Origin of the sequence: Brachybacterium sp. AOP42-C2-15, assembly GCF_052377065.1 — a bacterium.
Lineage (GTDB): Bacteria > Actinomycetota > Actinomycetes > Actinomycetales > Dermabacteraceae > Brachybacterium.
This window is the reverse complement of sequence record NZ_JBQSWK010000033.1, coordinates 1-40,809: the sequence shown is the minus strand read 5'-3', so window position 1 is coordinate 40,809 and position 40,809 is coordinate 1. Positions and strand designations below refer to the sequence as shown.

Annotated in this window: 32 protein-coding genes and 1 pseudogene; 22 read left to right on the top strand and 11 right to left on the bottom strand. The window is 70.1% G+C overall.

Going from position 1 to position 40,809, the window contains the following annotated elements; all coding sequences use genetic code 11:
• The coding region (locus ACT3SQ_RS15550; protein WP_444601361.1) for a carbohydrate ABC transporter permease at positions 1 to 914 on the top strand (914 nt) is incomplete at its 5' end.
• Between the two features lie 92 nt (positions 915 to 1,006).
• The gene (locus ACT3SQ_RS15545) at positions 1,007 to 1,831 is read left to right on the top strand and encodes a carbohydrate ABC transporter permease (RefSeq protein WP_441445026.1); all 825 of its coding nucleotides are present in this window, start codon (positions 1,007 to 1,009) and stop codon (positions 1,829 to 1,831) included.
• Positions 1,832 to 1,957: 126 nt separating this feature from the next.
• Here the strand turns inward: ACT3SQ_RS15545 and ACT3SQ_RS15540 are convergent, their stop codons facing one another.
• Genes ACT3SQ_RS15540 through ACT3SQ_RS15530 form a run of 3 tightly spaced genes read right to left on the bottom strand, consistent with a single transcriptional unit; the run spans position 1,958 to position 6,995 of the window.
• The gene (locus tag ACT3SQ_RS15540) at positions 1,958 to 4,600 is read right to left on the bottom strand and encodes a transglutaminase family protein (protein ID WP_444601360.1); all 2,643 of its coding nucleotides are present in this window, start codon (positions 4,598 to 4,600) and stop codon (positions 1,958 to 1,960) included.
• Entirely contained in the window at positions 4,597 to 5,952 is a 1,356-nt protein-coding gene (locus tag ACT3SQ_RS15535; RefSeq protein WP_441445028.1) for a DUF58 domain-containing protein, read from the bottom strand. The genes ACT3SQ_RS15540 and ACT3SQ_RS15535 overlap by 4 nt, the downstream gene beginning before the upstream one ends.
• Entirely contained in the window at positions 5,949 to 6,995 is a 1,047-nt protein-coding gene (locus ACT3SQ_RS15530; RefSeq protein ID WP_441445029.1) for an AAA family ATPase, read from the bottom strand. The genes ACT3SQ_RS15535 and ACT3SQ_RS15530 overlap by 4 nt, the downstream gene beginning before the upstream one ends.
• 487 nt (positions 6,996 to 7,482) lie before the next feature.
• Between ACT3SQ_RS15530 and ACT3SQ_RS15525 the strand changes: the two genes are divergently transcribed.
• Positions 7,483 to 8,313, top strand: coding sequence for an LPXTG cell wall anchor domain-containing protein (locus ACT3SQ_RS15525; protein WP_441445030.1), 831 nt, complete (start codon positions 7,483 to 7,485; stop codon positions 8,311 to 8,313).
• 17 nt (positions 8,314 to 8,330) lie between these two features.
• Here ACT3SQ_RS15525 and ACT3SQ_RS15520 read toward each other — a convergent pair whose 3' ends face one another.
• The gene (locus ACT3SQ_RS15520) at positions 8,331 to 9,611 is read right to left on the bottom strand and encodes an MFS transporter (protein WP_444601359.1); all 1,281 of its coding nucleotides are present in this window, start codon (positions 9,609 to 9,611) and stop codon (positions 8,331 to 8,333) included.
• A 182-nt stretch (positions 9,612 to 9,793) separates the two neighbouring features.
• On the opposite strand from ACT3SQ_RS15520, the gene ACT3SQ_RS15515 reads away from it, so the two are divergent.
• Positions 9,794 to 11,086 (top strand): Fic family protein, encoded by a 1,293-nt coding sequence (locus ACT3SQ_RS15515; RefSeq protein ID WP_444601358.1) that lies wholly within the window; start codon positions 9,794 to 9,796, stop codon positions 11,084 to 11,086.
• Between the two features lie 73 nt (positions 11,087 to 11,159).
• Here the strand turns inward: ACT3SQ_RS15515 and ACT3SQ_RS15510 are convergent, their stop codons facing one another.
• The 3 genes from ACT3SQ_RS15510 to ACT3SQ_RS15500 all read right to left on the bottom strand — a co-directional run bounded on the left by ACT3SQ_RS15510 (position 11,160) and on the right by ACT3SQ_RS15500 (position 12,489).
• On the bottom strand, positions 11,160 to 11,510 hold the full coding sequence (locus ACT3SQ_RS15510; protein WP_444601357.1) for a type II toxin-antitoxin system PemK/MazF family toxin: 351 nt from the start codon (positions 11,508 to 11,510) through the stop codon (positions 11,160 to 11,162).
• Positions 11,492 to 11,728, bottom strand: coding sequence for a hypothetical protein (locus ACT3SQ_RS15505; RefSeq protein ID WP_444601356.1), 237 nt, complete (start codon positions 11,726 to 11,728; stop codon positions 11,492 to 11,494). Before ACT3SQ_RS15505 ends, ACT3SQ_RS15510 begins: the two co-directional genes overlap by 19 nt.
• A gap of 89 nt (positions 11,729 to 11,817) precedes the next feature.
• Positions 11,818 to 12,489, bottom strand: coding sequence for a TetR/AcrR family transcriptional regulator (locus ACT3SQ_RS15500; protein ID WP_444601355.1), 672 nt, complete (start codon positions 12,487 to 12,489; stop codon positions 11,818 to 11,820).
• Positions 12,490 to 12,625: 136 nt separating this feature from the next.
• Here ACT3SQ_RS15500 and ACT3SQ_RS15495 point away from each other — a divergent pair, with 136 nt between their 5' ends.
• Positions 12,626 to 13,450 (top strand): sugar phosphate isomerase/epimerase family protein, encoded by an 825-nt coding sequence (locus tag ACT3SQ_RS15495; protein ID WP_441445038.1) that lies wholly within the window; start codon positions 12,626 to 12,628, stop codon positions 13,448 to 13,450.
• Positions 13,447 to 14,589 (top strand): Gfo/Idh/MocA family protein, encoded by a 1,143-nt coding sequence (locus ACT3SQ_RS15490; protein WP_444601354.1) that lies wholly within the window; start codon positions 13,447 to 13,449, stop codon positions 14,587 to 14,589. The genes ACT3SQ_RS15495 and ACT3SQ_RS15490 overlap by 4 nt, the downstream gene beginning before the upstream one ends.
• A gap of 231 nt (positions 14,590 to 14,820) precedes the next feature.
• Here ACT3SQ_RS15490 and ACT3SQ_RS15485 read toward each other — a convergent pair whose 3' ends face one another.
• Positions 14,821 to 16,023 carry an acetyl-CoA C-acyltransferase gene (locus ACT3SQ_RS15485; RefSeq protein ID WP_444601353.1) on the bottom strand — a complete coding sequence of 401 codons (1,203 nt, stop codon included), beginning with the start codon at positions 16,021 to 16,023 and terminating at the stop codon, positions 14,821 to 14,823.
• Between the two features lie 319 nt (positions 16,024 to 16,342).
• On the opposite strand from ACT3SQ_RS15485, the gene ACT3SQ_RS15480 reads away from it, so the two are divergent.
• From ACT3SQ_RS15480 to ACT3SQ_RS15435, 10 genes and pseudogenes are all read left to right on the top strand, one after another.
• On the top strand, positions 16,343 to 16,819 hold the full coding sequence (locus ACT3SQ_RS15480) for a helix-turn-helix domain-containing protein (protein ID WP_444601352.1): 477 nt from the start codon (positions 16,343 to 16,345) through the stop codon (positions 16,817 to 16,819).
• Positions 16,816 to 18,045 (top strand): type II toxin-antitoxin system HipA family toxin, encoded by a 1,230-nt coding sequence (locus ACT3SQ_RS15475; RefSeq protein WP_444601351.1) that lies wholly within the window; start codon positions 16,816 to 16,818, stop codon positions 18,043 to 18,045. Before ACT3SQ_RS15480 ends, ACT3SQ_RS15475 begins: the two co-directional genes overlap by 4 nt.
• Before the next feature lie 156 nt (positions 18,046 to 18,201).
• Positions 18,202 to 20,262, top strand: coding sequence for a hypothetical protein (locus ACT3SQ_RS15470; RefSeq protein ID WP_444601350.1), 2,061 nt, complete (start codon positions 18,202 to 18,204; stop codon positions 20,260 to 20,262).
• 91 nt (positions 20,263 to 20,353) lie between these two features.
• Positions 20,354 to 20,992: pseudogene (locus ACT3SQ_RS15465) on the top strand (patatin-like phospholipase family protein); the annotation flags it as partial.
• A gap of 137 nt (positions 20,993 to 21,129) precedes the next feature.
• Positions 21,130 to 21,417, top strand: coding sequence for a hypothetical protein (locus ACT3SQ_RS15460; protein ID WP_444601362.1), 288 nt, complete (start codon positions 21,130 to 21,132; stop codon positions 21,415 to 21,417).
• Positions 21,418 to 21,582: 165 nt separating this feature from the next.
• A complete protein-coding gene (locus tag ACT3SQ_RS15455) occupies positions 21,583 to 22,953 on the top strand; it encodes an S-layer homology domain-containing protein (RefSeq protein ID WP_441445046.1) in 1,371 nt (456 codons plus the stop codon).
• 184 nt (positions 22,954 to 23,137) lie between these two features.
• Positions 23,138 to 24,436 carry an ATP-grasp domain-containing protein gene (locus tag ACT3SQ_RS15450; protein ID WP_444601349.1) on the top strand — a complete coding sequence of 433 codons (1,299 nt, stop codon included), beginning with the start codon at positions 23,138 to 23,140 and terminating at the stop codon, positions 24,434 to 24,436.
• Between the two features lie 38 nt (positions 24,437 to 24,474).
• Positions 24,475 to 26,511: a CocE/NonD family hydrolase gene (locus ACT3SQ_RS15445; protein ID WP_444601348.1), complete on the top strand. Its 2,037-nt coding sequence runs from the start codon at positions 24,475 to 24,477 to the stop codon at positions 26,509 to 26,511.
• A gap of 162 nt (positions 26,512 to 26,673) precedes the next feature.
• A complete protein-coding gene (locus ACT3SQ_RS15440; RefSeq protein WP_262424676.1) occupies positions 26,674 to 27,126 on the top strand; it encodes a hypothetical protein in 453 nt (150 codons plus the stop codon).
• 435 nt (positions 27,127 to 27,561) lie between these two features.
• Positions 27,562 to 29,610: an acyltransferase family protein gene (locus ACT3SQ_RS15435; RefSeq protein WP_444601347.1), complete on the top strand. Its 2,049-nt coding sequence runs from the start codon at positions 27,562 to 27,564 to the stop codon at positions 29,608 to 29,610.
• A gap of 160 nt (positions 29,611 to 29,770) precedes the next feature.
• Here the strand turns inward: ACT3SQ_RS15435 and ACT3SQ_RS15430 are convergent, their stop codons facing one another.
• Positions 29,771 to 30,229, bottom strand: a complete 459-nt coding sequence (locus ACT3SQ_RS15430) for a GNAT family N-acetyltransferase (RefSeq protein ID WP_442332925.1) — start codon at positions 30,227 to 30,229, stop codon at positions 29,771 to 29,773.
• Between the two features lie 104 nt (positions 30,230 to 30,333).
• On the opposite strand from ACT3SQ_RS15430, the gene ACT3SQ_RS15425 reads away from it, so the two are divergent.
• Entirely contained in the window at positions 30,334 to 31,221 is an 888-nt protein-coding gene (locus ACT3SQ_RS15425; protein WP_444592204.1) for a M23 family metallopeptidase, read from the top strand.
• Positions 31,222 to 31,266: 45 nt separating this feature from the next.
• On the opposite strand, the gene ACT3SQ_RS15420 is transcribed toward ACT3SQ_RS15425, so the two are convergent.
• Both ACT3SQ_RS15420 and ACT3SQ_RS15415 read right to left on the bottom strand, forming a co-directional pair.
• The gene (locus ACT3SQ_RS15420; RefSeq protein ID WP_444601346.1) at positions 31,267 to 32,295 is read right to left on the bottom strand and encodes an LLM class flavin-dependent oxidoreductase; all 1,029 of its coding nucleotides are present in this window, start codon (positions 32,293 to 32,295) and stop codon (positions 31,267 to 31,269) included.
• A gap of 121 nt (positions 32,296 to 32,416) precedes the next feature.
• Complete coding sequence (locus ACT3SQ_RS15415) at positions 32,417 to 33,832, bottom strand: O-acetylhomoserine aminocarboxypropyltransferase/cysteine synthase family protein (protein WP_444601345.1); 1,416 nt, start codon at positions 33,830 to 33,832, stop codon at positions 32,417 to 32,419.
• Positions 33,833 to 34,050: 218 nt separating this feature from the next.
• On the opposite strand from ACT3SQ_RS15415, the gene ACT3SQ_RS15410 reads away from it, so the two are divergent.
• Genes ACT3SQ_RS15410 through ACT3SQ_RS15390 form a run of 5 tightly spaced genes read left to right on the top strand, consistent with a single transcriptional unit; the run spans position 34,051 to position 40,427 of the window.
• A complete protein-coding gene (locus tag ACT3SQ_RS15410) occupies positions 34,051 to 35,652 on the top strand; it encodes an ABC transporter substrate-binding protein (protein ID WP_444601344.1) in 1,602 nt (533 codons plus the stop codon).
• Complete coding sequence (locus ACT3SQ_RS15405; RefSeq protein WP_444592208.1) at positions 35,649 to 36,617, top strand: ABC transporter permease; 969 nt, start codon at positions 35,649 to 35,651, stop codon at positions 36,615 to 36,617. Before ACT3SQ_RS15410 ends, ACT3SQ_RS15405 begins: the two co-directional genes overlap by 4 nt.
• Positions 36,614 to 38,431 (top strand): dipeptide/oligopeptide/nickel ABC transporter permease/ATP-binding protein, encoded by a 1,818-nt coding sequence (locus tag ACT3SQ_RS15400; protein WP_444601343.1) that lies wholly within the window; start codon positions 36,614 to 36,616, stop codon positions 38,429 to 38,431. Before ACT3SQ_RS15405 ends, ACT3SQ_RS15400 begins: the two co-directional genes overlap by 4 nt.
• The gene (locus tag ACT3SQ_RS15395; RefSeq protein WP_444601342.1) at positions 38,428 to 39,291 is read left to right on the top strand and encodes an ABC transporter ATP-binding protein; all 864 of its coding nucleotides are present in this window, start codon (positions 38,428 to 38,430) and stop codon (positions 39,289 to 39,291) included. The genes ACT3SQ_RS15400 and ACT3SQ_RS15395 overlap by 4 nt, the downstream gene beginning before the upstream one ends.
• Positions 39,292 to 39,302: 11 nt before the next feature.
• Positions 39,303 to 40,427, top strand: a complete 1,125-nt coding sequence (locus ACT3SQ_RS15390) for an LLM class flavin-dependent oxidoreductase (protein ID WP_444601341.1) — start codon at positions 39,303 to 39,305, stop codon at positions 40,425 to 40,427.
• Positions 40,428 to 40,809 lie beyond the last annotated feature (382 nt).

Below are 40,809 nucleotides of genomic sequence, written 5' to 3'. Positions count from 1 at the left end.
GTCCGGGCGCACGAGCCGACGGCGCCGCGGGGGCGCCCCGCCGTCGTCGGCCCCTGCAGCGAGCCCGGGCACGCGCCGGGATGATCCTGGTCGCTCCGGCGGTCCTGTACGTGATCGTCTTCCAGCTGATCCCGGTGGTCTACGGATTCCTGCTCAGCTTCACCAGGTACAGCCCGCTGCAACGCGGAGCCCCCACCTTCATCGGGCTCGATAACTACCTGGGGCTGCTGAAGGATGCAGACTTCCTCAACGCCCTGTGGGTGACCCTGCGCTACACCCTGCAGGTCCTGCCCTTCACGGTGGCGATCGCCCTCGTCCTCGCGCTGCTGGCGAACCGTCCGTTTCGCGGCGTGGGCCTTTTCCGCACAGCCCTCTACATCCCCCACATCGTCTCGCTCACCGCCGTGAGCATGATCTGGCTGTGGATGTACTCGCAGAACGGCCTGTTCAACGACCTTCTCGAGGTGATCGGGATGGGGCCGCAGCGATGGCTGAACGATCCGGAGACGGCCCTGAACGGGGTCTCCGTGATGCGGATCTGGAAGGCGCTCGGCTCCAACATGGTGCTGCTGCTGGCTGGGCTGCAGACCATCCCGAAGGAGCTTTATGAGGCCGCGAGCATCGACGGCTCAAGCCGCTGGCAGCAGTTCCGCTATGTCACCCTGCCGGGGCTGCGCCCGATGCTCGTCTACGTGGTGGCGATGGACATCATCTTCCTGTCCCAGAGCTTCGCGGAGATCTTCGTGCTGACTTCTGGCGGGCCGTTGGACTCCACCACCACCGTGAACTATCTGATCTACACCGAGGCCTTCGACTACAGCAGCATGGGCTCCGCCTCGGCCATGGCCTTCGTGCTGTTCGCGTTCATCGCAGGACTCACACTGATCGCGCTGCGCGCCGGGAGGGAACGATGAGCACTGAAGGCACGATGAGCACTGCTTCCACACTCCGACCTCGGCGATTCCGGGTCACCCGGACCGGCCGGACTCGGATCCTGAACTTACTCTTGCTCCTCATCGCCACGGCGCTGGTGCTCTTCCCGTTCCTCTGGATGGTGAGCCTTGCGTTCACCCCTGCGGAGGCCGCCTTCCGGGATGTGAAGCTGTGGCCCGACTCGCCGACGCTCGACAACTTCGTCACCGCGCTCACCGTCGGCAACCTGAGCCGGGCCTTCCTGAACTCGACGCTGGTGGCGCTGCTGTCGGTGCTGACCAACTGCCTGATCACGGTCGCTGCCGGATACGCCTTCGCCCACCTGCCCTTCCGCGGCAGCAATGTGCTGTTCTACGTGGTGATCGCCACCGCCGCGATCCCGGTCGCGGTCACCCTTATCCCGCTGTTCCTGATGGTCTCGAACTTCCCCCTCATGGGCGGAAACGACATTCTGGGCCGCGGCGGCAGCGGGCTGGTCGACTCTCTCGGCGGCATCGCGATCCCCTACCTAGTGGGGACCATGAGCATCTTCCTGGTGCGCCAGTTCTACAAGGGGATGAGCCCGGAGCTGTCCGAGGCGGCACGCATCGACGGTGCGGGCGAGCTGCGGATCTTCTGGTCGATCTTCATGCCTCTGTCCAAGCCGATCATCGCGGTGGTCGCGATCTTCTCGTTCACCGGGGTGTGGGACGACCTGCTCTGGCCGCTGGTGGTCTCCTCGTCCCCCAAGAGCCAGACAGTGCAGCTGGCCCTGACCGGCTTCAGCCAGAGCGGCAACATCCAGTACGCCCCGTTGATGGCCGCGACGATCATCGTCACCGTCCCGGTGTTGCTGGTGTTCCTGCTCAACCAGCGCCACTTCATCTCCGGCCTCTCGGAGGGCGCGGTGAAGGGCTGAGCGTGCGCCATCTGGCGGACTCGCAAGACATGTGCGCTCTCCTTCCACCTCTGGAAAGCAGAGCGCACATGCCTGTCGGGTTACAGGGACGCCGCGCCACCGGGGCCGGTCACCGGGGGAAGGCCGTCACCGGGCGTTGCGGATGAGCTCGATGACCTGGTCCGAGTCGTTGCGCAGCGGATGTCGAGGCCGCTCACTCTGCGCCGACGCGGGCGCGGGCGAGGGCGTGGAAGAACTCTCCGAGCCCGGGGCGGGCGCTGAGGCGGGGCCCGGGGCGGGCGCTGAGGCGGGCGCCGGGGTGGGCTCGTCCGGCAGGGGCGCGGCGTAAGTCGCGTCGGTGTAGGCGGCGGCGATGCGGGCGGCGGCGGCGCGCTGCTCGGCGGTGACGTCGAGCGTACCGGCGCCGATCTGGTCGAGCAGGTCCGTGAGGGCACGGGCAGGCGGCAGTGCGGGGTCGAGCCGGATCCGGAGGGGCGGCCGTCCCCAGGCTCCGGTGATGCTGAGCCAGCGGATCGCAGTCTCCCGCACGGCCAGCTCGCGGGTCAGCTCCGACCAGGCCAGCTCTCCGGCGCGGCGATGCATCCGCTCGGCGGCCAGGGCCGAGGCGTTCGCGACTCCGCCAGCACCGTCTCCCCCAGCGCCGTCACCACCAGCGCCGTCACCGCCAGTACCGCCTCCGCCAGGGCCGCCTCGCCCCGCGCCGCTGCCCCGTCCCAGCAGCGCTGCCCAGCGCTCGTCACGGGCCTGCATTCGGCGGCGTCGGATCAGGATCACTGCTGCCGCAGCGGCCGCGGCCAGCAGCGTGCCGATCCCGAGGATGCCCATCACGCCTCCGCCGAGGCGCTCCACGGTCTCCTCGGAGGGGCCCGCGCCGCCGCCGTCGGACGTCTCCGCGGCGGAGGTGTCCTCGGTGGTCTGCTCGTCGGTGGTGCCCTCCTCGCTGCTGGGCGTCTCCTCGGTGGGCTGATCCGACTCCTCCGGGTCCTCGGGTGCGGAATCGGGGGCGTCCTGCGGGGTGCTCGCGTCGGTGACACCGGGCGGGTTCACGCCGTTCGCCGCGGCGGCCGGGGTCGGCTCGAAGCGCACCCAGCCGTGCTCGGGGCCGAACCACACCTCGGGCCAGGCGTGGGCGTTCTTCGCGCTGACCCTCCATTCGTCGCCGTCCTGCTCTCCGGCGGTGAAGCCGATGACCACGCGGGCGGGGTAGCCCTGTGAGGTCATCATCAGTGCGAACGCCGCGGCGAACTGCTCGCAGTATCCGATGCGGTCGGTGAGGAAGGACTCCAGCGGGTCCTCGCCCGGGGCGGAGTTGACCGTGAGCGAGTAGGCGAAGGAGTTGCGGAAGTAGTCCTGATAGGCGACGGCGGTGTCGAAGCCGTTCTCGGCGCCCGCGCTGGCGGCGACGGTGGTGGCGAGCTCGGTGGCGACCTCGGGCACCTCGTCCTGGGAGGTGTAGCCCACCTCGAAGGGCTGCTCGAACACGGCGGGATCCACGGCACGCAGCTGCTCGGCGGTCGAGCTGCGCTGCTCGGAGGCGACGCTGTAACGCTCCCCGATCAACCCTGCGGAGACATGGTTCAGGGCGACCTCTCCGTGGGAGGGCTGGAGGATCATCGCCCGGTTCAGGTCCCGGTCTGAGGCCTGGATCTCGCGCACGTTGTCCGGCACGGGGAGGCGATCACCGGCGAAGCTGGTGATGTCGATGGTGGTGTCGATGAAGTCGTCGGCGCTGCCGTGCACAGCCACTCCGTCATCGCGGGAGTCGCTGAAGGCGGCGCGACCGAGCACCAGCCCCTCCCCCTCGACGTCGCCGCGGAACGTCTCGCCGTCGAAGCGGTTCAGGGCGCGCAGGCGCAGGTAGGAAGGATCCTCGGCGGTGGTGGTGTAGCGCAGCACCTCGGTGTCCTCCTGCTGGAGGAGCGAGCGGCGCACGGAGACGTCGTCGTCGATCATCACCGCGCCGAGCGCCGGGGCGTCGGGGTCCTGCCAGCGCTGCAGCAGGTCCATGTTCAGGGCGATCCGTGCGGGCGCCAGCTGCGGCAGCGCAGGGGCCAGCAGCGGGCTGAGCCCCGCCACCAGCGCCACGCAGAGCACGGTCACGGCGAGGGTGCGGCCGGGGTGGGCGGCGGGGCCCGCCTGCGGCCGACGATCCCCGCGGATGTAGCTCGGATCTGCGTGGACGGTGCGGGTGGCGAGGATGGCGACACCGGCGAGGACGGGGGCGGTGACATGCCACCAGGGACCACCGGAGGGCTGCTGGAGTGCGGGCACCAGGATCGCGCCCATCAGCAGCAGACCGGTGGGGGTGTGCCATCCCAGGTCCAGGTACATCAGGTCCAGCAGCAGCGTCACCAGCGCGATCACCGCCACCACGAGCACGGTGCCGGGCGCGCCGAGGGTCAGCGGGGCCATGCCGGTGACCAGTTCGTTGACTCCGCGGCTGAAGATCTCGCCCTGGTCGCGGAGCACCTGGAGCGGGCCGTGCTGCCAGCGGGTGAGGCCCTGGGCGATCTCGACCACCAGCACCAGCACCACGATCAGCCCCAGCTGGGCCAGGGGCACCAGCATCAGGGGGCGCAGCAGGCGTCGCAGCACGATCCCGCCGAGGATGACCGGGGCGGAGGCGGTGAGCGTCAGCAGCAGCCAGGAGGAGCCCGCCAGCAGCTGGGAGGTGGGGGCGGAGGCGAGCAGCAGGGCGGCCAGCAGCAGCAGGGCGCGGCCGATCAGGTGGAGGCCTTCGAGGGTGGGCCGGCCCATCAGGGGGCTCACGGCGCTTCCTCCTCGGCGGTGGTCAGCAGGTCATCGAGGGTGTCGGCGGTGGTGCCCCGCACCAGGGTCCAGGCCCCGAACTGGGACTGGGTGGGGGTGTGCCGGGCGCGGATCGTCTGCAGCTCGCGGACGTGCTGCTCATGGGCGTGGCCGAAGTCCTCGCCGTCGGCCGGGCCGATGCGGCGGGCCGGAGGCGGGTGCGGCGCCTCGTCTCCGTCGTCCTCGAGGGCGGGGCGCAGCGCGATCGCGGTGCGGTGGGTGGAGCGGCCTGCGAAGCGGTCCAGGTCCAGGCCCGAGAAGGGTTCGCCGTCATCTGGCCCCAGGGCTATCGCGAGCGCGGTGTGGCCGGCGGCGTGATCCTGGCCGATACCGCCGGAGGCGTCGTCGTCGAAGTCCACCTCCGCGAGGGCGAGAAGGGAGGCGCGCTGCTCGACGGCGTCCGCTTCGCTGCCCAGCGGCGAGGGGCCGGGGATGCCGCGGCGGCGGCCGCTGCGGGTGATCTCGTCCCCGGAGGCGTCCACGATCCGCACCTCCCAGCCGTTCAGGCCCAGCGCGTCCAGCACGGTCGCGGCGTGGGAGACGAGCGCGTCCTCGACCTGGCCGGAGGGGTTCTCGCGGCGGCTGGTATCCAGCACGATCACGGCGCTGTGGCCGGCGGCGGGTTCGTCCTCACGGGTCATCAGCTGGCCGGTGCGGGCGCTCGCGCGCCAGTGGATGCGGCGGATGTCGTCGCCGCTGGCGTAGGGGCGGGCGATGGGTCCGATCTCGCCGACACCCGGGGCGGGGGCGGCGCTGAATGCGCCCTCGCGGGTGATGCCGGTGGCGCGCTCGGCAGCCGGGGCCATCTCGGAGACCACCGGCAGCCCGGTCAGCGCCAGGCCGTCCTCGACGGTGCGGCGCAGGTGGAACAGCCCCAGCACGTCGCGCACGATCAGGGAGTAGGGGCCGAGCTCGTGGGCGCCACGGCGGCCGACGCGCAGCACGTGCGGCATCTGCCTGTTCAGCGGCAGGTCTCCCTGGCCGCCGAGCTCCTCGGGCAGGTGCTCGCGGGCGATGCCGCGGCCCAGCGGGACCACGGTGATCCAGGCGGTCCCGGTGAGCTCGAGCATCACCCGGGCGACGGAGCCGACGGGGACGGCGTCGTCCACCAGGCGGCGAGTGGGGCGCAGGCCCACGCTGCTCACCGCGATCCCGATCGCGCCGATCACCAGCATCAGCAGCAGAGCGGCGGCGAGCTGGCGCAGGGGCGTCACCCGGGCCAGGTCGCCCAGCACCCACAGCGCCCCGCAGCCCACGAGCACGACGATGCCGCGCCCGGTGGGGCGGAAGCGGGTGCCGGGGCGCGGATTCACGCCTGCGGGGTGCTGCGCAGCACCTGGTCGACCAGCTCCCCGGCGCTGGCCCCACGGGAGAGGGCCTGGGGGGTGAGGTGCATGCGGTGACGCCACACGGGCATGATCACGGCGGCGACGTCCTCCGGGGTGACGAAGGTGCGCCGGGCGAGCACGGCGTTCGCCTTCGCGGCGCGCACCAGGTGCACCGCAGCGCGCGGTGAGGCGCCGAGGGTGACCTGCGGGTGGGAGCGGGTGGCCTCAGCCAGCCGCACGACGTACTCCAGGATCACCGGGGAGGCGTAGACGCTGCGGACCGCACGTACGTGGGCGGCGATCTGTTCCGGCCTGGTGCGCTCGGTGACGGCATCGACCAGGTCGTGGTCCCCGTCGCGCACCGGTCCGGCTTGGGCGGCGAGCATCCGCACCTCGGCCGATGCCACCGGGTAGCCCATGGTGGTCTGGGCCAGGAAGCGGTCGCGCTGCGCCTCGGGCAGCCGGTAGGTGCCCTCCATCTCCACGGGGTTGGCGGTGGCGACCACCATGAACGGCTCGGCCAGAGGGTAGGTGGTGCCGTCGACGCTGACCTGCCGCTCCTCCATCGCCTCGAGCAGCGCGGACTGAGTCTTCGGGGAGGCGCGGTTGATCTCGTCGGCCAGCAGGATCTGGGTGAACACCGCCCCGGGGCGGAACTCGAACTCGCTGGTGGCCTGGTTGAACACGCTCGCGCCGGTGACATCCCCGGGCAGCAGGTCGGGGGTGAACTGGATGCGGTGACGCTCGGCGCCGAGCGCTGCGGCCAGGGACTTGGCGAGCATCGTCTTGCCCACGCCCGGGATGTCCTCGATCAGCAGGTGACCGCCGGCCAGCAGCACCAGCACGGCGATCCGGGCCACCTCGTCCTTGCCCTCGACGATGGTCGCGATCTCGCGGATCACCGATTCGGCCTCGGTGGCGATCTCGCGCGCCTGCTCCTGGGTGAGTCCGACACCCAGCTCGCGGGCCCGGTTCTGCGGATGCCACGGGTCATGGGGGGCCTCGACGGCGACGTCGTCCTGGGTCATGTCGTGCTCCTCCGAGTGACCACCGTGACAGGTGTTCATGAAAAGTTTGCCCCGAGATGAACTCCTCGGGACCCACGCGGCGGCATCGCCTCATACAGTATGACTGGTTCCAAATGTCTTCTGAGGAGTTCCGATGATCGTCCGTAGTGACCGGACCGCCCTCCGTGGCGGTGCGGGACTCCTCCTCGTCGCGGCCTGCCTCGTGGGCCCCGCGGCCGCTCAGGCGGAGCCGGCACCGGCGGAGATCGCTCCGATGCAGGGCGGGGCGGCGTGTGAGGGGATGAATCCGAGTGCTTCGGTCAGCGCTCAGTCGATCGAACTCGGGTCCTCCGTGACTATCACTGGCACCTGCTTCGACGCACGCAGCTTCGCGACGATCACCATCGTCACTCCGAAAGGTCCGGTTCAACTCGATGGACTGGAAACTGATTCTGAGGGGACCGCGTCCTGGAGCTACCAGCCAACGACCGGCGGAGATTTTAGCGCGGTGATCGACGTGGGCCAGCAGCAGGCGACCGGATCGTTCACGGTGACCGACGAGTCCGCGGAACCAGACCCGGAGCCGACACCCGATCCGGAGCCCACGCCAGACCCAGAGCCGACGCCGGATCCTGAGCCCACGCCGGAGCCAGAGCCGACGCAGGAACCGACGCCCGAACCCACACCGGAGCCGACCCCTACCCCCGAGCCGACGCCGACCCCCGAGCCGACGCCGGAGCCGACGCCAACCCCCGAGCCGACGCCGGAGCCGACGCCGACGCCGGATCCGACGACCGGTCCCGGCGAGGACGATTCGCCTGCCTCACCGAGTCCGTCCACCTCGGCGAGCCCGGACCCGGCACCGACCACACCCACCGCGCCGTCCCCCGGCGCGGAGGATGATCCGGCGCCGACGGCGGGCGCCAGCCCCACCGCGTCCGAGCAGACGCCCTCCGCGCCCGCCGCGGCAGCCCCCGGCCCGGCGACCAACGACTTCCCGGCCGCAGCCCCTGAGTACACCGCGGAGCAGCGGGAGGCGGCCTCGCTCGCCGTGCTGATGACCTCGCTGTTCGCACACGGAGTCTCGAACGGCCAGGTGGGCATCTCCCCCGCCGAGGCCGGAACCCCGAATGCTGATGGCACCGTCGGTGGCGGCAGCAATACTGAGGGCAGCAGCGCCGGAGAAGACGATGCCGCTGACGGCAGCGAAGCATCCGACGGCGGTGGCGATGAGCTGGCGGAGACCGGCGCGTCGGCCGCGGGCCCTGCGGTGCTCGCGGCTCTCCTACTGGCCGGCGGGGCCGCTCTGCTCTGGCACCACCGCCGCCGCAACGGCTGAGCGGCGCCTGGCCGACCTCAGGCGCTGAGACCCCGCCTCGTCCGCAGCGCGACTAGCGCACCGATCAGCAGCGCGCCGAGCACCAGGGCGATCCCGCCCACGGCCACCGCGCCGCTCACCCCGAGCAGCGCTCCGAGCCAGGCGAGGGAGATGCCGTTGCCGGTGCGCATGCCGCTGCCGATCATCGAGTAGACCCCCACGACGCGTCCGCGCTGGTCCTCGGGGGCGCGCAGCTGCACGAGCGCCTGACCGATCGCGGTGGCGGCGAGGTTTGCGACCCCGCCGATCACGAGCGCGATCACCGCCACCGCGTAGTGGGTGGTGGTCGCGACGATCAGGGAGGTCAGTCCGAACATCACCGCAGCGATGACGGCGCCGCGCACGTCGACCTTGAGGATCCCGGTGGCCTCGAGCAGGAAGCCGCCCACGACTCCCCCGATCCCGTTGGCGAACAGCAGCGCGCCGTAGCCGAGCCCGCCCTCGTCGCCCGCGCCCAGAGTGTCGGCGAAGTTCGGCATCGACACCTGGAGCGAGGAGCCGACGCACACCGCGATCAGCCCCGCCAGGGCGATCATCCCCACCAGCACCTTGTCGTTGCCCACGGTGCGCAGCACGCGCGGGGTGTCGAGGATCGAGATCCGCTCGCGGTGCACGATCCCGCTGCGGGAGTGCCCGGTGAAGGGGGTGCGGAGCATCAGCAGCGTCATCGGCAGGTAGAACACGATGTTGGCGAGGATCCCGAACGTCGGCCCGAGCAGCAGCATCAGCACCGAGCCGACCACCGGCCCGGCGAGCACCCCGAGGCTCTTGAAGGTGGCGTTCAGCCGCACGGCGCTGGCCAGCTCGCGCGGCTCGGCGAAGTCATGGAGCATCAGCTGCTCGGCAGGGCCCCACAGCGCGCCGGCGCAGCCGTGCAGCACCAGCAGCACGCAGGCACTCCACATCTCCAGGGTGCCCGTGAGGAACAGCAGCCCCCAGGCCAGCGAGACGAACGCGAACAGCCCCTGGGCGATCTGGATGATGCGTCGGCAGTCGTACTTCTCCGCGAGGCCACCGAAGAGGACGGAGAACATCAGGAAGGGCAGCCAGTGGCTGATCACCTGGAAGCCCACCAGCCAGGGCGATTCGAACACCTGCCACAGCATCCAGTAGGTGATGACGTGCTCGATGTTGTCGCCCATCATCGAGAGTCCGGCGGTGACCAGGTAGGGGCGGGAGTGCTTGTCGCGCAGGGGGCCGAAGCGACGCGGGACCGACAGGTTCAGTGGACTCTGCTTTCCTCGTACAGGGGCGGGCACCGGCGATCGGGGATCGTTCGAAGGCGTTCCAGCGCTCGTCGCCCGGACCAGGTTACGTGGTGCCGCGTCGAGGGGCCGCGCCTCTCTCTGTAGTGCGTAAGGTGGGCGGCCCACTCGTTCCATCCAACTTTAAGCACTAAAGTTGGATCATCGGGCCACGATCACCACGTTAGGGGCTATGCATGGGGCACTTCACCTCGCAGTACTGGGAGAACCCCTATGACTCCGGCGTCCCCCGTGCAGATCGACGCTCGGGGGAATACCAGACCTACACGCCCTCCGCCCTCACCGGGATGAGGCTGGCGATCGGACCTGAGGTCGATGCCGAGGTCGCCGCCGCCGAACGCGCCGTGCGCGCACTGAACCGCGGCACATATCAGGATCTGGGCCTCGTCTCCCGGTTCCTGCTGCGCTCCGAAGCGATTGCGTCCTCCTATATCGAGGGGATCGCACCCAGCCCGAGGAACGTCGCTCTCGCCGAGCTCGCCCTCGAGGAGGATGTCCGCGGGCTCTCCGACACCGCTCAGCAGGTGGCGCGGAACATGACGATCGTGCGCGACGCTTCCGACGCCCTGTCCGAGAAGGAGGTCATCACCGTCGCAGATCTGGGTGCCCTGCAGGCATCGCTCATCCCGGCACCGACCGAGCTCCAGGGAGTGCGGGCAACGCAGAACTGGATCGGCGGCTCGCGCTACCACCCGCTCGAGGCCGCACACGTGCCTCCGCCGCCCGATGAGGTCCCCGCCCTGCTGGAGGACCTGGTGCGATACATGGCCGGTGCCACCCACTCACCGATCATCCAAGCGGCACTCGCGCACGCCCAGTTCGAGACGATCCACCCGTTCCCCGATGGCAACGGCCGCGTCGGTCGAGCCCTGATCCACACGGTGCTCACCCGCCGGGGCCTCACCGCAGAAGCGATCCTTCCGGTGAGCCTGGTGCTGGCGACCCTTCATGAGGAATACATCGATGGCCTGGATTCGTTCCGTGTCGAGGGAGGACCGGAGTCGCCACAGGTCTTCGCAGCGATCGAGACCCGGGTGAGCACTTTCGCGAATGCCGTGAGAATTGCTGCGGAGCAGGCCGCAGGCCTCGAGCGGCGCCTGGCAGAGCTGCGCGAGGAATGGTCGCGCATCATCTCGGAGGCTCGGCGCCGGGAGGGCAAGGTCCGGGCGACTCGGCGGAACTCGGCGCTGTCCACGATCCTCGACTCGCTGCCGGGCACCCCCGTGCTCACCACCTCCACTGTGACGCGCGTGCACGGAGTGACGACGACCGCCGCCCAGAACGCCCTTGCCCAGCTCACGGAGTACGGGATTTTGGAGACGATCTCGATCGGTCGTGCCCAGCGCGCCTACATGTCCCTCGACGTCCTGGATCTGCTCACCCGCAGCGAGCGCGCGATGGCGAGCAGGGACTTCGACACCGCCAGCTCGCCACCGATGCGCCCCGTGCCCGTACCGCGCGTGCGCTGAGCTCCGTGGGCTCACGAAACCGTCCCCGCTGCGACGCTCGCACCGTCAGGGGTCCAGCCTCGAGCGGGGGACGTCAGAGATCGAGGACGAAGCGAAGGGCCCGGTCGATCGTGCTCATCTCCTCGGGACCCAGCATTCCCCGTCGAGTCACGAGCCGCTCCGTCGAGACCGTCCTCAGCTGGTCGCACCGAGCGTGCGAGGTGTGCCCCAGACCGCTACCTCCAGGCTCCACTTCTACGTGACTGCGCAGCCCGTAGGCAGCAGAGGTGATCGGCACAACCATGACAAGGCCGCCGGGACCGTTGTTCAGGATGTCCACCGACACCACGACGGCCGGTCGTCGGAACGCCGGCTCGTGGCCGATGGGCCGGCCGAGGTCGACGTCGTAGACCTCTCCCCGCCAGATCACGACAGCGCGTCCCACTCCTGCCGCTCCGCCACGTACTTCTCCCATCGCTCGGGATTCTCACGCAGTCGCGCATAATCGGCGGTGAGTCCCTGCAGGAACTCCTGCTTCTCGAGCGCGTCGATCGCGACGTGGACGATATCGATGACCGACGTGCCGCGGGACTTGGCGAGAACCTGGAGGCGCTCGGAATCGGCCCGACGAACTCTGACGGTGGTGGTCTCTGAAGCAGCCATCCATCGACTGTAGACGAAATGTCTACACTTGGTGGCGCGGCAACTGGACGAGAGCGAGGGCGGGCAGGGGCCCTACCTCGCGCAGCAGTTCACGGCGCTAGCAGCACCGCGAACGTCTCGAGGGTCTCCTGCAGTTCGATCGACGGCTCGAGCAGCCACTGGATCTGCAGGCCATCGCTCGCGGCGACGATCAGCGCGGCGGTGCGGGCGGGGTCCACGTCGCCCCGCACCAGCCCGGTGGCCTGATCGTCGCGCAGGCGCTGCTCTAGGTCGGTGCGCACCTGCTCGAACCGGGTGGTGAAGTACTCCTTGGCGGGGCCCGCTTCGGCCTCCAACGAGGTCGCCACGAGCGTGGAGTAGAGCTGCACCAGGCCCGGGACCTCGAGGTTCGCAAGCGCCGCGTTCGCCATCACGTCGACCGAGCGCACATGGCTCTGGTCGCCGCGCTCGAGGTCGCGCCGATACTCGGCGTGCTCGTAGACGGCGACCAGCAGCTCCTCGCGGGAGGAGAAGTAGTGCAGCAGCGCGCCATGGGAGATGCCGATGGCCTCGGCGATGCGGCGCAGGGAGGTGCCGTCGGCGCCGCGTCGGCGGAACACCTCGATGGCGCGGTCGAGGATCTCCTGGCGGCGGGCGATGCCCTTGGAGTAGGAGCCCGCGCGACCGATGCGGGGCGGCGCGGCGGCCGACGGGCCCGGCTCGACAGCGGCGGCTGCCGGCCCCTTCTCCGCGGCCTCGGCCGGCGCATCCTCGGTGCTCATGAGGCCAATGTACCCATGACTCGAACTGCTCTGCAGGAAAAACCTCCAACTGGTGGGTTTGCTGTTATTCTGGCCGCCATGCGCCTTCGGTGACGCGGCGCACTCTCTGACAACGACGTACGAAAGCAGGTTCGACGTGGCACTGCCTCTCGCCTCCGTCCAGCTGTACACGCTGGCCGCGGAGTTCTCCGCCGACATGAACGGCTCCCTCGACAAGCTCGCGAAGATCGGCCTGAAGAACGTCGAGGCCTTCGACTTCGTGCGCCGTCCGAAGGAGATCCGCGCTGCGCTGGACGCTTCCGGCCTCTCGTCCCCCACCGGGCACGCCCCGCTGCTCTCCGATGAGCTGTGGACCCCGGACGGCTCCATCCCCACCCCGGCCAACGAGGTCGTCTTCGAGGCTGCAGCCGAGATCGGCATGAAGACCGTCATCGACCCGATGGTCCCCACCGAGCGCTGGCTCACCGAGGACGGCGTGAAGGACATCGCCGAGCGCCTCAACGCCGCCTCAGAGAAGGCGAAGGAGTTCGGCCTCACCGTCGGCTACCACAACCACGCCCAGGAGTTCCTCGCGGACTTCGACGGCCAGACCGCCTACCAGCGCTTCCTGTCGCTGGTGGATCCGTCGGTCGCGATCGAGCTGGACCTCTACTGGGCCCTCGTCGGCGGTCAGGACGTCGTGGCACTGGTCAAGGAGCTCGGCGACCGCCTCGTGGCGATCCACGTCAAGGACGGCATCAAGCCCGAGTCCAACCCCTTCGCTCCGGGCGCCCCGAAGTTCGCCTCCACCAGCCTGGACCAGCGCCACGCCGGTGAGGGAGAGGTCCCCACCGTCGAGGCCATGAAGGCAGCGACGGGCGTCAAGTACGCCGTCATCGAGTACGACAACGCCCCGGGCGACGTCTTCGAGGACATCGAGAACAGCTACCGCTTCCTGATCGACGGAGGCCTCGCAGCATGAGCACCCCCTCCCCCTTCTCCGGCCCCGTGGGCGTCGGCTTCATCGGCGTCGGCGTCATCTCCGACACCTACCTGGAGAACCTGAACTCCTTCCCCGACGTCGAGGTGCTGATCCTCGGCGACATCAACACCGAGCGCGCCGCCGCCCAGGCCGCGAAGCACAACGTGCCCGCCTCCGGCACCGCGCAGGACGTGCTGGACCACCCGGGCGTGCAGGTCGTCGTGAACCTGACCCTGCCCGCAACCCACGTCGAGATCTCCTCCGCCGCGATCGCCGCGGGCAAGCATGTGTGGACCGAGAAGCCGCTGGGCATGGACCGCGAGTCCACCGCCGCGCTGCTGACGCAGGCCGACGAGGCCGGGCTGCGTGTGGGCTGCGCACCGGACACCGTGCTCGGGGCGGGCGTGCAGACCGCCAAGCGCGCGATCCTCGACGGTGTGATCGGTCGGCCGCTGTTCGCGCAGACCTCCATGCAGTGGCAGGGCCCCGAGGTGTTCCACCCGAACCCCGGCTTCCTGTTCGCCAAGGGCGCGGGGCCGCTGCTCGATATGGGCCCGTACTACTTCACCACTCTGGTCAGCCTGTTCGGCACCGTCGAGAAGGTCGCCGCGATCGGGCTGAAGGCCACCGAGGAGCGCATGATCCAGGTGGGCGACCAGGCAGGGACCACCTTCCCGGTCGAGGTGCCCTCGACGATCTCCGTGCTCACCCAGTTCGAGGGCGGCCAGACCGGCACCTCGCTGCTGAGCTTCGACTCGCCGCTGGCCCGCCAGGGCATCGTCGAGATCCACGGCACCGAGGGCTCGCTGGTGGTGCCCGATCCGAACATGTTCGAGGGCCGCATCGCCTATGTGCGCCCCTTCGACACCTTCGGCGAGCGCCCACCGGAGCAGGAATGGATCGAGATCCCGCAGGAGGGCCCGACCACCGGTCGCGGCCTGGGCCTGCTGGACATGATCCGCTCGATCCACGAGGATCGCGCGCACATCGCCACCGGCGAGGTGGGCTACCACGTCCTGGACATCATGCTCTCGGCCGAGGAGTCGGCGGCGAGCGGAGAGTTCGTCACTCTGAACTCCTCGGTGTCCGAGATCCCGGCCGTCCCCGCTGACTTCGACCCGCTGGCCCGCACGCTCTGAGGCCGACCGGCGGTGCCCGTGGCGAGCCATCGCCGCCGCAGGCACCGCCGCAGGCACCACCGCAGGCACCACCGATAGTGCGCTGAGGACCTATGTGAAGTGCTCACATAGGTCCTCAGCGCACATTGCTGTCCGGAGGGCGCTGCGCTGTCCAGAGGGCGCTGCGCTGTTCGGAGGGCGCCGTGCTGTACAGAAGGCGCGGCGCTGTCCGGAGGGCATTCCGGTCTCGCCTCACGCGCTCAGCAGCAGCGCCTCTCCCTGCCCGCCGCCGCCGCAGAGGCTGACCCCGGCGTGGCCGCCGCCGCGGCGGGCCAGCTCGAGCGCCGCGGTCAGGGCGAGCCGTGCACCGGAGGCGCCGATCGGGTGGCCGAGCGCGATCGCGCCGCCGTGGATGTTGGTCTGCTCGAGCGGGTAGTCGAGGTCCTTCAGCGACTGGACGACGACTGCGCCGAAGGCCTCGTTGATCTCGATCAGGTCCAGGTCGCTCGGCTGCAGCCCATCGCGGCTGAGGGCCGCGTGCAGGGCGTTCGAGGGCTGCGAGTGCAGGGAGGAGTCCTCGGGACCCGCGACCTGGCCGGGGGCCCCGATCGCGGCGAGGATCGTGAGGCCGTGCTCCTCGGCGTAGGCGCGGGAGGTGATCACGAGCGCGGCCGCGCCGTCGGACAGCGGCGAGGAGTTGCCGGCGGTGATGGTGCCGTCCTTCGCGAAGGCGGGGCGGAGACCGGCCAGGGTCTCGACCGTAGTGTCGGGCCGGACGCCCTCGTCACGGTCGATGAGCAGCGGGTCGCCCTTGCGCTGGGGCACCTCGACGGGCGCGATCTCCTCGGCGTGGATCCCGACGCCTGCCGCGGCGGCAGCGCGCTGGTGGGAGGCGGCGGCGATCTCGTCCTGGTCGCGGCGGGAGATGCCGCGCTCGGGATTGCCGCGTTCGGTGAGGTCGCCCATCGCCTCCTGGCTGAGCGCATCGGTGAGCCCGTCGTGCGCGACGGAGTCCTGCACGGTGGCCGGGCCGTACTTGTATCCCTTGCGGGCGCCCATCAGCAGGTGTGGTCCGTTGCTCATCGACTCCTGACCACCGGCGATCACCGCCGTGGCCTCGCCGGTACGGATCAGGCGGGCGGCGTCGATCACGGCGGTCAGCCCCGAGAGGCACACCTTGTTGAGGGTCACGGCCGGGATGTCCCACGCCAGGCCCGCTCCGAGCGCGGACTGGCGAGCCGGATTCTGCCCCTGGCCCGCCTGGATGACCTGCCCCATGATCACGGTGTCGATCACCGCGGCGTCGACGCCGGAGCGCTCGATCGCATGGCGGATGGCGTGGGCGCCGAGATCGACCGCGGTCAGCGCGGCCTGCTGCGAGAGCAACCGGGTGAACGGGGTGCGAGCCCCGCCGACGATCACGGGCTGGTGGGCGGAGGTGTCATTCCTAGTCACGGGGTGCTCCTTCTGAGGATCCACTCCTCGACACCTGCCCTGGATAGTGGGCGAGGTGCGTCAAGAAGCTCGGCTGCTGGCGCGGCGGTGGGCGGGCAGCGTGGATCTATCCGATGGTGACCATCATCCACCGGGGTGCGCCGCGGTGCCAGGCATCGCGTCAGAGCGGGTTCTGCTGGAAATCCTCTGGATTCCCGTCGGGCGGGTCGGCTACCAGCATCCTGTGCGACGCGCACAGGACACAATGTCGACGAGCGTACACATTGAAGAAAGTGATAGATCGTAGACATCCCGCAGAAGTGGACGTACCATCACACTCATGAACAGTCGGCGCGTCAGGACCCCGCAAGATCTCGGTGCAGCCCTCCGCGACGAGCGCAGGGCGCGGGCGCTCACACAGGCCGAGCTCGCGCGTGCTGCCGAGGTCTCCCGGGAGTGGCTGATCGGCGTAGAGCAGGGTCGTCGGCCGCGAGCCGAGCTGGAGAAGGTCCTCGCGGTGCTCGCCGCCCTGGACCTCCCGCTCAACGTCGGCGCAGCATCCCGCACCGTCACACCTGACGCACCGGAACCCGCCACGTCGATCACAGAGCGCGCCACCCGCGACGCTATCGAGCAGATGCGGGAGGCGCCTGCACTCCCCGTGGTCGTGGAGCACGGGCAGCGCGCCGCCCGGCTGCTCAAGGCCGGCATGGATCCCGAGCTCGCCGCTCAACTCACCCAGGTCGCCCTGGCTGCGACGCCGACATCTGACTCCTCCGCAGTGCGAGGCACCGCCGATGAGGACGAGGACTCATGATGAAGCGGCTGTTCATGGTCAGCAACGGAGTGATCATCGGCCACCTGGACGAGGACCATGGTGGAGCGCTACGGCTGACCGCGCCACCGAGCGCGGGGATGCCGAGACTGTCGCTGGCCTTCGCGCCGAGCACCACACCGATACCTCCACGCAGAGCCCTTGCCTATCTTGAAGGTCTGCTTCCTGAGGGAGACGCCGTCCGCCGTGCCACCGCGCGCAGATTCGGTGTCTCACCGCGCAGCGCGTTCGCACTGCTATCGGCGATCGGTCGGGACTGCCCCGGCGCAGTGCAGTTCCTCGACGAAGCACAGCTGGAGGATCCCGAGCCGGGCTCCCTCATCCCTGTCGACGACGAGCGGATCGGGTCACGACTCCGTGACCTCCGCACGAATTCTGGCGCAACCTGGGTCGCCGAGGGAGAGCACTGGTCGCTGGGTGGGGCGCAGTCGAAGCTCGCACTCCGGCTCGAGAACGGGCGGTGGCACGAAGCGCATGGTGCCGAGCCGACGACACACATCCTCAAACCCGGGATCACGGCTCTCCGCTCACAAGCACTCGTCGAGCACCTCTGCCTGCGTACGCTCTCTCTGCTCGGCCTGCCTGTGGCCAGGTCTGAGTTTCGGCTCTTCGATGGCGAACCGGCGATCGTCATCGAACGCTTCGATCGGCGCCGGGTCGATGGGCGCTTGGTGCGCGTTCACCAGGAGGACCTGTGCCAGGCCACCTCGACGCTCCCCGCCGACAAGTACTCGGTCACAGCCCTCGATGTCGTCACCGCTCTTCGGCGGGGCGGCGCACCCGAGGAGGATGTCGAGAGCTTCGTCCGGGCGGTGCTCGCGAACTGGGCGCTGGGTGCCCCGGATGCGCACGCCAAGAATTACTCGGTCTTTCTTTCGGCCGACGACACAGCACTCGCACCGCTGTACGACGTCGCGACCGGATTCGGACAAGAGACTCCGTGGCCTGCGATGGCGATGCCCATCGGTGGAGCTTCATCGATCCATGGCGTCACGCGTCGGCATCTGCTGAAGTTCGCTGCACAGCTCGGGGTGAGCCAGGAGTACGTCCTCGCCGCCGCCGAGCTCCTCGCCGAGGGTATGCCGACAGCGTTCGACATGGCGACGCGGGAAGTCGCCGGTGCGGACATCGACCATGCCCACCTGGAGGCGATCCACGCTTCGCTCACAGAGCACTGCGAGAGGCTCCGGACCACTCTTCGCGGCTGAGGGCGTCGACCCCCTCCCCCACCGGGGATCTATCCGGTGGCGACCATCATCCACCTCCGTCCGTCCGTCCGTTGACACCGGGCGCCGCCGCGACAGCACTGGGGTCCGCAAGCGGTTGCAGTGCCTACCCGCTGGCCCCGTGACGAGGAGACGATGATGTCCGATCCGCAGCACCGCCCCACCCGCCGCCACCTCCTGGGAGGAGGAATCGCCGCGCTCGCTGCCCTGCCGGTGGCCTCCGCTCTGGGGGCTCCGGCACTGGCCGACCCGGCCCGACCTGCCGCTGCCTCTCTCATCGATCTGGGCCCCGCGCTGGCCTCGGTGAACGTCCGCTCCGTGGCGTTCGGGCAGCTGCCGGACGGCCGCTCCGTGGCCTATGCCCTGTCCAACGGCGACCCGGCGACCCTCTCCGTGCTGGATGTGCTGACGGGCGAGAGGATCTTCGGCACCGAGATTCCCGGTGCGGAGCTCGGCGGGTTCGTCACTCCCGGCCCCGATGGGCTCATCTACTTCACCTGCCGCTCCCCGATGAAGGGCGGGCTGTTCTCCTTGGACCCCGTCTCGTTCGAGGTCACCCTGATCGCGGAAGGCATTTCCGGGCAGAGCGTGCTGTACGACGGCTCGTTCGGGCCCGACGGTCGGCTGTACATGGGCACGTACCCGAACGCACGGGTGCTGGCCTACGACCCCGCCACCGGGGAGATCGAGGATTACGGCACCCAGACCGAGGATGCCGCATACGTCTTCGGACTCGGCGTGGTGGACGGCGAGGTCTGGGTGGGCACCGGCCCTGTCCCGCACCTGTTCCGGATCGACATCGCCAGCGGTGAGCGCACCGAGATGCAGCCGCCGGCCCACGTCATGGAGGGGACGGACTGGTTCACCGGGATCGCGCAGCGCGGGGACCTCGTCTTCGTGCGACTCTCACCTCGCGGAACGTACGACATGGCGTTCTACGACCAGCTGACGGAGACCTGGCTCGAGGAGATCGTCGAGGGCACCTTCGACACCGCGCCCACGGCGGTTGCACGCCTGAACCGGGTCTACTACCTGCAGGGCGACGTGCTGATGGGTTATGACCTGCGGATGCGCCGCACCCTGTCGGTGGGCTTCGAGGACTCCGCACTGCGTGAAGAGCTCTCCGAGGCGGTGGGCACCTACGGCATCGCCTCCTCCGAAGAGCTGCCGGGGCTGCCGCCGTACACGGTCGTCGGCCTGAACACGAACGGCGTGCTGTGGACCTACTCGACCCGCAGGAAGCAGGGCAGCTCGGTGATCGCCGACGTACTCGCGAGCCCGGCCGGAGCCCACAGCATCGGCACCGGGCCCGACGGCGCGGTGTACATGGGCGCCTACCTCAGCAGCGGCGTGATTGGGCGCATCGACCCCGAGACGGAGGAGATCGAGCGCCTGCGCGGCCCGAAGCAGGCGGACACGATCGTCGCCCACGGCCAGCAGCTGGTGATCAGCTCGTATCCGGGCGCCGTGGCCCATATCGGTGACCCGTCGGCCGCCTGGGACTGGTCCGCTTTCGACCAGATCCTCATGCTGGGTCGAGGCGCTCCGAACTACCAGGATCGGATCTTCGGGGTTACGTCCGTGGGTGATCGGATCGCGCTGGGCAGCGTGCCGGACTACGGGCAGCTCGGCGGGGCGCTGACGATCCTGGACCCCGCCACCGGGGATCTCGAGTTCCATCGGGATGTGGTGCCGCAGCAGAGCATCGTCACCCTCGCCCACAGCGACGGCCTGGTCTACGGCGGCACCTCCATCCACGGTGGGCTGTCCACCACCCCGGCGCAGGACACCGCGCAGCTGTTCATCTGGGATGTCGCGGCAGCGGCTCTGGTCAGTGCAGAGGAGGTGGTGCCGGGGGCGAAGGTGATCCCGGAGATCGCCTTCGGTCCCGACGGTCTGCTGTGGGGGCTGGCCGGAGAGGGCACGGTGTTCGCCGTCGACCCCACGACCGGCGCGGTGGTGCATCGCATCGCCACCGGGCTGCCCTTCGGGAACAACTGGGGGCTGCTGACCTCCCTGTTCTCCCGCACGAGCGAGGGATGCCTCTACGCAGCCGGCGGCAATGCTCTGCTGCGCATCGACCCGGTGGCAGCAACGGCCGACGTGGTCGTCGACAGCGACGTGCGGTACGCGGCGCTCGGGGGGAACGACCGCATCTATCTCGCAGGGGAGATCAACGTCTACCGCCTCGAGGAGTAGGAGCGTCGCGGAATAGGAGCCTCGCGGAGCAGCAGCCGCGAGGTGCAGGACGGGTGGGGCCGCGTCAGCCCGCTCCCCTACGCTGGCCGCTATGACCTCCTCGCAGCCCGCCGCCTCCTCCCCTGTCGGCAGAACACCGGCCGACGGCACCCGGCGGGTGGACCTGGTGCTCGAGGGCGGCGGGGTCAAGGGCATCGCCCTGGCCGGCGCGATCGAGGTGCTCGAGGAGCGCGGGTACCGGGTGAACCGGGTGGCGGGATCATCGGCCGGGTCGATCGCCGGAGCACTCGCGACCGCCGGGATCCCGGCGACCACGATGGTGAAGGTGCTGCGGGAGACGGACTACCGCCGTTTCGAGGACGGCCCGTGGTGGACCCGCACCCTGCCCGGCAAAGGGCTGGGCATCCTGCTGCACAACGGGATCCATCGCGGCGCCTACCTGCGTGAATGGCTCACCGAGCAGCTGACCATGTACGGGGATCCGGGCCGTACCGGCACCTTCGCGGATCTGCGCTACCAGGATCCCGAGGCCGGAATGGAGCTGGTGGGCGCGCATGCCTACCGCCTCGTGGTGACCGTCTCGGACCTCTCGGCCGGGCGGCTGCGGTACCTGCCGCTGGAGGCGGTGGACGTCGGCTCCACTCCGGACACGCTGCGGGTGGTGGACGCTGTGCGCGCCTCGACGTCGATCCCGCTGTTCTTCCGCCCGGTGCGGTGGAAGAACGCCTTCGGGAAGCCGGCGGTGCTGGTGGACGGCGGGCTGCTCTCGAACTTCCCGGTCTCGGTGTTCGACCGCCCTGAGGGTGAGGTTCCGCGCTGGCCCACCTTCGGCATCAAGCTCTCCGCCAAGCCCGAGGCGGTTTCGGGGTGCAGAACCAGATCCGCGGACCGCTCAGCTTCGGCAAGGCCGTGGTGGACACCGTCACCGGCTTCTACGACCGGATGCACATCGACTCCTCGCACTCCGTGGCCCGCACGATCTTCATCGACACCGCCGCGGTACGCCCCACCCATTTCGACCTCTCCGACGAGGAGCGGGAGATGCTCTACCGGAAGGGACGCAAGGCCGCGACGGCCTTCCTGGACGGGGACCACGAGCAGGTGGCGTGGGACTTCGAGGCGTACAAGGCGCGGTTCCGTACTCCGATCGCCTGAGCGGCCGTCACTGCGCCGCGGGCTCTCATCCCCTCTGCTCGATGCGGGATCGAGCACGCTCGGAGAGGTACGCCGAAACGTGTTCTCAGAGGGTGTCCGCGCCCTATGATGAGCGCCTCCAGCTCGCCCGATCCCCTTGCCCACGCCCGCACATCGAGGTGATACGTGTCCACCACCCTCCGCCGGATCGCAGCGTTCGCGCTCAGCGTTCCGTTCCTCCTCAGCGGCGCCGCTGCCGCGACTGCAGATGGCCCCGGATCAGGCAGCCCCTCCTCCCAGGAGAGCAGCCAGGCCGAGGACTTCGTCCCGGTCACCGCTCCCGAACCGGCCTTCGACATCGAGGCCTCGACCTTCACCATCCCCGACCTGCCCGGGCTCCAATACGCCGACCAGGCCGCGAATCCGCTCGCTCCCGGCGTGCACCGGGCATCGACCTTGGAGATCATCCGCGCGTATCCGGCGCCGGGCCACTCGCTGACGGGCATCCACTCGTGGAACATCCGCTTCGAGCCCGCGAACACGTTCAACGACCCCGTCGTCGTCGCATCCCTCTCTCCCACGGTCGACGTGGAGCGACGGACGTTCACGATCCCTGACATCACCGGGCTGAACACCGCGCTGGACCCGTGGACCCCGGTCTCCGCCGGGACGCACGCGCTGGCAGACGGCGTGGACCGGCTGGGCGTCTCCGTGTATGACCAGGCCGGGTATGCGCATGTGGGCGTCTCAGGGGTCTCGGCGACGTTCGTTCCCCTGTACGGGTACCGGCTCCGCGAGCCGGTGTTCGACCTCGCCGGGCACACGGTGCAGATCCCGACGGATCCCCGCGTCCAGTACACGCTGAACGGCGGTGTGATCTCGCAGGGCGGGACCTATACGGTCACCGGGACCGTGACCGTCTCCTTCAAGGTCGTCGCCGAGCGGACGTTCTACACGCCGCTGAAGAAGACCTGGCGGGTCACGTATCCCGAGATCTCGCCCTTCGTGGACGTCACCCCCGGGATGGAGCATTTCGCTGCGATGACGTGGATGGCTCGGGAAGGGATCTCCACCGGGTGGCCGACGCCGCGAGGGGCGGAGTACCGCCCGCTGACGAGCGTGAGCCGTGACGCGATGGCGGCGTTCCTCTACCGTCAGGCCGGCTCTCCGGCGGTGACGCTCCCGGCAAAGTCGCCGTTCACGGATGTGAAGCCCGGCCAGCCGCATTATGAGGCAATCATCTGGGCCTCTCAAGAAGGCATCACCGAAGGGTGGAAGATGCCCGACGGAACGCACCAGTTCCGGCCGGTACAGCCCATCGCCCGTGACGCGATGGCGGCGTTCCTCTACCGGTTCGCGGGCGAGCCCGCGTACACCCAGCCGAGCGGGAAGTGCTTCACCGATGTGGCCCGCGGCATGCAGTTCTCCAAGGAGATGTGCTGGATGAAGTCCACCGGCATCTCCACCGGATGGAGCAACGGCACCTACCGTCCGCTCGATCCTGTGAAGCGGGATGCCATGGCGGCTTTCCTGCAGCGCTACGACGCGACGCTCTGAGTCGCAGCACTGCCTGACCGTGCGGGCCCGTCCGATCCTTCGGACGGGCCCGCACTTCGTCCGCCCGACCGATCGACCCGACCGATCGGCCCGGAGCTTGCGCCCTGGCGCACCTCTCGTGCAACGCTCGAGGGATCCGGCTCGCCGCGAGGCGAGCGTACCGGCACACGGAGGACACACACGTATGAGCCCGAAGAACATCTTCGTCCTGGGACTGACGGACGTGCAGCGCCAAGAGCTCGAGACGGTGCGTCACGCCGAGGACTACACCTTCCACGGGGTCCTGGACTACGAGACCCTGGTGAACACCACGGATCTGAACTTCGAGCAGCTGATGCGCGACGCCCGCGCCGAGCTCGATGCCTTCGACGGCAGCATCGACGCGATCATCGCCCACTGGGACTTCCCGGTCAGCGTGATGAGCACGATGCTCGCCGCCGAGCATGACCTGCCCGCTCCCTCGCTGACCAGCCTGCTGAAGAGCGAGCACAAGGGATGGAGCCGGATCGAGCAGAAGAAGTCGGTGACCGAGTGCGTGCCCGGTTTCGCCGTCTTCGACCCGTTCGCGGAGGACGCGCTGGCGAGCATCGATCTGGAGTTCCCGTTCTGGGTCAAGCCGGTCAAGGCGCACTCCTCCGCCCTCGGCTTCAAGGTCGAGGACGAGGCGGACTTCGACGAGGCGCTGGTGGAGATCCGCGAGCACATCGGCGAGATCGGCGATGCGTTCAACGAGGTGCTCCAGCAGGTGGAGCTGCCCTCCGAGCTCGCCGGCGCCGGCGGCAACTCGTGCCTGGCCGAGCAGTTCGTGGAGGGCATCCAGGCCGCCCCGGAGGGCACGATGTTCCGCGGCGAGTACCGCGTCCATGGCGTATTCGACATGCACAAGGACGCGGACGGCACCAGCTTCTCCCGCCTCGATTACCCGGCCAGCACGGTGCCCCCGCGCGTGCAGCAGCGGATGATCGACCTCACCGAGCGGTACCTGCGCCAGGTCGGGTACGACAACGGCTGCTTCAACTCGGAGTTCATGTGGGATGAGGCGAACGACCAGCTGTGGCTGATCGAGATCAACACCCGCATCTCCCAGTCCCACAGCGACCTGTTCGCAAAGGTGGACGGCAGCTCGAACCACGAGGTCGCGATCGACATCGCGCTCGGCCGGCCGCCGCGGATGCCGCACCGCGAGGGTGACTTCGCTGTCGCCTCGCAGGCGATGATCTTCCACGATGAGGACGCGATCGTCACCCGCATCCCCACCGCCGAGGACAAGGCGGAGATCGAGCGCCGCTTCCCCGGGACCGTGCTCACCTTGATGGTGGGTGAGGGCGACCGACTCTCGGAGCTTCCGGGGCAGGACAGCTACCGGTTCGTGCTGGGCAAGCTGTACCTCGGCGCGAACAGCACCGAGCAGATGCTGGAGAACTACGCCGCGATCACCGCCGAGCTCCCCTTCGAGTTCGCCCCGGCCCCGACGGACGACTGACCACCGCACCCTCAAGGACGACCAGGAGGCGACCACGCATGAGGACCGTCACCGAGTTCCCCTACGAGATCCGCGTGATCGAGAACGTGTTCATCCCGATGCGGGATGGCGCCCGGCTCGCGGCCCGGCTCTGGCTGCCGGTGGACGCGGAGCAGCGCCCCGTGCCCGCCGTGCTGGAGTACATCCCGTATCGCAAACGCGACTCCAGCCGGGCTCGCGACGATCTGAACCACCCCTATATCGCTGGTCACGGCTATGTGTGCGCGCGGGTGGATCTGCGCGGCAGCGGCGACAGCGATGGGGTGATGGTCGACGAGTACCGCCCCCAGGAGCATGAGGACGCGGAGGACGTCATCGCTTGGCTCGCCGAGCAGCCGTGGTGCGACGGCAACGTGGGGATGATGGGCATCTCCTGGGGCGGGTTCAACAGCCTCCAGCTCGCCGCCCGCAGACCCCCGGCACTGAAGGCGATCATCAGCGCCTCCGCCACCGATGATCTCTACGTCGACAACATGCACTACATGGGCGGGGCGCTGCTGGCGGACAACCTCTCCGAGGCGACGGTGATGTTCGCCTTCAACTCCCTCCCGCCGGATCCGCAGATCGTCGGCGAGCGCTGGCGGGAGATGTGGCATGAACGGCTCGCGGGCAGCGGGCTGTGGCTGGAGACCTGGCTCGAGCACCAGCGACGGGACGACTACTGGAAGCCGGCGTCCGTCTGCGAGGACTACTCCCAGGTGCAGGTCCCGGTGATGGCCGTGGGCGGCTGGGCCGACGGGTACACCAATGCGATCTTCCGCCTGATGGAGAACCTGGACGTGCCGCGCAAGGGTCTGATCGGTCCGTGGGGCCACAAGTACCCGCACATCGGGGTGCCGGGCCCGGCGATCGGCTTCCTGCAGGAAGTGGTGCGCTGGTGGGACCACTGGCTCAAGGGCACCGACACCGGCGTGATGGATGAGCCGATGGTGCGGGCGTGGATGCAGGACAGCGTCTCCCCTGCGGCGTCCTACGAGGACCGGCCGGGGTGCTGGATCGCGGAGGACCAGTGGCCCTCCCCGCGGATCGAGGAGCGCGAGTACGTGCTGCGCGGCCACCACCTCGAAGAGGGCACGGCCGACGAGCCGGATCGTGAGGTCACTGTGCAGTCTCCGCTGAGCGTGGGGATGTTCGCCGGGAAGTGGGCGTCCTACGCCGCGGTGCCGGATCTGCCCTTCGACCAGCGGGAGGAGGATGGCGGTGCCCTGTTCTTCGAGACCCCGGACCTGACCGAGGAGCTGGAGATCTTCGGCCGGCCCACGTGCGTGCTCGAGGTCAGCGCGGATCAGCCGGTCGCGCAGTTGGCGGTGCGGCTCTCGGACGTGAACACGGCCGGGGAGGCGACCCGCGTGACCTACGGGGTGCTGAACCTGACCCACCGCGACGGCAGCGCGGAGCCGCAGCCGCTCGAGCCGGGGAAGACATACCGGGTGGAGGTGCCGCTGAACGGCATCGCCCAGTCCTTCCCGGCCGGGCACCGGCTGCGGCTGTCGATCTCCACCTCGTACTGGCCGCTGATCTGGCCGGCACCGGAGGCGGCGACGGTCACGCTGAGCACCGGGTCCAGCAGCCTGCGCCTGCCGGTGCGACCGGCCCGTGACGCGGACGCGCATCTGCACGAGTTCGGTGAGCCCGAGGGCGCGGAGCCGCTCGAGGTCACCGACCTCTCCCCCGGTGAGCACCACTGGCGGGTCACCCGCGACCTGGCGACCAACGAGTCCGTGCTCGAGGTCGCCAACGATCAGGGCGAGTTCGTGATCGAAGAGACCGGCACCCGCATCCGCCGGGCTACCACCGAGTGGTACAGCTTCCGCTGGAACGACGTGAACTCGGTGCGGGGCGAGACCCGCACGGTGCGCCGCGTGGAGCGGGAGGACTGGGGCGCGATGGTCAGCACGCGCACGATCCTCACCTCCACGAGCGAAGAGTTCGTGATCGACGCGCAGCTGGACGCTTTCGAGCTGGACGCCGAGCGCGGTGACCCGCGGGTGTACTCGCAGAACTGGGAGCGGAGGATCCCGCGGGATCTGGTGTGAGAGCGGCGAGCCCGGGATCAGCTTCGTGACTGCTGCGGCGCCGCTCAGCTCGCCTCGTCGATAACTCGGGCGCGGCTCCGTGACCTCGATGTCAGTTATCGTTTCAGCACGGCACGCAACCAGTCCTGGGCTAGCACTCAGCGATCAGAAGGAGCGCACACCATGGCCGGAAAGAGTCTGATCCCGGGCCCGTCCACGACGAAGTCGGTCATCCACACCGCGAAGTGGCTGCTCCCGCTGCTGGCTGCGGGGGCGCGCTGGCTCTCCTCTCACCCCGAGGTGTGGGAGTCGATCAAGGAGCAGGGCGCGAAGCTGCAGAAGGTCACCACCGATAAGCCCGACGGCGTGCTCACCACGGTGGGCATCCTCCGCGAGCAGGTGGGTTATCTCGCGGACTCAGCAGACGATGCCGGCGAGGCGCGACGGGCCGAGGATTGGGCGAAGCGCCTGGACAGCTGCCAGCGCGCCGCCCAGCTGCTGAAGGCGCCGGGCACCACCCGGAAGGACCGCAAGACGCTGAAGAAGCGCGTCGAAGCGCTGCGCGAGGAGATCTTCTCCGCGTACATCGCGGAGATGGGCGAGGATGCGGAGGCCGGGACGGCGCCGAAACGCTGAGCTGCGGCGCTTGCCCCGTCAGGTTCTCGCAGGTTCCGATCCCGAGATCGATGGATCGCGCTTCGATGATCGCGGTGTCCAATCGCCGCCCGCTCGGATCCTCGACCGTGATGCCGAAGCGCATCGTGGATCCGAGCCCGAGCAGGCCGAGCAGGCCAGCGGGGATCGTCGTGGTGTAGGTGCCGTCGCCGTTCTGTGTCGTGTTCGAGCTGACGCTGAATCCGAGGACAGGCTCGAGGATCGAGCCGACGCCGCCGGTCGCCTGCTGCAGGGTTGTCTGCTGGAGCGTGTACCCCTCCGGGTGATCCCAATAGATGCGCACACAGCTGCTCGAGACATCGGCACGCGGGATAGGTCACGGCACGCCGAGCCTCACCCCGCCCAGCCGTGACCTTTTCGTTATCCTCGCGGGTGCTGTCCATCCCGAGGAGTTCCGTGACCGCCCCTGCCGTCTCTGCCCCGCGAACAGGCCCTGCGCACAGGCCTGGCTTCCGCCCTGACATCCAGGGGCTGCGGGCGATCGCGGTGATGCTGGTGCTGCTCTACCACGCCGGTGTCTCGGTGCTTTCCGGCGGGTTCGTGGGCGTGGACGTCTTCTTCGTGATCTCCGGCTTCCTCATCACCACCCACCTGCTGGAGGCGCTCGCGCGGGAGGGCCGGATCAGCTTCGGCGCCTTCTACGCCAAGCGGGCCCGGCGCATCCTGCCGGCCGCACTGCTGGTCGCGCTCCTGACGATGCTCGCGGCCTGGATCTGGATGTCCCCGCTGCTGATGCAGGACGTCCTGCGGGGCGCGGCCGCGACCGCGCTGTATGTGCCGAACTACCTCTTCGCGCAGGAGGGCACGGACTATCTCGCCGAGACCACCCCCTCGGTGTTCCAGCACTACTGGTCCCTCGGCATCGAGGAGCAGTTCTACCTGTTCTGGCCGCTGCTGCTGGCGGCAGGCTTCTGGCTGCTGCGGCGCAGCGAGCGGCGCCTGATGATCGGTGCCGCGGTGCTCACCGCCGCGTCCTTCCTCGCCTGCGTGCTGCTGATGGACGTCTCCCAGCCGTGGACCTTCTTCTCCCTGCCCACGCGCGCCTGGGAGCTCGGGGCGGGTGCCCTGGTCGCTTTCGGGCTGCGGTCCGGGGCGCGCTGGCTGCGCGCCGAGCGCACCGGCATGCTGGCCTGGGTGGGGCTCGCGGGGCTGGCACTGGTGGCGCTGACCTTCGACGAGGGCACCCCGTTCCCGGGATGGACCGCGGCGCTGCCGGTGCTCGCCACGGTGCTCCTGATCGTGGGCGGCGCCGCTCCGGGGCGGTGGCATGCCGGGCGCGTGCTGGGGCTCGCGCCGATGCAGTTCCTGGGCAAGATCTCGTACTCGCTGTATCTGGTGCACTGGCCGCTGCAGGTGATCCCGCAGGCCGCCGCCTTCTCCGAGGAGCCCCTGCCACTGTGGATCCGGCTGCTGCTCGGAGCGGCGGCGGTGCCGCTGGCCTGGTTGCTGCACCGGTTCGTCGAGCGGCCCGTGCTGCGCTGGCCCTCCCTGAGGCGCCGACCGTCCTGGGTGACCGGCGCCCTGGCGGCCGCAGCATCGCTCGCGGTGATCGCGACCTCGGCGGGCATCGCCATCGCCGTCCCCCAGCAGGCGGTGTCCTCCGAGCGCACGGCGGCCCCTGAGAAGCAGGCCCTCGATCCCGTGGGCACGGACTTCGTCCCTTCGAACCTCTCCCCCACCCTCGACGCGGTCGCCGCGGACAACCCCTCCGTCTACGACGCGGGCTGCCACCGCGACGAGGAGAATTCCGATCCCAGCGGTTGCCGGATCGGGGAGGAGGCCGAGGCGCCGCTGGTGTTCCTGGTGGGCGATTCCCACGCCGCCAGCTGGTATCCGGCCCTCGAACAGCTCGCGGACGAGGGGAAGATCCGGCTGGACAGCAACACCAAGAACTCCTGCCTGCCGCTCGAGACGGAGCAGCAGTTCCTGGACCGGCCGTACGACTCGTGCGCGCAGTGGCGCGACGGGGTGCTGGACCGGATCGAGGCGGAGCAGCCGGACCTGGTGGTCCTCGCCGGCTTCAACAATCGCGAACGGCTCATGCCGGGTTCGGGCGCCGACGCCGACGCGCAGTGGCGAGCGGGGCTGGCCGAGACGATCACCCGGATCGACGGCCCGCAGGTGGCGGTGATGAGGGACGTGCCCACCCAGGTCCAGACACCGAACCACTGCCTGGCCAAGCACCTCGAGACCGCGAACAGCTGCGCCGCCCCGCGCCAGGACGCGTTCGATGAGCCTCTCGTCGCCGCGGAGGCCGAGGCCGTGGCCCACTCCGGCACGGACGCGCAGTACGTGGACCTCACCCGGTACTTCTGCAACGACGCCACCTGCCCCGCGATCATCGGGAACACCGTGGTGTTCCGCGATCAGCACCACCTCACGCAGACCTTCAGCCGCGAGATGGCCCAGCCCCTGTGGGAGCAGATCGGGCCGATGGTGGCGTGACGGGCAGGAGAGCCCCCGGGCACCCGGGCTCAGGAGCGTCGATCCTGCTCCGCAGACGGATCCGTCAGGCAGCGGCGAGACTCTGACCGCCCGAGTCTTCTCGGTACCGCGGCGGGGAGCTGAGTGACGGCGCGGAAGCAGTCACCCGCTGGGCCGTTCGTCACCGCCCGTAGCGGTACACCCGGTCCCAGGGCCAGTCCTCGGCGAGCCACTGTGCGACGGCGTTCGCGAGCGGCTCGTCCAGCTCGGTGTGAGAGGCCCGTACCCAGGATTGCACCTCCGCGTCGTGCTCCTCCGAGTGCGTGGGGTAGATGTACACGCAGCCGATCACGTCGCCGTCCGCCGGATCCAGCACGGTGAAGGTGAAGCCTCGGCGTGCCGCGAAGTCGGCGGCATGGCGTTCTAGGTCCTGCCGGTTGCGCTCGGGGGTCATGCCCTCGGACGGCGGCCAGGAGCCGTCGGGGTAGCCGGGGGTGGCGCGGATGTGCGCGACGCTCGAGGTCCAGGCGGCGAGATCGGCCGCGTTGTGCTGCGGGCCGAGCGGCTCGAGGCGGAAGCGTTCGTGTGCCAGCGAAGTGGGCGGCACGAAGTCGGCGGGGACGAAGGCGTCGGAGTCCATGTGCCGACCGTATCGGCGCCCCGTCCCTCCGGCCACGGGTTTTCTGCGCGGCCCGCAGCACGTACGGTGCAGGGATCCGGCCCCTCTCAAGACAAGGCGTCCCCGTGGCCTCACTGCTCCGACTCTCCGGCCCCGCGCTCGTGCTCGGCGGGGTGCTGATCATCGTGACGGTCTCGTTCGGCGAGGGGATCGGGCCGCTGTACCTGGCCGGCGTGGCACTCGTGGTGCTGGGGCTGATGGGACAGTTTCTGGGTGCACGCCGCCAGCGCCCGACGCAGGAGCGGGCACCGCTGCTGATCGAGGTGCCGGTGACCGGGCGGTGGCGGGGTCTGAACTCACCCGCCTCGAAGGTCCCCTCTCACACGCACGGCCTCGCGCAGACGTACGCCATCGACATCACGCATGAGCCGCCCGGCGCCTCGCCGCGGGCGATGGACTGGCTGTGGCCGCCGATGCGCCAGCCGCAGGAGTTCCCGTCGTTCGGCCAGCCGGTCCTCGCCCCCTTCGACGGCGTGGTCGTCGCGACGCGCAGCACCAGCCGGGACCACCTCACGCGCCTGTCCCCGCTCGGGCTGATCGTCATGCTCATCGAGAGCGTCGTGCGCAGCGCGGGCACGCCCCGGCATCTGCTGGGAAATCACGTGCTGCTGCGCGCCGAGGCCGACGGGCCGGCCGGTGGGCCGGCTACCGGCGGCACGCCCGACGGCACCGTGGTCGCCGTGCTGGCGCACCTGCGTCGCGGCTCGGTCCAGGTGGTGCGCGGCGAGCGCGTGACGGCGGGGCAGCAGATCGCCGAGTGCGGGAACTCCGGCAACTCCTCGGACCCGCACGTGCACTTCCAGCTGATGGACGGGACGGACATCACCACCGCGCACGGCCTGCGGTTCGAGTGGGAGTACGTCTCCGACGAGGGTGCCCCGCAGCGCGGCGTGCCGGCCAACGAGGAGCTGTTCGTGGTGCCGCCGGCGGGAGCGGACCCTGGCGAGCGCTGACCACGATTCAGCCCGTGTCCGCAGCCCACCGCGATGACGCAGATGTCAGTTCTTGCCGACCAGCGGGAAGAGGTCGGTGGCGATCCGCTCGAGCTCCTCGTGAAGCGGCGAGGCCTGGATGAGCAGCAGGTTCACGCCCGCCTCCTCGTAGGCGCGGATCTTCTCCGCCACCTGCTCAGGGGTGCCGACCAGCTCGGGGCGCAGCGCGCGGGTGCCGACGGAGTACTCACGGGCGGAGACCTCCACGTCGAGGTTCGAGTGCTTGGTGAACTGCTCGAAGGACGCGTAGCCGGGCGAGTCCGGGTTGATGGTCGTGATGCGCTCGAGCTCGGCGCGCGCCTCGACCTCGGTGTCGCGGATGATGACGTAGGCGCTCATGCCGATGGAGTCGAAGGCGGCGCCCTGAAGGCGCTCGCGGCGGGCATTGACGTCAGCGACCTTCTCCCGCAGCTCGTCGACGGTCCCGCCGTGGGTCACGTAGGAGTCGGAGAAGGCCGCGATCGCCTCGCGCCCACCCTCTGATTCCCCTCCGGCATAGATGGCGGGCAGCGTGGCCGGCTTCGGCTCGACCACGGTCGAATCGATGTCGAAATAGCGTCCGTGCTGGCTGTACGGGGTCTCTGTCCACAGTCCCCGCAGAGCGTTGACGAACTCGGTGCAGTGCACGTAGCGGTCGTCGTGGGAGGGGAAGACCCCACCGAACTGCGAGGCCTCCTCCGCCCACCAGGCGGCGACGACGTTGAGGGAGAGGCGGTCCCCGGAGATGTCCGCCAGCGTGGACAGCCTCTTGGCCGTGACCTGCGGGTTGTGGTAGCCGGGGCGGATCGCGGTGAGGATCTCGAGGTTCTCGGTGACGGCGGCGATCGCGGTCGCGAGCGACCAGGCCTCGAGGCTCGGCGCCTCGGGCCCCTTGCGGTCGTTGAGGTAGAGCTCGGGCACGAGCGTGAGCTCGAACCCCAGGCGATCGGCGAGAGTGCTCACCTTCCGCACATACTCCCAAGTGGCAGGCATGCCTTCGTCCTCGACGTTGCGGAGGAAGCCCCCGTACACCGGGGTCCAGTAGCCGAATCTCATGTCTCTCCTGACGTGGGTGCGCGCCCGGACGGCGCGCGGATGGAATACAGGCCCGAGGACCGGGCGGGTGGACAACAGGCCCGAGGGCCGCCCGCGGGTGGGCCCGAGGGCGAGGGGCAGATCAGTGCGGGGCGGGAGCCTCCGTCGCGGCCGCGGTCGCTCTGGCCACCGCTTGCAGCGCCTGGGCGAGGTCGGCGCGGAGGTCGTCGGGATCCTCGACGCCGATCGACAGGCGGATGGTGGTCAGGCCGATGCCGGCGTCGGCCCGGCCCGCCTCGTCCAGGCGGGAGTGCGTGGTGGTCGCGGGGTGGACGACGAGGGAGCGCACGTCGCCGATGTTGGCGACCAGGGCGAACAGCTCGAGGGAATCGATGAACGTCTCGACGACGTCCGGATCGCCCGCCAGATCGAAGGAGAAGACGCTGCCCAGCCCTTCGGGCAGCAGGTTGCTCACGAGCTCGTGCTCGGGATGCCCGTCCAGACCGGGGTGGTGGACGCGGGCCACCTCGTGCCGCTCATCGAGGAAGCGAGCCAGCTCGAGGGCCGTCGCCGTCTGTCGGCGCACGCGCAGCTCGAGGGTCTCGATGCCGAGCAGGATCTGCGAGGCGTTGGTCGGCGAGAGCGTGGGCCCGAGGTCGTGGACGCTCTTGGCCCGGGCCAGGACCAGGAAGGGGGTGCGGCCTTCGCTGCCGTCGAAGGCGTCGGTGAACACGATGCCGTCGAACCGGGGATAGGGCTCGGTCAGGCGCGGCCACCTCGCGGGGCGGGCGGTGAAGTCGAAGGTGCCGCCGTCCACGATCACGCCCGCGATCGCCGTCCCGTGGCCACCGAGGTACTTGGTCGCGGAGTGCACCACGATGTCGGCGCCGTGCTCGAAGGGGCGCAGCAGCACCGGGGTGGCCATGGTGTTGTCCACGACGACGGGGATGTGCGCGGCGTGGGCGACGTCCGCGATCGCGCGGAGATCCGGCACGGTGAGCACCGGGTTGCCGATCGACTCGAGGAAGAAGCCACGAGTGGTGTCGCGGATCGCCCCGCGCCATGCCTCGGTGTCGAGGGGATCCACGAAGGTGACCTCGATGCCGAGATCGGCGAAGCTGTCGCCGAGCAGGTCCGAGGTGCCGCCGTAGAGCTTGTTCGAGGCCACGAAGTGGTGCGTGCCCGGCCCCGCGGCGGCGATGAGGGTCAGCAGGGAGACGGCGACGGCCGCCTGCCCGGAGCCGAGGGCCAGAGCACCGGCGCCGCCCTCGAGGTCGTTCACCCGGCGCTCGAGCACCGCATTGGTGGGGTTCCCGTTGCGGCTGTAGATGTTGCCGGGCCGGCTCAGGGCGAAGGTGTCGCGGGCGGTCGCGAAGTCCGCGAACTCGTAGGCCACCGACTGGTACACGGGAACGGCCACCGTGTTCTGCGGGACGCCGGGCGTGTACCCGGCGTGGACCTGACGCGTGGCCAGCGCCCTGGCGCGGCTCGTCGAGGCGGCTGGGGGCCGCGTCGTCCGGGCCTCCTGCTCCGGGGTCGGAGCGGTGCGGTGTGTCATCGCGGTGAGTTCCTCTCTGATCGCTGCCCGTCATCCTGCGTCACGGTGTCGCCTTCCCCGCACCCTCGTGAAACTTATTGACCCCATAAGTACAACCATGAACGAATCGCGGCGCGAAGACCCTCTCCCGTGCCACGGTGTGACCCGAGCGCTCCCTCGGGAGCCAGCCCGGGTCCCATGTCCCGGTCTCCGATCCAGTCGACCAGTCAGAGGCACAGATGGTTCTCCAGACCCCGCAGAGCCCTGCAGCGGGCCCGCAGCGAGGGCACGTGCTGCCGCGCCGGGCCCTGATGCTCGGCGGGCTGCTCGGCGCCGCCGCCCTCACGGCCGGCTGCGCCGCCGCGTCAGGTGCCCTCACCGCTCTCGGCGGGGACGGCGGGGACTCTGAGGGGCTGCCCCACTCCCTCACCTGGGGGTGGCGGCTGCCGACCACATGGGACTCCGCCCGCGGCATCGGCTACGACGTCCACGTCCTGTCCCTCGTCCACTTGGGTCTGACCCGCCTGGATCCCGACGGTGAGCTCGCCCCGGACCTCGCGCACTCGTGGACCTACAACGACGCAGGCGATGCCGTGACCTTCCACCTGCGGCCGGGCCTGACCTTCAGCGACGGCGCCGCCGTGGACGCCGCGGCGGTCAAGGCCGGGCTGGAGCGCAGCCGGGACCTGCCCGGGGCCACGAGCGCGCAGTCCCTTGCGGTCATCGTGGACATCACCGCCGACTCCGAGACGGACGTGACCCTGCACCTGGCCGGGGTGAACCACCAGGTCCCGCTGCTGCTGGCCGGTCTCATCGGCCATCTGGTCTCGCCCGACGCGATCGCCGCGGGCGTCGAGCTGAACGTGGCGCCGGTGGGGGCGGGTCCGTTCGTGCTCGACGAGTACATCCCCGGATCACACGCCCGCCTGGTCAGGAACCCGGCGCATTGGAATGCCGCGGAGATCCTCCTGGACGAGCTGCGGGTGGTGCCGCGCCCGGCGGAGGCGGTGACCTTTGCGGGCCTGAGCTCCGGCCAGTACGACATCGCCCATATCGACGACTCCCAGATCGCTCCGCTCGAGCAGGCCGGTTTCGAGATCACCACGGGCACGTGCTTCAACGTCCACACCATCGAGGTCAACAATCGCCATGCCCCCTTCGACGACCCGCTGGTGGTGGAGGCGTTCAACCGCGCGATCGACCGCGACGCGATCGTCGAGAGCGTCTTCTTCGGGCACGGCGAACCGGACTGGCAGCCCTTCACCCGTGACCTGCAGGGCTACGACCCTGCGCTGGACCGGCACTGGGACCACGACGTGGAACGGGCGCGCAGTCTGCTGGCCGAGGCCGGGCACACCGACCCGATCGCCGTGACCTTCCACGTCCTCAGCGACGGGGGCGATGACACCCAGTCAAGGATCGCCGAGGTGATCCAGGCCCAGACCGCCGCGGCGGGCTTCGACCTCACCCTGGAGATGGCGCCGCCGGGCTCCGGCCAGAAGGCGGCGCACTCCTACACCCTGTACATGTACTCCTTCTCCGGCCGGGAATCACCGGTCCAGGCGCTCGAGGTGCTCTATGACGAGGACGGGTGGATGAACATCTCCGAGCAGCATCCCAGCGGCTTCGACGAGGCCCTCGACCTGGCCCGCCGCACCCCGCTGGACTCCCCCGACTACACCCCGAACCTGCAGGCCGCGACCCAGCTCGCCGTGGTCGGTGCGACCCCGCACGCCTGGATCGCGAACTGGAACCGCGCCCATGCGATGAACGAGCGGGTCACCGGTTTCACGCACTGCCGGCACACGCAGCGCTTCGAGGGCGTGGGGGTGCGGTCATGAGGCGCATCGTGCCCCGCGCGCTCCTGCGCGCCGTCCCGGTGCTGCTGGTCACCGCCGCGATCACCTTCCTGCTCGGCGCGTTCGCGAAGCAGGAACCGGCCGAGCTGCTGCTGGGCGAATCGGCCACCGCCGAGGCGGTCGCCGCGCTCGACCACGAGCTGGGCCGGGACCGACCGCTCGTGGTGCAGTTCCTCACGTGGATCGGCGATGCGCTGCAGGGAGACCTCGGCGCGAGCTGGTTCACCGGCATCGCGGTGACGGACACGATCACCCAGCGCCTGCCGGTGAGCCTGTCGATCGCCGGCCTGGCGCTGCTGCTCGCGGTCGCGCTCGGAGCAGGTGCGGGGATCCTCGCCGCCCTGCACCGTGGCAGCTGGATCGACACCGCGGTCACCCTCGCCGCGTCGACGCTGGCGACCCTGCCGCCGTTCGTGGTCTCGATCATGCTGATCCTGGTGTTCGGCGTGGCCGTGCCGGTCCTGCCCACCGGCGGTTTCGTCCCCTTCACCCAGGATCCGGCGGGCTGGCTGGCCTGCATCATCCTGCCGGCGATCGCCCTCTCGCTCGAGGCCGCAGCGGATATCGCCCGTCAGCTGCGCACCGCCCTGGTGTCGACCTACGAGGAGAACTTCGTGATCGGCGCCCGGCTGCGCGGCCACTCCGAGGCACGGATCCTGCTGCGCCATGCACTGCCCCATGCCGCCGGCCCGGCGCTGTCGGTGGTCGGCCTCCAGGTGCCGCGGCTGATCGGTGGGGCGATCATCGCCGAGCAGATCTTCTCCCTGCCGGGCCTGGGCCTGATGGCCTTCGAGGGAGCGACCCAGGGTGACATGCCGGTGGTGCTCGGCGCGGTGATGGTGACCGTCCTGGCGGTGCTGCTGAGCACCTTCGTGATCGACCTCCTCCTGACCGCGCTGAACCCCGAGGAGCGCACTGCCGCCCGCACCGAGAGGACCTTCGCATGACCACCTTCCGTGCTCTGCTGGCCCGGCCGACGGCCCTCGCGGCCCTGCTCGTCCTCGGCGTCGTGGCAGTCCTGACCGTGTGCGGCGCGTTCATCGCCCCGCATGACCCGCTCGCGCAGAACACCTCGGACGTGCTGGCCGCGCCGTCGGCGGCGCATTGGCTGGGCACCGACTACCTCGGCCGCGACATCCTCTCGCGGCTGCTGGCCGGTTCCCGGCTGTCCGTGCTGGCCGCCCTCGAGGCGGTGCTGATCGCCCTCGTGCTCGGCACCGGCGCGGCCCTGGTGGCGGTCTTCGCGGTGCGGCCGGTGCGCTGGCTGATCGAGCGGATCTTCGACTCGTTCATGGCGCTCCCCTTCATCACCTTCGCCGTGGCGATCGGTGCGCTGCTGGGCAACAGCATCCATGCCGCGATGATCGCCGTGGGGATCCTGGCCGCGCCCACCTACTTCCGAGTGGTGCGGGCCGCGGTGCTCGAGACCGTCCACACCCAGTTCGTGGAGGCGGCGCGGCTGTTCGGGGTCCCGGTCCCGCGGATCGTCGTCACCCACGTGCTGCCGCGGATCGTGCCGGTGCTGCTGGTGACCTCGGCGAGCGCGCTCGCGGCGAGCCTGCTGGTGGTGGCGAGCCTGACCTTCCTCGGGGTGGGGGTCCAGCCGCCCACCCCCACCTGGGGCGGCATGCTCGCCGCCGATCTGTCCTATCTCGCCGCGCGGCCCGCCAATCCGGTGGGCCCGGCGCTGGCGATCATGGTCACGGTGGCGGCGCTGGGCGTCCTGGCCGACAGGCTCCGCGATGTGCGCACCGGGGCCGGGACCCGCACCGCCGGGACGGCGCAGGAACCCGGCGCCGAGCTCTCCGAACGCGCCAGCACTACCGACGACGCCGACGGCGCGCGCACCACCGAGACGACCACGACCCCACCGCTGCAGCAACCCCGATCGGGCGGCGCGGAGGTCGAGACCGACCGGGCACTGGTCGAGATCGAGGATCTGCACGTCCATGCCGAGTCCTCCGATGCGCACCTGGTGCGCGGCGTGAGCCTGCGCGTCCCCCGCGGCTCGAGCGTCGGGATCCTGGGCGAATCCGGGTCCGGGAAGACGATGACGGTCAAGTCGCTGCTCGGCGTCCTGCCCGACGGCGTCTCCGTCACCGGAGGGAGCATCGCCTTCGACGGCCACGACCTCACCGCGGGTGAGGCCTCGTGGAAGGACCTGCACGGGCGCCGCATCGGCACCGTCTTCCAGGATCCGGCCACCTGGTTCACCCCACACCTGAGCGTCGGCGCCCAGGTCGACGAGGTGCTGCGCCACACGCTCGGCCTGAGCCGGAGCGAGGCGGCCGCCACCCGCGCCGAGCTGCTGGAACATGTGGGCCTGCGCGAGGTGTCCAGGGTGGCCGGCCAGTACCCGCATGAGCTCTCGGGCGGGATGCTGCAGCGGATCCTGCTGGCGATCGCGGTGAGCGGCGAACCGGATCTGCTCGTGGCCGATGAGGCGACCACCGCACTGGACGTGACGGTGCAGGCGGAAGTCCTCGCCCTGGTGCGCAGGCTGCGCCGCGAGCATGCGCTCACGGTGCTGATGATCTCCCACGATCTGGCGGTGCTGGCCCACAGCTGCGACTACCTCTACGTGTTCCGCCACGGCGTGGTGGTCGAGGAGGGGCCGACGGACGCCGTCCTGCGCGCCCCGCAGCACCCCTACACCCGCACTCTCGTCGCCGACCACACCGTGTTCGGGATCGAGGCCGTCCGCGCCGCCGGAGCGGCGTCGGGCGAGCCGACCCGACAGAAGGAGGCACCACCGCTATGACCACCACCGCGATCACCGACATCGACCTCGCCCGGGCTCCCGAGCACCCAGCGGCCCTCGAGGCCCCACCGCACCTGGCCCTGGCCGTGCACGATCTCACCCTCCGCTACGGCGACCGGGAGGTGCTCCATGGCATCAGCCTGGAGGTCGCGCCCGGCGAGGTGGTGGGCCTGATCGGCGGATCCGGCTCGGGGAAGACCTCCCTCGCACGCAGCGTGCTGGGGCTGGTGCCCACCACCCGGGGCACGGTCGCCGTCGACGGCCACGCGGTCAGCGGCTACACCCGCGCACGCTGGCGTGCGTTCCGCCGGGCCGGGCACGCCCAGTACGTGTTCCAGGATCCGCTGCGCAGCCTCGACGGGCGTTTCACCGCCCGGGACTCGGTGCTCGAAGGGGCCCGCCAGACGTTCCCAGCCGCCCAGGCCACGCAGCATGCCGAGGACGCCCTGCGCACCGTCGGCCTGGACCGCTCGCTGTGGGACTCCCGGCCCGCCCAGCTCTCGGGCGGTCAGCGGCAACGGGTCGCGATCGCGCGGGCCCTGGCCGTGGACCCGGTGCTGCTGGTGTGCGATGAGCCGGTCAGCGCACTGGATGCCTCCAGCCGCATCGAAGTGGTCCGCACGATCGAGGCCGCGGCCCGGGCCGGCACCGGCATCCTGCTCATCTCGCACGATCTGTCCTCGCTCGGCGCGATCGCCGATCGGGTCCTGGTCCTCCATGACGGCGGGATCGTGGAGAGCGGGACCGCCGCCGAGGTGCTGGGCGCTCCCCGGCACCCCTACACGCGCCGCCTCATCGACGCGATCCCCACCCTCGAGGGCGCTCGCGCACCGCGTTCGCCCCGCCCCACCTCTCACTGAAGGAGTCAGCAATGGCAGAGATCCTCGGCATGCTCTCGTCCCAGCGCGGATCCGAGACCGATCCGGTCACCGGCCCCGCCGTCGACCCCGGGTGGATCCGCGAATTCGCCCGCGCCCATGAGGAGGCCGGCTTCGACCGGGTGCTCATCGGGTACTCCTCCGCCTCGCCGGATGGGTTCGCACTCGCCTCCGCCGTGCTGCAGGCGACCGAGCACCTGGGCGTGCTCATCGCCCACCGGCCGGGCTTCGTCGCGCCGACGGTGGTGGCGCGCAAGCTCGCGACTCTCGACCAGCTCTCCGGCGGCGGGCGGGTGGGGATCCACCACATCTCCGGAGGGTCCGACGCCGATCAGGCGCGCGACGGGGACTTCTCCACCAAGCCCGAGCGCTACCGCCGCACCGCCGAGTTCATGGACCTGCTGCGCCAGGCGCTGGCCTCCCACGAGCCGCTGGACTACTCCGGGGACCACTACCGGGTCCAGGACGCGCAGAGCGCCGTGCACCCGGTGCGCCCCGGCGGGATCCCCCTGTGGTTCGGTGGGCTCTCCGAGGACGCGGTGCAGGTGGGCGGCGAGCACGCCGACGTCTACGCGCTGTTCGGCGAGACGAAGGCGGAGGTGGCCGGTCGCACCGCAGAGATCCGCCGGGTGGCCGCGGCCGCCGGCAACGAGGCGCTGAGGTTCTCGCTGTCGACCCGGCCGGTGGTCGCCGAGACCGAGGAGGCCGCGTGGGAGAAGGCCGATGCGTACCTCGAGCAGGCACGGGCCCTCAAGGAGGCCGGCGCGGAGGGCAACCCGCTGCGCCTGCGCCGCCATGCCCCGAGCGAGCCCACCGCCGTCTCCGCCGACCGCCTCCAGCGCCTCGCGCAGGAGCGGGACGTCCACGACGAGCGGCTGTGGTTCGGGATCACCAAGCTGATGGGCCCGCAGGGCAACTCCAGCGGGCACGTGGGCACCGGCCAGCAGGTCGCCGACGCGCTGCTGGAGTACTGGGACCTGGGGGTGGAGAACTTCCTCATCCGCGGCTTCGACCAGCTCGGCGACGTGCAGGACTGGGGTGAGCTGCTGATCCCGAAGCTCCGGGCCGGGATCGCGGAGAAGCAGGCGGCGCAGAGGGAGGTGCTGGCGGGGGTGTGAGGCCGTGGGGGGGGCGACCGATGGGCGCAACCGGCCTGCCAAGGCCTGCGTCAGCTGTTGGAGCGACAGATCAAGTGCGAGACACCGACCATCGCGCCCAGTTGCCACCATGGGGCAGCTCCGCCAACCGGCACGCCACTGCCTTGCAGAGGCGCGGGGCGCCGGCGAACGAGGAGCTGTTCGTGGTGGAATGACCGGACAAGGGCGGAGTCATCGCGCCGGACCTGCCACGGAGTCTGCGCACCAGGTGGTCGCCCGGACGTCACTGCCGCTCACGGCCCCAGCGGTATCCCCAACCCTGTCCAGAGCAGGAAGAAGAGCATCCACACCACGCCCACGCCGAGGGCCATCGGGATGGTCATCGAGGCCAACGTCCCGATGC

Excerpts from the sequence above, each read along its gene's own strand:
- ACT3SQ_RS15530 (WP_441445029.1), bottom strand. The coding sequence starts at position 6,995 with ATGACCCAGGACGACGTCGCCGTCGAGGCCCCCCATGACCCGTGGCAT.
- ACT3SQ_RS15515 (WP_444601358.1), top strand. The coding sequence starts at position 9,794 with ATGGGGCACTTCACCTCGCAGTACTGGGAGAACCCCTATGACTCCGGC.
- ACT3SQ_RS15505 (WP_444601356.1), bottom strand. The coding sequence starts at position 11,728 with ATGGCTGCTTCAGAGACCACCACCGTCAGAGTTCGTCGGGCCGATTCC.
- ACT3SQ_RS15500 (WP_444601355.1), bottom strand. The coding sequence starts at position 12,489 with ATGAGCACCGAGGATGCGCCGGCCGAGGCCGCGGAGAAGGGGCCGGCA.
- ACT3SQ_RS15490 (WP_444601354.1), top strand. The coding sequence starts at position 13,447 with ATGAGCACCCCCTCCCCCTTCTCCGGCCCCGTGGGCGTCGGCTTCATC.
- ACT3SQ_RS15480 (WP_444601352.1), top strand. The coding sequence starts at position 16,343 with ATGAACAGTCGGCGCGTCAGGACCCCGCAAGATCTCGGTGCAGCCCTC.
- ACT3SQ_RS15475 (WP_444601351.1), top strand. The coding sequence starts at position 16,816 with ATGATGAAGCGGCTGTTCATGGTCAGCAACGGAGTGATCATCGGCCAC.
- ACT3SQ_RS15470 (WP_444601350.1), top strand. The coding sequence starts at position 18,202 with ATGTCCGATCCGCAGCACCGCCCCACCCGCCGCCACCTCCTGGGAGGA.
- ACT3SQ_RS15450 (WP_444601349.1), top strand. The coding sequence starts at position 23,138 with ATGAGCCCGAAGAACATCTTCGTCCTGGGACTGACGGACGTGCAGCGC.
- ACT3SQ_RS15445 (WP_444601348.1), top strand. The coding sequence starts at position 24,475 with ATGAGGACCGTCACCGAGTTCCCCTACGAGATCCGCGTGATCGAGAAC.
- ACT3SQ_RS15440 (WP_262424676.1), top strand. The coding sequence starts at position 26,674 with ATGGCCGGAAAGAGTCTGATCCCGGGCCCGTCCACGACGAAGTCGGTC.
- ACT3SQ_RS15430 (WP_442332925.1), bottom strand. The coding sequence starts at position 30,229 with ATGGACTCCGACGCCTTCGTCCCCGCCGACTTCGTGCCGCCCACTTCG.
- ACT3SQ_RS15420 (WP_444601346.1), bottom strand. The coding sequence starts at position 32,295 with ATGAGATTCGGCTACTGGACCCCGGTGTACGGGGGCTTCCTCCGCAAC.
- ACT3SQ_RS15415 (WP_444601345.1), bottom strand. The coding sequence starts at position 33,832 with ATGACACACCGCACCGCTCCGACCCCGGAGCAGGAGGCCCGGACGACG.
- ACT3SQ_RS15410 (WP_444601344.1), top strand. The coding sequence starts at position 34,051 with ATGGTTCTCCAGACCCCGCAGAGCCCTGCAGCGGGCCCGCAGCGAGGG.
- ACT3SQ_RS15405 (WP_444592208.1), top strand. The coding sequence starts at position 35,649 with ATGAGGCGCATCGTGCCCCGCGCGCTCCTGCGCGCCGTCCCGGTGCTG.
- ACT3SQ_RS15400 (WP_444601343.1), top strand. The coding sequence starts at position 36,614 with ATGACCACCTTCCGTGCTCTGCTGGCCCGGCCGACGGCCCTCGCGGCC.
- ACT3SQ_RS15395 (WP_444601342.1), top strand. The coding sequence starts at position 38,428 with ATGACCACCACCGCGATCACCGACATCGACCTCGCCCGGGCTCCCGAG.
- ACT3SQ_RS15390 (WP_444601341.1), top strand. The coding sequence starts at position 39,303 with ATGGCAGAGATCCTCGGCATGCTCTCGTCCCAGCGCGGATCCGAGACC.